Origin of the sequence: Actinobaculum sp. 352 (assembly GCF_003957265.1) — a bacterium.
Classification (GTDB): domain Bacteria; phylum Actinomycetota; class Actinomycetes; order Actinomycetales; family Actinomycetaceae; genus Asp313.
Genome location: NZ_RQSN01000008.1, coordinates 57,672 through 115,342, shown reverse-complemented (window position 1 = coordinate 115,342; position 57,671 = coordinate 57,672). Strand labels below are relative to the sequence as shown.

Below are 57,671 nucleotides of genomic sequence, written 5' to 3'. Positions count from 1 at the left end.
CTCCCCAGATTCACTACCTTCGCAATGGTTTCCTGCCCGCGGTAACAGCCCTTGTCGAGGTGGACCGCAGTGCGTAACCAGTCAAGTTCATGCGGCAATACCCGCGGCACGATCTCTGTGGCAGGCCGCGGTCGCCACGCCGTGACGCGCGCAGCTTCCCAGGCTGCAATTCCGGCAGGGCGGAAACCAACTTCACCAAGTTCTCGTGCGATACCAGGTAATTCGTCACCTGGTACAAGCGCCATAACACATTCGCGGCCCGCCGCCCGATGCTCTGCGTCAAACGGGCCGTATGTCGCGCCACCCACTGCGGTGCGTGGCCAGGGGTCGCGCCACACCAGGGGAAGGCTTGTCACGATTGCCCGCGCTGCCAGCGCACCAATTGCCTCGCCAAAGCCGCCCAATACGGCAACGTCGTCGCGCCGCTCCACCTCAACACGCAGCATGAAGCGCATGGAATCCAGGAAACATACTAGTTGCGCCCCATGGCCGCCATCGGCGATAAGCCAGGAGGTCGCGCCGTCGTCGAAGAACGCCGCCGCCGTTTCGATATGACCATCTGGGTCGAGCAGCAATAGCTCGGTCGATTCTCCCGGCTTGCGATCCACCAACGCCTGACTCGTCAAGGAATGCAGCCAACTAAGACGATCCGGGCCACTGACGGTAACGACATCCAGATGAGAGAGGTCGGTAAATGCACGTCCACTTTGCAGTGCGCGCTGCTCAGGAATTGGCGCGCCATAATGCAGCGCTACACCGGCATCTACTCCCGTCGCCGACACCGCATCCGGTAGGGAAAGCAGCGGACTCTGTAGGGCATTCTCCACCCTGCTTCTGCTCGCCATGGCGTCGATGTCACTCATCGGTCACACGCGAGAGTCTGCCCGCCATATAACTACTCATCTCGTGCCCGAAGGCCGCCATATCGTACGCGAGGAACAAATCCGATTCGACCAGACCGGCCATTATCCGACCGCCCGTCTGCTCAACCGCGGTGGGCGTGGTGGCAATGGCGTCGGCCTGCATCTGTAACTGCGGACCCTTGATCAGGCCCGCCCACGTCATAGCATACCCGGCCGGTGAGGCCGTCAGTCCCTCCAACATCGTGGCACCGTCGCGCTTATCCATCCCCGGCGTCGCGCGCAGATAGCCCGCCAACGAACTCCAGAGACGTTCCTTTGTCAGAGACGCATACCCGTCCAGTCCGGGCATCTCCTTGTCGACGGCGCCCGCGGGTTCAGCGATCAGCCAGACACGGGAGTTAACCCGCAGGTACGGGCCGCCGTCGTCGTTATCTATCGAGACCTCATGAAGGTAACCGGCAGCATCAATGCCCTGGTACTCGAGGACACCCGCGCCGCACCAACGGCCGATTAGCCACGCCATCGGGTAACACTCGGGCGCCACATTCTCCGGAATCTGGAAGACCATACCTCAAGGCTAAAGCACAAGCAGCGCACTCGCGTATCCGAGAACGCCCAGAGCGGAATGCGGTACAAGAACGAATGTCACCGCGGGCCCGCCCCGACCAGCGGTTTCGAGAAGCCTAATCACCTGGCTCAGACCCCAACACAGGACCGTGTACCCGACCGTAAGAATGGCGCACGGCCACCAGCTAACACCTGGCATAGCGTAGGTCACAGCAATCCCGCCTCCTGCCGCACACAGCAACACACACATATATCGCCACGGGCTAGGCACGAGAAAAAATGGAATCGATCCCGCGGCAATAGCCGCAGCCCCGATAAGAAGCAGTTCCCCTCCGCCCGGCGTGCGCGCCGTCACGACCCACAGGCAGCCACACAGTCCAATAAGAGCCCCCGTATACGTGCCCGAAACCTGCGCGGCGAGGTCAGATCGCCCGTCGCGGCGCAGCATCTGCGCCACGTAAACCGCCGGGATCGCCATTGCGGCAACGTATGCAACGTGGATCGGGTGACCACACATTGCACAAACCGCTCCACACACAGCCACGAACAGCATCGTCGCGCGTGCCGATGCGATATGCGGAAGCGAGAGCAAACGTGGCCAGCCCCATGTGATGACACCAAAAGCCAGAAGAACCACGGCGACGACGGGAAGAAACACAACACTCACACCGGCGAGACTCACAGCGGCAACATGCGGCTCATAGCTGGGAATAACTACCGGAAGTGGCTCGAACTCCTCCGATAAACGCATCGTCGCCCATGCTCCTAGCGCCAATGCCCCCGCGCCCGCCACGGCGGCGACCGCACGAACCGCGCGGGGGGCGACCGAAGGTTCGTTCTCCTCTGCCCTGATAGGTAGAAGCTTCTTCCTCACCCCGGCATTCTCTCACGAGTCACCCTCTGCCGTTGAACTCCAGAGGCTGGTTCTAGCTGAACTCCCACAAGCGGTGACAGTCCGGGGGTGCGGTGAGGGTTCAGAGCACGGTGAGGACTCCGGGACGCGGTGACAATCCGGGGCGCGGTGACAATCCGTGACGCGGTGACAATCCGGGGCGCGGTAAGTACTCAAGGGCGCGGTAGCGGGCATGCACAAGCTCCCGGGAACTGAGCCGCTGGAAACCGACGCCTTTCCTGCACCCGCTGCACCCCTCCATTCCCTTCCACATGGACCCATCGTCATGTAATCGAAATGTGATCATAAAAGCACGCGACACGCACCGCTCTTACTGCTATGCTGATGCTACGGCACCGGATCGCGAAAGCCCCGGGCTCCAACTATTGCCGCTTCGAGCGGCTTTCGCGCCGACTGGCGCTATCGGGTTCGGTGTTCCCTTCACAGTGAGGGAGTGACACTTCGGAGTCACTCCCTCACTTGGGTTTCTGGCCTCACCAGTGTCCGTGTTCTCCGAATTTGTGGCCTATTTCTGCCGTGTATTTGCCCGTACCCCTTCCAGGAGCGCTAGTCTTATCTCGGCATGGCTAGACAAGACTCGAGCGTGTTGAGAAAACACGCACGGTATGCCCTATCCTGCTATTGGAATGCCGTCCATCGGGTGGCACCTGTTTACAAGGAGATCGTGTGGCGCTCAGAAAGTTCTCGAAGTCGGACTCTTTGTTCGAGTTGCTGACCACTCAATCACAGCACCTCATTGAGGCTGCCGACCTGCTCGGGCAAATTATTGCTGCCGACCCGCAGGACAGGACTGACCTCAACACCAAACTGCACGAAGTAGAGCACCGCGCTGATGACGCCTGCCACACCGTGCTCAAAAAAGTGAACCAGTCCTTTGTACTTCCGTTCGACCGGGAAGATCTCTATGACCTGACATCCGTGACGGATACATGCGTTGACCTGATGGATGAGGCGGGCGACGATCTCATTCTCTTCAAGCCCAGTGCTCTGCCTGATGGTGTCAATCTGCAGGTGGCGATCCTGCGCGAATGTGCCCAGCTAACCCACGAGGCCATGGGAAAGCTCGCGAGCATTGACAAGACAACTCGTGACTACTGGGTGCAGGTTAACCAACTAGAGAACGAGGGCGACCAAGTGTACCGCGCCATGATGGCCGACCTGTTCGAAGGTGGCACGGACGCGCTCGAGGTAATGAAAGTTAAACTCGTGCTCGACGCCATGGAGAACGCCATCGATTCCTTTGAGGAACTCTCCGCCGTCGTCGAAACAATTGCCATCAAGGAGTCCTGACCTTTGAGCGGCACACTTATTCTGGTCTGCATCATTCTGCTCGTATGCATGGTTTTCGACTTCACCAACGGTTTCCACGACGCCGCCAACGCTATTGCCACCTCCGTGGCGACGCGCGCACTCTCCCCACGCGCCGCGCTAACCATGGCCGCCATCATGAACTTCATTGGCGCCTTACTCGGCACCGGCGTCGCCGAAACAATTGGCAGTGGAATCATAGATCCAGCGGTTGGAACTGACGGCCTGTTAGTCGTCTTTGGCGCGCTAATAGGTGCAGTGACGTGGAACCTCATCACCTGGTGGTTCGGGCTGCCGTCCTCGTCATCGCACGCACTCATCGGAGCTCTCGCCGGTGCCGGCGTCGCCTCGGCTACAACTGTGCACTGGAGTGTCATCTTCGACAAGGTCATCATTCCGATGATTCTCTCCCCTGCGGTCGGCTTCATTGTCGCGTTTGTGCTAATGAAAATGGTACTGCGTCTGCTGGCTAATGCCCCCTACCGCAGCACGATGCATCACTTCCGGCACGCCCAAACAGCATCGGCTGCCGCCATGGCACTGGGACATGGCTTGCAGGATGCCCAGAAAACCATGGGCGTGGTCGTTATGGCGCTGGTGGCCGGCGGATACCACCACGACATGAGTATCCCACTATGGGTCAAGCTTGTTGCTGCGGCGGCCATCTCAGCTGGCACTTACAGCGGTGGCTGGCGCATTATGAAGACCCTCGGACAGAAGATCATCGATCTGGATCCCGCCCGGGGCTTTGTCGCCGAAGGTATCGCGGCAACCGTGCTGTACGGCACCGCATTCCTGTGGCACGCTCCTATCTCGACCACACACACCATTACCTGCGCAATCATGGGAGTGGGTGCGACGAAGCGGCGCTCCGCCGTGCGCTGGGGTGTTGCGGGAAATATCGTGGCTGCCTGGATCTTCACTCTGCCATGCGCCGGACTTGTGGGAGGCGCGGCGACGGCGCTCATGCGGCTCATCGCTTTGTAGTCGGGACAGTCAGGACACGGTTTCTCATCGGGGTTTGGTTTCCAGCCGGGGCTTGCATCCGTCTGGTGTCCGCTCCCGAACCGGACCTGGTTTGTTCCCGCGGTTACTTTCGAGTCGTGTCCTCGTTTCTGGACCGGGCCTAGTTTCTCGCCAGGCCTCGGCCGTCCTCCTGCGCTTCGCGCCCTCCAGGTTCGAGCCTGCTAGAGCTCGTCGCCCTCCGGCGGGCGGAATCGCTCAACTGCCAGCGCTAGAACCTCACACTGCGACACCGGGAGGCTTGTGTGCACGACGAGTATCTCACCCGGTTTGAGATAGGGATCCTCCGTCGGCAGTTGCGAGCGAATAGACGGTGGACTCATAACACCAACCATTTCCATCACGCCGGGCAGAGTTGGCCTGTGCAGGCATATGGCCACGGTTGGCGTCTCTGCCTGCGGCCAGGTTCTTGCCGCACCGTCATCGACGTCGAGACCACGTTCGTTGATACAGGCCGCAGCTGTGATGTCACGGTGGTCGGGCGCAGTCAAAGCCGTGGCGTCACGGTGGTCGGGCCCAGCTGGAGCATCCAGAGCGGCTAGGTCCAGCAACGCTGCGCTCCCCACGCGAGCGTGCAACAACCCGGTCACAGTGGCCAGGAACGACGCCTCGTCCTCCATATACCCCTTCTCCGTAAGCTCCGGGTGCTCTTGGAGGGGGAGCCGAGCCGATTTAGCGTACGGACGCAGGGTTGCCATGCATCGCTCCCATGAGGATGACACCAGCGCATCGGCTCCGTACCAAGAGAGTTGACTGGCAAGAGCCCGGCTTTGTTTCTTCCCGCGTATGGTCAGTGGCCGCGTCTCTTCGCCATCCGGCCAGGCGGAACGTTTGCGCGCCTGTGCATGCCGGACCAGCAGAACCGGTCGGCTTGCAATCGCGGTCGTGGTCTCGCCGTCGGCTACTGCGCGTCGTAACACTTCTCGGTCATTGGGCATACTGAGGAGGGCGAGAGCCTGTTTCAGTTGAAACCAGCGCGAGGCGCCGATCTCGCGTGCGCGAGCCGGCTTGACCGGTGGGCGGCACCGCAATGCCGGATGGTTGGCCGGAAGCGGAACTGCAACCCAGTACCGGACTTCCTTTCGCCGCCCATCCCGCAACACATAAGAAACACTGCCCGCGGGTTGCCGCAGCCCCACCGGCACGCCCGTTTCCTCGGCGATCTCGCGAATGGCGGCGGCGCGGCAGTCCTCTCCAACTTTGACTTTCCCCTTGGGGAATGCCCAGTCACGATAGGAGGGACGGTAAACGAGCAGCACTTCCAGACCGTATGGGCCCAGCCGCCACACGATACCCCCGGCAGCCAGCACATCGGCTTGCCTTCGAGAGGTCATGCCGTCCTCCACTCCTCCGCATGCCAAGTACTAACAGAGCACGGCCGAGAGGCACCCATCCTGATATTCTTCATCCCAATCAGGTCAGCCTCGGGCCGAAGTAGAACATCAACTCGAGTTCGCTTACCGGGTAGGGGCGCCCGCGCGGCGGGCGAGACCGCCCCGTCGTCGCACCTTCATAAGGTCCTGGCAACGGTCCCATCACTTCCCTGCGGCGACATGCGAGCGCGCCTGCCGCATCAACAAATCCTGAATATCCTGCAGGCGCCTACCCTTCGGACTCTTGGTATGCCGCACCCACCCGTCGGGCTCAAGATGCCACGAGCGCGTGGTATCCGCACAGGCTACGTCAACCAGCTCCACTAGAGTGTCAATCATCGCGGGATCGGTAATCTTGACCAGCGCTTCAATACGTCGGTCGAGATTGCGATGCATCAGATCCGCCGAGCCGATGAATACGTCCGAGTCGCCGTCGTTACAGAACGCGTAAATGCGCGAGTGCTCGAGGAATCGGCCGAGAATTGAACGCACCCGAATGTTATCGGAGAGCCCCGGAATGCCCGCGCGCAGCGCACAGATGCCGCGCACCTGGATATCAACCGGTACGCCCGCCTGACTGGCCCGATACAGCGCATCGATCGTTTTCTCATCCACGAGGGAGTTCGTCTTGAGCTTGATCCAGGCATCTTTCCCCTTCTTCTTGTTCGCGATCTCCCGCTCGATTCGCTTAATTAGGCCGGAGCGAATACCGGTGGGAGCCACCAACAGCCGGTGGTACTTGTTGCGTGGCGCGTAGCCGGACAACTGATTGAACAGTCGGGTGAGGTCCTGGCCGACGTCGCGATCACATGTCAGCAGGCCAAGATCCTCATAACCGCGCGCAGTCTTCGGATTGTAGTTGCCGGTGCCGATGTGACAGTAGCGCCGCAGACCGTCTTCTTCCAGACGCACTACCAGGCAGAGCTTGCAGTGCGTCTTCAATCCGACAATCCCATATACGACGTGGACACCGGCATGCTCCAGTTTCCGTGCCCATTCGATATTGGCCTGCTCATCGAAGCGGGCCTTGATCTCCACCAGGGCCAGCACCTGTTTACCCGCCTGCGCCGCCTGGATCAGCGAATCGATAATCGGTGAATCCCCCGATGTGCGGTAGAGCGTCTGCTTAATTGCCAGTACCTTCGGATCACTGGCTGCCTGCGCAATGAACTGCTGCACGGAGGTTGAGAACGCATCGTACGGGTGGTGTAGCAGAATGTCATGGCTACGGATTGCCTCAAAGAAGTCCGTCGGCTTTGCCGATTCGACCTCTGCCAGTCCGAATGGCGTGACGGGCACGTACTTCGGGTACTTGAGGTTGGGTCGGTCCAGGTCATGGATGACATTCAGACCCGTCAGATCCAGCGGTGCAGGCAAGCGATACACATCCTCCTGCCGAATGCCAAGTTCCCGCACCAACAGCTGCAGCACGTAATCCGAGATACCTTCTTCAACCTCCAAACGCACCGCCGGGCCAAAGCGTCGTCGCATCAACTCGCGTTCCAGTGCGGTAAGCAGGTTTTCGGCGTCGTCCTCTTCGACTTCCATATCCTCATTGCGAGTAACACGGAAGGTGTAGTACTCGACGACTTCCATACCGGGGAAGAGCTGCTCGAGGTGGGCGCCGATCACTTCTTCCAGCGGCACATACTTAGTCCGCCCCTCGGCATCGATGGGAACATCTTCGGGACGGTAGGCCCGGCCCTCGGAATCCACCGCAATGAATCGTGGTAGAAGTGGCGGCACCTTCACGCGCGCAAACAGGTTCTTCCCCGTTCTCGGATTCCGCACGACGACGGCGAGGTTCAGCGACAGCCCCGAAATGTAGGGGAAGGGGTGCGCCGGGTCCACCGCGAGCGGTGTGAGTACCGGGAAGATCTGCTTCTTGAAGAACTTGCGCAGCCGGTCGCGCTCCCCTTCCCGCAGGTCGTGCCAGTGCAAGATATCGATGCCCTCACGGGCGAGCTTCGGCTGCACATCCTCGGCGAACACCTTCGCGTGCCGCGCCATTAGTTCGTGGGTACGCTCGGTGATGCCGTCCAACACCTGCCGCGGAGTCATACCCGACGCCGCCGTAACCGCCATACCGGTGGCGATGCGGCGCTTCAAACCCGCAACACGGACCATGTAGAACTCGTCCAGGTTCGACGCGAAAATCGCCAGGAACCAGGCGCGCTCAAGGATCTGAAGACTCTGTTCCTCGGCCTGCTCCAGTACACGCTCGTTGAATGCAAGCCAGGAAAGCTCTCGATCCGCGAAGCGTCCGTCCGGCAGGGTGGACTGGTCCAGTGAACGCGAAGCCTTTTTGGCTTCGTCGCGTGCCTGCTTTGCCATTTCCACAAGCGATGTGGTGGATACCGGTGAGCCGAGACGCATGCGTGCCTTGGCGCGGGCCCGTTCCGCTAGGCGTTCTTCTTCGTCGACGACGATGATGTCTTCATCGTCATCCTCTTCCTCGTCTTCGCCGCCGAGATCGCCAGTCTCTTGCTCGTCGACGTCGCCGGGGCTCTCAGGGGCGTCGTCAGCCGGAGTGTCATTGCCAACCACATCGTTCTTGCCGACCTCGCCGGCCGCGCCGACCTCGTTGGCATCGTGAGGCTCACGGGCCGTGTGAATCTCGCGTGGCTCACCTGCGGCGCCGTCGACGCGCTCACCGTCGGCGCTGGAGGAACCACCGTCCCCGCCAGTGGTGCCGGGAACGTCACCTTCACCGTTCGTCTCGACGGCATTGGTATCGGCTTGCCCTTCCGTGGTATCGCCTGCGGCGCTCGCATCGGCGTCATACCCTCCGGCAAGATCGCCAACAGCATTCACATCGCCCTCAACAGGTTGCGGCAACTCGTGGCGCTCCTGCCCCGATGCCGGATCCACGTCTGACGCCGAGTCGGTACCTGGCGACTGATCGGCAGGATCACTCGATGCATGATCGACGACGTCCGTAGCGGTCCATTCGGAGGGCGCGTTCCCCGCGGTTGAATCCGTTGACGTCTCCGGCAGCGTTGGCTCTTCGTTCATAAAGACCATCATCCCATTTACCGCCGGTCCTTTACACCCCCATTTCGCGAGTTGCGCTTACCGTCGGGGGTCGGAGGCGGCATCCGAGGAAGGTCTGCGCCCACCCCTTTCGAAGAAGTGGAGGGTTTGGCGAGAAATGGAGGAAAAATCACGCACTTTCTTGAAAAACCCTCCACTTCTTGAGCCCTGGGACGACAGGCAGGGCAACCCTCCTCCCGGATCTGCGCCTCGCACGGTTCTGTGTCACGCGGCCGAGGTCAGAGCTGCGGTTTTTCCCACCAAACCGCACACCTCAGGGCATTTCCGCAGCTGCGGTGTAGCATGCCGCTGCGCCCATACCCGCCAAACTGCACACCTCAAGGCATTTCCGCAGCTCAAAGCGACAAGATGAACGGAAATTCCATAGCAGCTATACTGCATCCATGTGGTCTGACTCACCCGGATATGGAGGTTACGATGTCCACGATCACCGTTGATTTCGATGCACTCGATCATTTGTCCGCGATCTATCACAACTTGGCGGATACGACGACGCAATCATCACCCAATGCACGTTCGTATATCAGAGACAACATCGTAGTCCCGAATAGCGGATCACTCGGCTACGTCATGTCTGACATTATCGGCTACGCGCAGCAGGTAACGGACGCGGTTTCGCAGTGTGAAACGGACGCAGAGAAGGCACTGCGTGGCGGAGCGGATGCAGTAGACGAGTGCCGCCGTCACTACGAGAACAGTGACCAGAACGTAATCACACTGTTTGATGGCAAGTACACTTCAGCCGATGTAAACACAGCGAAGTCAACACCGAGTACACCAGTTACAGGCTGCTTGCCACCAGCTGTGGCAGAGACCACTTTCGCCGATGTGTTCAGTTCCATGGGAATGGTCGGAAATGTCATTTCTCCGTCCTTCTGGCTTGGAGAAGGAGCAGATATCATCTTGGACTTCATCCTCGGTGAAGGCGAGCACAACCCGTTCGACGCGATCCCAGGTGCAATAGCAGGAGACTGGGAGGCTGTGTCGCGAGCCGGAAATGGACTTGGTCACTTGGCGGACTACTTTTCCGCGCTTGCCTCGGAATCGACGAATACATGGAGCGACACCGCCTCCGAGTGGGAGGGGGGAGCAGCTGATACTGCTGCGACGTCCTTTGGCAAGATGTCGCAGTCATTCTCCGATATTGCCGAGGAGTTACGCAAACTCTCGGCAACTTACCAGAGCATAGCGATTGGAATCTACAACCTGGCAGCTTCTCTTGCCAGTGGACTTCAAGCTCTTGCGGACTGGGGAATACTCTTCCTGGCTGCTGCCGCAGCTGTGACGCTACCTGTACCCATCGTCGGGCAACTCCTTGGTCTCGGCGGTGCAGGATACGCGGGCTACGAACTGATACAGGCAGCCAGAGCTCTCATAAGTACTCTGAACGCGACGTGGTCCCTCGTCATTGGATTCACCGGCCTATGCGCCACGTCCCTCGGCCGGTTGCAGGTGTCTCCTGATACCAGTACCGTTTACATTCCCACTTTCTCGGAAGGATGCCTCGTGGACAACCGTTCGAACAGGCCTGTCCGACTGCTCTCAACATTTCCCATTGGCAGTCCTGGGGATCAATTGCTCCGCGAATCCCTGCGGGCGTTACGCGCTGAGGCACCGCCGGAGACTCGGCGCATGATTGACAGTATCTTTCGCGACGAACGGTCAGTCCGTGATCTGATGAATTCATCGTGGATGAGCAAGAGGCTCCAATTCTCCGCCGAACAGACCACTGAGTTGAAACAACAGATTGCCGATGTTCGCGCTAGGGCTGAAGGCTCCGACGGCGGAGCCTTGCCGAGTCGCACCGAACCACGGAGCGGCAGATGACAACGGACAAGCAAAGCAACCAGCAACGCCAAACCCGTCGAGGTCGCATGGTACTCGCGCTACTGGTTGTGGCCTTCGCATCATTCACCGCTTTAGGTCTCGTCAGAGGGAATGTCCCCGGAAGCTACAAGGACACGGTCTGGACCGTGTCTTTTGCCATTACCGGAGGATGGCTCTGTGCACCGCTCCTATTTCGAGATCCGATGAAGTGGAAAGCACGAGCAATCATTGAAGGTGTTGCCCTCGTCCTCTACATCTCCACCGTAGTGTTCATCCTTCTTCACTACTCTGATGTCTATTCCGAACTTCTCGCAACCGAAAACTCAACTCTAAAACGGGGAATCAGCAAAGTTTTAGTAGCCCCCACTGTACCCGGTCTTGTATGTGCCTTCTTCTTTTATCTCAACGTAGCCTTCGGCCGTAAACCCGACAAATACTTCGGCCCAACTCCCGAACCAAAAGCCCGACAGCAAGCAGAAAACAGGGCAGGAGCACAGGACTTTCACCATTGGGGCAAGCGGTTCGGCAGCCATGCACTGATCTTCATCGCCTTCCTCTCCGCAGCACTCGCCGTAGCCGTCTTCGCCAGCGGACACCTCGCAGACTCGCCCACCTACCGTATCTGGGCCGCTATCTTCACCATCACCCCTATCTGGATCGCCGTCCTGCTACGGTTCGGCCCACAGCGGGATTGGAAGTCACGCGCGGCGGTCCTCGCGGTTGCCGCCCTCCTGTACGCCGTCGTGTCCGTATATGCAGTCATGAACTACACAGTCATCGCAGACGCAACACCAGGAACCGGTATCCTCTCACACCTCGAAGGACTGAAGCCAACCCTAGCCACACCATACCTACTCAGCTTCTTGTGCGGAGTCTCCTGCCTACTGCTCTTCTCGTCCAAACGCCGCACAAGGCACTTCTTCGGAGTCGATGTGCCGGAACAGTGCGAGGACAGTGAGTGATCCCCGCGCCGCGTCGGCCCGACGGCGTATCGCCCCACGCTTCGACCTACCGCGCAGACATCTAGCAGCAGGTCACCGGCTGGCCGGAGGGACCGCCCGGAGCTATCCCGCGCCACGTAAGGCGAATACGGCGGTTCAACACCTAACCGGAGGGACGCTGAGCACATCGTATGCGCCACCACCACTCCGGCTGTGGGTCACCATCTCATCCGTACAGCACATGGCGCTGCGCCGTGGCGAAACCCATCCGCTGATAGAGCGATACGGCAGCGGTGTTATCGGCGTCCGCATAAAGACGCACCAGGCGTGCACCACGCCCGGCAATAAGCCGCAGTCCCGCTGTGGTCAACGCCGCGCCCACACCATGCCCCTGCGCCGACGGCGCCACTCCGAGCACGTACAACTCATACTCGGAAGGAACTTCCTCCGGCTTGAACCAAATAAAACCTTGCAGTTCGCCACCATCGGCCACGGCCAGCAGGCAAAGGTCTGGATCAAACCATGACTGTTCAAACCGCTGACGCATGTCCGCCTCAGTCAGTTGCCCCTGTTCGGGATGCGATGCAAAGGCGGCGGCATTCAACGCCGTGAACGCCTCTAGATCCGCACGCGGATCAAGCGTTCGCAGACGGAATCCACCCGTCGCGAGATCTTCATCAACAGTTTCACGAGTCGGAGCGGCACCCGCGCCGTCGCCAAAGGCACCCGCGCCAGAACTACCGCCCCCGTCGCCTTCCTCCTCGCCAGCCGCTATCTCGCGCTGCAAAACAAGCAAAGCACGACGCACGGTCAGATCGAACTCACTCGCCAACCTGGCGGCGGCAGGAAGATCGCCGTGCGCCCAGGCGCCCGCCACGGCGTTCTCGGCACGGGGATCCACACCACGAGTCTTCGAGTCGCGCTCGAAGAGATCCGCATGTACCTTCCTCGCCAACACCCGGCCGTACCCCCGACGTCGGGCATCAGGGCGCACCGCCAGCTCGACCGTGCCGGCACGCCCGAGATGCGCCAGCCCCGCCACCTCGAGTGGAGCCCCGGCCAGGGCCGACACACTCTCCGTCGCCCGCTTCTCGTGCCCTTCCGTATCCGGGGCATTCTCGCGCCGCTGCTCCGCCTTCTGCGTACCATCGCCCTTATAAGCCCCGCGAAGGTCAGAGACCGCGTCCGCCGCGTCGCCGTCGTCGATCACCCATATGTGCGAATCCAGAGCCCCGGCAGCCACATCAAGCACGGTCTGCTCATCGAAGGGAGCGAAGCCATCCACCTGCTCACACTGCCGGTTGATCGCTGCCAGGGCATCCTTCCATCCCGCCGCAGGAAACGGCCCGCGCACTCTCATTCGAGCATTCCATCCGCGGCTAGCTTGCCCGCCGCCCGAAACTCGGCCGATGTAAGCAACATCGCGCGGTCGCGCCGCGTCACATCGGTGGCCAGCGGGTGGTCACCGGTACCGATCCACACCGGATCAACCTCGCCGAGGAAGTCTGTCAGACGCGCAGAGTCTTTCAGTACCTCTGCGAAATCACCTTCATACGTACCCGCAAGAACCGAATCCCACTCCTGGCGCACAGTTCCTGGCTTCGGGGTCATGGCGATCTTCTGCTCGCCGTCCGCCCCCTGGCGGCGCAGCACCTCCGCCGAAGCCTCGTAGCGACGGTTGACCTCAGCACCCTCACGCCGAATCCACTCGCGCAGCAGGTAACCGCGCCATAGAATCCCCGGCAGGGTGTTTTCCGGAGAACGAATCCATGACTCGGCGATAACGTCGACGCCTTCCTCGTCAACCAGGGCCAGAATCCGCTTGAAGGTCTCGGGGTCCTCACCGCTGTGATGCCGTCCCATGGGTACTAATGCCTGCGCCGAGGTGTGGGCAAGCTCCGAGTTGTAGGCGACGTCGGCCTCGCCTTCAATCGCCTCAATCTGATCCGCATCGAGCTGTGCGGGGCGTCTCGGCTTCTTGGTCATAGCATCCTCCTCATTATCGCCGCCGGTTGAGTGGACCATTGGCGTCGTGACAGCTCTGGCGGCTGTGCCCGTCTGGACGAGACTATTCTCCCGCAGATCAGGGGCCATGGCGAGCAAATCAGAACACTGCATCGAAGTCCGCGCGACGGCCTCTCGTATCCCGCATACTCGCATCTCCCGCAGGTCACACCCATCTGACGAATCACCCCCGATTTCTCCCGGCCCGCATACTCGCGCATCCCGCATACTCTCATATCCCGCATATTCACCTACCCCGCAGGTCACACCCGCCGTCCAGCCGCGCACAGTCGGGACCTCCCAGCGACGTCCGTACGCCGCACGGCACGCATAGCCGTCCTAACCCGCGCACAGTCGGCGCCTCCCACCGTGCTCCTCACGTCACTCGATGTGCCTAATCGGCGCCGGACGGGTAAACTACTTGCGGGCCTATAGCTCAATTGGCAGAGCACCGGACTTTTAATCCGTGGGTTCAGGGTTCGAGTCCCTGTGGGCCTACCACCAGAAAACAGCATGATCACACCACGGCAACCCGCCACGCCCGCCGTCTGCCAGCACACAAGGTTAGTTTTGCAGCCACTTCGGAACTCGAAACCAATTTCACGCGATTTCCTGCGTATAAGTATCTTCCCGGACGCCTATGCATCCTGCGCGCGTTCCCTCTACGTAGGCTGGTTCTACACGCAAAACACATAGGACGAAGGAGTTCCCTCATGTCAACGCCAGTTTTGTCACGCTTTGACCACATACTCTCCCCGATCACAATCGCGGGAATCACCTTCCCCAATCGCATCATCCTCCCGCCTATGGGCACAGAAATGGGCACCGAGGATGGCAAATCCACGGAAATAGAAGCCGAGTACTACGGCGCCCGTGCCCGTGGCGGCACCGCACTGACCATGACCGGCATCAATTTCGTACAGTCCGACCTCGAACCAGTTCAGCCCGGGTTGGCTCGTGCCGATACCGACGAGCACACTGCGGGCCTGAAGGGAATCGCCGACGCCGTTCATGCCGCAGGTGGGCTAGCCGCCCTCCAACTCACACCCGGATTAGGCCGCAACAATCAGAACTATGACGCCTTCGGCATGGAACCGGTGTCCTCTTCCGACAACACCTACTTCTTCGACCCGACCCGCCGCTGCCGTCCGCTGACAACCGAAGAGATCAAGTTGATTATTCGTAGAGTTGGCGAGGCTGCACATCGCGGCTACGAGGCCAGATTTGACGTTATCGATATACACGGCCACACCGGGTACCTGATTGACCAGTTCATGAGTTCGGTATGGAATCGGCGGACAGATGAGTACGGCGGCAGCGCCGAGAATCGCGCACGTTTCGCCGTCGAGTGTATCCAGGCCGCCAAGGAAAACGCACCCGGGCGCATCATTTCCTTCCGTATCTCCGTCAACCACCGTTTCGAGGGCGGCCGAACCTGGGAGGAGACCCAGGATTTGGTACGCGCGCTGGAAGCCGGTGGACTCGACATGATTCTGTGCGACGACGGCTCCTACGAGGCCATGGACTACGTGTTCCCGCCCTACTATTTGGGGGACGCGCCGATGGTGGAAGCCGCCGCGAGGGTAAAGGACGTCGTGTCCATTCCCGTGGCCGCATGCGGCAATATCACTCCGGAGATCGGCGAAAGACTCATTGCCGAAGGTAAGGCGGACCTCATCGCCATCGGTCGCGGCCTTATTGCCGACCCCGACATCGTCCTCAAGCTACGCGAGAACCGACCGGAGGACATTCGCCCCTGCATTCGCTGTAACCAGCTCTGCACGGGCAACGCGTTCTTTGGACAAGCGATCGGCTGTGCGGTCAACCCCGAGGTCGGGCACGAGGCCACCCGGGTTATTTCCGAACACATGGCGCGGACCCCCAAGAGAATTGCGGTGGTTGGCGCTGGCCCGGCCGGGCTCGAATTTGCCCGTGTGGCCGGCCTGCGCGGACACACAGTTGACGTCTACGAGAAGGGCGACGCCGTCGGAGGCGTGCTGCGCCCCGCCGCCACCCCCGACTTCAAACGTGAGCTTTTCAAGATGATCACCTGGTGGGAGCACCAACTCGAGCAAATCGACGGCGTAACCCTCCACCTCAGGCACGAGGTCACGGCCGACGATCCCGTGCTCAGCGACGTCGACGAAATCGTCGTCGCCGCCGGGTCCCATCCATTCATTCCCGCAGCAGTCGCCATTGCCACTGATGCAACTCCAATTGATGTACTCGATTTCCATCTGGGCGCACCGGTGGGTGATCGGGTGCTGATTTGTGGCGGCGGACTCTCCGGCGCCGATGCCGCGCTCGAACTCGCCCAGCAGGGGCATGCAGTCACAATCGTCGAGATGACCGATGCCATCGCCAGTGACATGCTCATGCTCAACCGCACGAGTCTGCTGCGCGATCTGGCGGTGCACAACGTCGAGGTTCTCACCGGCACCTCGGTGCAGGAGATCCTGCCAGAGGGTGTTCGAGTAACAGACGCAGCCGGAAGCAGGATCATCCAAGCCGACAGCATCATCACTGCCTTCGGCCTGAAACCCGCCACCGAACTCGGAGCGGCGCTGACTGCTAGCGGCGCCACCGTGCACACGGTAGGCGACTGTGTGAACCCCCGCAAGGTCGGAGACGCCATTAATGACGCCTACGAACTCGCCTTAGCACTGTAATCCAGCGGTGAAACCGGCCGAATCGCCGCGATCCTAGGCGCCGGGCCGCGGGTAGTGCGGGCGAACACCCAAAGGCGGTGGGCACACGTCCAGGCACTACTCGCGGCCGCGGAGCCGCAAAGGGGGCTTTTGCCTGCCCACTCAACCAGCGCCCTCGCGGGCACCTGTGGACACCTGGCCAGCCAACATCGAAGTCACGGCGGCATAGCGGACATGCTAATCTAGCTGCCATGTCGCAAACCCCCGCAGCGCACGACAGCAAATTCATGCAGATGCCTTTACCCGACGGCACGTTATACCGAATCGTACCCATACCGGTAGGCATTCGAGTCATCCGCTTATGGCTCGAACACGATTGGCCGCTCAGCACCGACCACGCCCTGCAACTGCGAGATGAACTTGGTTGGGTATCCTCACCGTCGAAAGCGACACTCTTCACCACCAATCACGGCACGGGAGAAAAGGACGCGTCCGCCATCGCAATCCGCGGCATGGTCGACTCCTTCGCCTTCAACCTATCCTCCCGGATCGCGCTGGAGTTTGAACCGTTGGTCGAAGCGGTGGCGCGATCAGCTTTCGACCAGTACGTGGGGGCGCTGAGTGCGTTTTACGGCAAGGGAATCACCGAATGGAACGACGAAGGCGAAGCACGATCCGTCACCTGGCAGCTACCCAGCACCGCCACCGTGCAAATCGGTAAGTCTGGCTGGCTTCTTCGCGTCAATATCGACTCCCCCAACGCCGTCGCTGCGGCGGCAGCCGAGGCAGATTACTTCGAGATATTCGACGAGAACGACGACGAGCTTCCCGAGGATGAGTGGTGATCCTCGGCTCGTCGGGCACGCCGCATCATCCCAGGTTTGGGGACTGTTGGCCAGGGATGTTCACGACGAGGTCAGCAGCCTTCAACACCATATTTCACCCCGCCAATCCAGTAAGGTGTCCAGCGCGCGGACACTGCTTAGTGCACGGGCGCTGCTTAGCGCGCATGGCAAGCTGCCATCCATGCTTATCGGTTTTGGCACCCTTACTAAGCAGCTCCCGAAACCACTCAACCAGTTACGACACCCACGTCCGGGCAGTTCCCACAGATCATTGATCCTTTGCGGTAGCTAGTTGTTGTGCCGAAATACCCGGGCCCACCGCCCGCCAGAAGGCAGTGGTGGACCCGCGGTTTGAATCTCAGTTTGTCGGCAATTCTGCCGCCCACACGGCGGCGTGGTTTCCTACGCCAGAACACCGACGCGAGGCACCTACTTCGTCGCGGATCGAAGCATCCAGGCCTGCTTCTCCAGACCTGCTGCCACACCGATCAACAGATCGTTAGAGAGATGGTCCACCTCGTCGACATCGTCGAGGGTGGCCTTGATCCGGTCGGATACGCCAAGCAGCATTTCCTCGAACTGCTCGTACACATCATCAACGCTGAGCACGCCGGCATCAAACTGCTTCACACCGGACTGTGCGGAGACAATCGCGGCGCGAGCATCGGGGGTTCCGCCAATGGCGGCAAGACGCTCTGCCACCTCATCGGAATCATCGCGCACCTGCTCCACGATCTCATCCAATGCAAGGTGCAACGCGCGGAAACGCGAACCTTGGATGTTCCAATGAGCCTGCTTGCCCAACAGGGCCAGATCAGTAAGGTCAACCAGGGCCTGCTGAAGGGCCTTCTCTACCGTGTTGGACTTGGAAGTGTTCTGCGCCATCTCTTCTGCTCCTTTCCGGACGGTCTCCCGGGTGTTCCGGTACATGCTAACCGCCAGCCCTTTATGGACTAATTCCAATATAGTCCATCTCGCGGAGAATTCGAGAGGCCTTCACTATGAGCTAAGACCTATCGGCGCGGATGAACCACGCGGGCTGGTACGGTGCGATATCGATGGTCGCCGGGCGCAGATCGTAGCTGTTATTGCCGATAAGCTCCTGTGCGTCGTATCCCAACCGGTACGTCAGTACCCCGTGATGCAGGCGAACGGTCTGGTTCGAGAAGTTGTAGACTTCCACCAGCGTGCCCAACGGATGCAAACGCTCAAAGATCAGCAGGCGCGAATCGGGACTCTCCACAACCTCACTGGGAATGGAGGCATGCAGCTGCGGCGTCTTTACGCGCACATCAATCAGATGGCGGATGCCTTCATTGATCCTCCGCGCGGGATGTAAGGGCTCATTCGGCAGTTTATCGACCATATCCCAGTCCATGAAGGGGCGATGCGCCCAGCGGTTATCCTCGGCATGGGCAGGATCACGAGCGTAGTCCATATCGTTGAGAAGCCCGATTTCGTCACCCATATACAGCAGCGGCACACCGCCGTACCCGAACATGACTGCATGCATGAGGATAATGCGGGCTATCGCCGCATCAATACCCTTGCCATCATTTCGCTCCAAAGCGATTTCGAGACCTGCCAGGCTAGCGCAACTGCCACTGATACGTCGATCCCCTGTTGCCTGATTCGCTTGGAACACCAAGCCGCGCGCGAAGGAATCGGGAAACTCTCCCGAATAGAAATCCGAAAGAAACGCCCGGTGATCGAAACCAGACACGCCGACCGCCGCGGCGTCGGCGTCGGAGATTGCCCAGCCGATATCGTCATGGCACCGCACGTAGGTGGCCCATGTAGCCGACGGCGGCTTCGACGGCATCGCCGCGAGCGCCGCCTGCGCCATATCGGCCTCCCCGGTTGCCACACAGTTCCACAACTGCACCATCAGCTCGTTGTGGTAGGCCATGTCGGAAACCAAACCGTAGTGTTCCCCACGTCCCAGGTAGGCCATCAGATCCTCCGGAGCCACAATCGCCTCGGCCTTGAAGGCCACCGCAGGCGCGGCAATCCGCAGGCAGGCACGCATCGCCTGGGTCAGATCATGCACCTCCGGCTGGTTCTGCGAGGTTGTCCCCAGCCGCTTCCAGGTGAAGGCGATGGCATCGAGCCGGAAGACTTCCACGCCCTTATTCGCCAGCCAGCAGATGAGGTCAACAAACTCGCAAAGGACGTCCGGGTTGGCCCAGTTCAGGTCCCACTGGTAATCATTGAACGTGGTCCACACCCACGCCGCGGCGTCGTCGTTCCACGTAAAGTTGCCGGGGGCGAAGTCGGGGAAGATTTCCGGCAAAGTCTTCTCGTACTCATCGGGAACCTTCCTGTCCGGGAACATGAGGAAGTAGTCGCGGTACTTCTGCTCCCCGGCTCGAGCGCATTGCGCCCACTCATGTTCCTTCGCCACATGGTTGAGCACGAGATCCATTTCCAGACTGATCCGATGCTCCCGCAACACCGTGGCAAGTTCTTCCAGATCGTCCATCGTGCCTAGGTCAGGGCGAACACTGCGGTAGTCCTGCACCGCATAGCCGCCGTCGTTCGCGCCTTCTCGCGGACGGAGGAAGGGCATAACATGCAGATAACGCACGCCGAGATCGGTCAAGTAGTCGACTCGATCGGCGATGCCTGCCAGATTCCCAGCGAAGCGATCAGCGTAGCACACGTAGCCGATCATCTCCGGAAGTTGTAGCCAATCTGGACGCAGCAGGCGTTCTTCATCGAGGCGCCGCAACTCTGGGCTACGCGCCTTGAACGCAGCGAGAAGCAGCGCACATAGCCGCTCCTCGACTTCACGTTCGCGTCCCGGATACAGGTGTGTAAGCGCCGCGCGGATCTGCGGCGAATAGCGCTCCCACCGCAGTTCGAAACTCTGGCGGCCTGCTGCGTCCAGTGGCATTGTTATTCCTCCGTGGAGTCGTTTTCGATCATGACGTCCTCCGCCACGTTCGGTTCCGGAGCACCGGGAGCCGGGCGGACAACAAGCACATCGCAATGTGCGCGCCGGACAACCTCTGAGGCAACGGTACCGAGAAGCCGCCCCACAATCGAAGTGTCCCTAATAGCTCCGATCACGATGGCATCGACCAGGAACTGCTTACCGGTCTCAAGCAGCGCAGCTGCGGGCTCCGCATCCATCAAAATGGCCGCCGAAACGTGCGCGCCCTGCCGCTCCGCAATGGACATCGCCTCATCCAAGGCCTGACTGGCGGACGCCTTTCCAGGCACCTGGCCCAGCTTCACCGACTGCGCCGGAACGGAACTCAAAGTGGCTTCCTCGCGTGCCGTCATCGTGGTGTAGGCACATACGATGATCAACTCGGCATTCTCGGTGTCCGCCAGCGTTGCGGCACGCGCTACCGTGGGGCCGGCCAGGGAACTGCCATCGGTTCCCACGAGAATCTTGTTATACCGTTTAATCGTCATGATCTCACTCGCCTTCCTGCACGGAGGCGCCAGCAACCTTCGGAGGAGCTGTCACATCGTCCTGATCGCGGACAATCGGCGGCTCCTTGATCCACGTCATGGCAATGGCCGCCAGAGCGAGTAAGATTGCGGCAAAGGTAATGGCGTTGCTTGGATTACTCCCCAGAATATGCTTGTACACCCAACCGAAGGTCAGGGTTTGGATGAGCTGCGGGATTACGATCATCATGTTAATGATGCCCATGTACACGCCATAACGAGACGATGGCACCATGCGCACGGCCATAATGTATGGCACACCCATAATGGACGCCCAGGCGATGCCCAGTCCAATGATCGGTATGAAAAGCAGGAACTTGTTCGTGATGTGTGGGAAGACAAGCAGACCGGCAGTGGCGCACAGCAGGCAGAAGATGTGCACCCACTTCGCTCCCCGCTTCTTGGCCAGTGCGACAAGCGAGAATGCCACCGTGAAGGTCACCACGTTGTAGAAGCCATTGATCAGACCTGTCCAACCAACCGCAGATTCGTAGGCATCCGACGACGCATCAGTGGTGCCAAACGCCGACTTCGCCACCGACAGGGAAACATACTGCCAGTAGACGTTCATGGCGTACCACTGGAACAGATAGACCAAAGCCAACTTGCGTAGCTGCTTCGGCATCTCAACGATTGCGGTCCAAATGCCATGAACGGCGCCAAAATGCTCCTTCGACTTCTTTGCCCGCATGCGCTGCAGTTCTTCCGGCGTCGGTGGAATCTCCGGAGTCGACAGCACCGACACGAGTACCGTGCCAATCGAACACACCGATCCGAGCATAAAGGAGCCAAACACCCAGTAAGGCAATCCGGCGGCAGTTGCCCCGTCAAGGAGGCGCCGGAAGAAGAACAGCGAAACATTCGCGAGGGTAATGCCAAGGCCCGTGAAGAAGCTCTGCGCGAGGAAACCCTTCGCTGTCTGGCTGGGCGGAAGCTTATCGGCAATGAAGGCACGGTAGGGCTCCATAGCCGTGTTGTTCGATGCGTCGAGCAACCAAAGCAACAACACTGCCATCCACAACGCGGATACAAAGGGGAAGAGGAAGAGGCAGATTGCGCAGCCAGTAGCACCGATCAGGAAGAACGGCTTACGCCGCCCCCATTTCTCCGACCATGTCCGATCTGACAAGGCTCCGATCAACGGTTGGATGAACAGACCGGTAATAGGACCGGCCATATTCAAGAGGGGTAGGCTCTCCGGATCGGCGCCCAAGAAGGTATAGATCGGATTAATGGCAGTCTGCTGCATACCGAACGAGTACTGGATTCCGAAGAATCCAAAGTTCATCAGCAGAATCTGCTTCATCGTCATCATCGGCTTTCGCCTAACGACAGTGGTAGATTGTGCGCTCACTTCTTAGTCTCCTCTTGTGCTTGTGCGTCCAGGTACTCCTGGAGATGGTCGAGGATGGATTCCCATCCATCGGAATAGTCCACTGCCGCCTCTTCGGTATACGGGCCTTGCACGATCCGCAGTAAGTTCTTCTCCCGGCCGAGGCGTGTGAATTCCACGCGCAATTCGACCGGCTTGGACGGATCAATACCTTCAATGCCGCTGATACGCTGCCGCGTGACAAGCACATCGGGGTAGAAGACTTCCGTGTAAACGCCGTCTACCACCCAGATTCGGGTGGGATCGTCGTCGCGCACCTTCGTATGACGCAGCCGACCACCCAGCTGCGGGTCAAGTTCGACCGACTCGGGCACAACATGCCAACCGTCCGGGGCGAACCATTGAGCGAGAGCGGCGGGTTCAGTGAAAGCGCGGAAGAGGACGCCGCGCGGCACACTGAACTCTCTCTCGACCTCGAGGATTGTATCGGGTTCCATCTCGATTCTCCGTTGCATCGACCTTTGCAGAATCGCAATTGCTTCGCCGAGAAGAACCGGAGGTCCTTCGCCGACGCCGTGGAATCCACAAGCCCCTCCGCTCGCACTATTGCGAGCGAGAAGGCTCCGTGGGGAATCCAACACCGATAGCATAGACCCGGATGACTCCAGAACAAACACGTTTAAAGAATGAAACTGGCCGTCACGCGCGGCACATCCGCCGAAAGCGGCGGCGCGATGCCGTTCGCAACCTCTATGAGAATTTCCGGCAGGCGTCTTACCATTCGGACTCGGTCACAAATCGGGAACGCCACCACGCACCTGCGGAGGTGACGAGCAGAAGTAAGAACCGCCAGTTAGGACGATTCCGGTACTTGAGGCGACGTCGCCAACGCCACCGCTGCCGAAATCGCTATCAACCCAAGGACCTCCGCAGCGTTTGGCACCTGCCGAAGCACGCCAAGCCCCACAAGCAGGCTGGTGGCAGGCAGAAGAGAACTCAACAGCGCGAAGGTGGAGGCACGCAATGAACGCATGACAATCTGGTCAACGCCATAGGGCAGAACCGAGGAGAGAGCGGCAACGGCCAGCATCAGCACCAGTGAACGCAGGTTTGTTGCAATTGGCGCGAAGTCGCCCACACCAAGGGGGGCATAGACGAGCGCGGCCACGGTCATGGCCCATGCCAAGGAGTCAAGACCCCGCCCTCCAACCGCCACTCGGCGGCCAAGCCAAATGTAGAGAGCCCAGAAGGCACCCGCGGCGAGCGCCGCCGTCACACCCGCTGCGACGTCGGCATCGCCAAGGTCAACTCCTGCCCAGGAGATCAGGAAAACACCGCCTATGGCGAGCGCGGCGCCGAGTCGGGTCTTCCATCCTCGCCCGGTGGCAACTGCCAGTACCACCGGACCGAGGTATTCGAGCGACACCGCAGTGCCGAGGGGAATCCGGTCGATCGCCAGGTAGAAAGTAAGGTTCATCGCCCCAAGCGCCAGACCGAAAATGGCAGCCGCACCCAACACCCGCCAACTGAAGTCTTCGTTGGAGTCACGCGGAAGAGTTCGCCTCCACAGCAATAGCAAAATCGCCGCACCGGCAATTCTGCCCCACCCCACCGCCAAGGCAGGAGCCGCCGCGAAAAGACCGACCGCCAGCGATGCCCCGACATACTGCGAAATACCCGCTCCCAGCAGCAGCGCTGGAGCCCAACGATTGCGCCGCAACGCAGCGGGTTGTTCCTGTTGTTCCCAGCCGCTTACGTGGCGCTTCTGGCGTTTCCCTCCCCCTGCACCGCGCTCAGCCACGTGCAACCTCCGTCAGAAGTGCCCGGTGATCGGAAATCGGAAGATGCACAACAGAAGATTCGGCACAGGAGACGAGATTCTGGCCGAGAATATGGTCGATTTGGGTGCGCGGTGAGGCTGCCGGGAAGGTCGCTCCCTGTGCCAGCACGGTGAACGACGATTCGCGCCGCACCTTCTCCAGGCTCATGTTGAGATCACCGAGAAGTAAGCGCGGCGCGCTCGCTACGCCGGCGTGGCGAGCAATGCCCGCAAGCCGGTTCTCGAGCCATACGAGTTCCCGCGAGTTTAAACGCGCATCGGCAGCCAGATGGGTGGCACACACAAGGAGCGGCCCACCGTCCATATTGAGGATCACGACGACGGCGCGGCGCTGTTCCTCCACGCGCAGATAACGACCCGCAATCCCCCGCCTACCGGTTCTATCTCGGCGTACCGGAGACTTCCATGAAGGCAATCGCAGCGACTTACAGAACATCGGCGGTTCACGGGTGGCAAGCACGACGCCGTAACCGTATTCCTGGCGCCGTGCCACCCGATAGATCATGTCGGTTGGGGCGCGTCGGGCCGCTGCGAACTGCATCCAGGCCATCCCTGCCACATCAGTAATCACCCGCAGAGGTGGCCGCGATTGGCCGCGCGGCATCGAGACCTCCTGAAGAGCTAGGATGTCCAAACGCTCGGCGGCCAGTCGATCTGCTGTCTGGCGTATCGCCTCATCCACCTTGAGCGGAGTACTCGGCGTGCCACTTTGCAGGTTAAAGGTTCCAACCCGTAGACCCATTCGACTCGACCCCGTTCATCCCGTATCTCTAGAAAACGGTCGACTTGCCCGCCGAGGTCGGCTCGACACTCGACTCAGATGTCTCCTGCCGGTCAGTGCTCTCCTGCCGATCATCAGCCACCTGCTGATCAGCCTCCTGCTGATCTGCCGGTTCGAATGTCAGGCTCACGGAGTTCATGCAGTACCGCTGCCCGGTCGGGGTTTGCGGAGCGTCCGGGAACACATGCCCCAGATGCGAGTCACAACGCGCACAGCGTACCTCCGTGCGCGGATATCCCAGCTTGTAATCGGTAGCCGTTGTCACCGCATCCGAATCTGCCGGGTCGTAGAAGCTCGGCCATCCGCATCCGGATTCAAACTTGGTTTGTGAGCGGAAGAGCTCCTGCCCACATGCGCGGCAGCGATACACGCCTTCCCGGAATTCGTCGAGCAGTTCGCCCGTTCCCGGTCTTTCAGTGCCAGCTTCTCGCAATACATGGAACTCCTGCGGCGAGAGGACCTGCCGCCATTCTTCATCAGTTTGTGGTAGACGCACTTGATCAGCCATGTTTCCGCTTCCCTTTCTACTTCGAGTATGTGACCCAACCATTTCTGGCTTTGCACCTAATGCCGACCTTGTACAAAGCCGCTAGGTGGCGTGTGCGGCGTCCCGAGCAGAGCTTGCGTTCTGCCTGAGCACCCCGCGCACACAGTTCCAACGCGCCTCTGCGCGAATCCAGACCTTCCGCCGAATCTCTCAGCTATGAGCGTAGCCTGCCGACGCCTGGAACAGAAGAATCCAAAGGGACTTCACAGGGCTCCGCGCCGTCCGGACCGACGCGCCCCGTCCGGACCGATTGGAACACGAAGCCGGTTGAAAGATTGTACCTTCCACAGAGCCCTACCCGGGTAGAACCTCGCCCCCATAATCGTGTCAGTCACCCGTGTCTTGTGCCGGATTCCCGAGTGGTTGCTTCATTGTTGACCGGTTTTCATTCTCCGTCTCGGAGAGGTCTTCCCGCCCGGAGTCCGCCTCGATCGCAGCGCGCTCTGCGGTGGTACCAGCAGGTGAAGAAGTCCGCTGCCGATCATCGCGGTGCCGCTCCTCAGTTTCGTCGTCACGACGGTGCCGACGCTCAGCTGCAGCCTCACGTTCCCGCATCGCCTCGTCGCCGGGCCCTGCGAACTCCTGACCGCGTTTCTCCGCCGCAACAGACCCTGTGAAGATCGACGATTCATGCCCAGGCGCGACCATGGTCTCCGTCGGGCCGATTTCGCGTTGCCCCGCAGGCACGCGCGCCGGTCCTACAAGACCAATCTCCTCAACGCTCAGCACACGCGTTTCCGTCAAATCGGCCGCAGTCGGAGCGGGGCCCGAGGTACCATCCCCGGCAAAGGCCGCCTCCGGCGTCGTATCGTCCCCGCGCTGCGGAAGCCTCGCCTGCACGCGTCCGCTGCGCACCTCTTGCTGGCTTGAGTCCTCTGCTTGCCCTTCGGCGCGAGCCTTCACTTCCGGGAAGGGAACTTCATCCGGCGCAACCATGTCCGGCACATCCGTACCGGCATAGTAGCGCATATGCGGCATGGCAGAAGGCGCGTTCTCCTGGATCCAGCGCACCATTTGTTCGCGCACGTAATAGCGCAGATCCGTCAAGGTGGAGGAGTTCTTCGCCGAAAGCAAAGCGGAAACCTGCAGCAGCTCCGAATCAGCGTCGCGAACCTGGAGAATACCGGTATTCCCGTCCCACAGGTCTGTGGACTGCAGAATACGTTCCAATTCCACGCGCATCTGCGGGATCGGCGCCTGCCAATCAAGTTGGAAGTGCACGTAGCCAAGCATCGCAGGCGTGCGGCGCGTCCAGTTTTCGAAGGTCTCCGTGGTCATGAGGGAGGAGGGCACAATCAGGCGACGCCCGTCCCACACCTTAAGAACCACGTACGTCAAAGTAATCTCCTCAACAGTCGAGTACTCCGACTGCCAGATCACGATGTCGCCCACCCTGATGGAATCGGAGAACGCGAGCTGCAGGCCGGCAAATACGTTACCGAGCGTGGCCTGCGCCGCAATACCGGCGACGACGGAGACCAATCCGGCTGACGCGAATACCGATGCTCCGGCCGTGCGGGCACTGGGGAATGTCATAAGAATGCCCGCGAGGCCGAACACCCAAATAACAACCACAATCACGCGATGCAGGATCTGCGCCTGCGTTTGGACCTTGCGGTAGCGCGACTCCCCGGCGGCTTTCACCTGCTTGACGATGGTCTGCTCGGCCCCGTCAACAATAGAGACGATTAGCCAAGTCCCCGCAAAAATGAGCAGGATGAGGAAGGAGTGCTGCGCATACTCCCGCCATTGCGGCTGCTCCTCATTGGCGGCCACGGGAACCGCTATAACCATGCCCACCCAGGCACCTAGCGTGCCCAGCACCAGTTGCAAAGGCTGGACTGCCTTGCGTGCTGAGCCGCGCAGGAATTCGTGCCGCCGAACAATGAACTTGATAACGCCCTGCAGCAAAAAACTGATCAGCAAACCAACAACGATTCCAATGCCGATACGCAGCACCACTCCAAGCACATCTACCGTCGCCTCCACCGCGGTCTCGGCAACGGTGGTGGAATCATCGGCTGGAGTAGCGTCGGGCGAAGGGGACGGTGTGGATGTCACCTGCCGCGCTAATGACGACAAGGCCGACTGAGAAGAGAGCACTCCAGCCAAAAATGTGCTGGGCGCAGACAACACGCTGAGCAACGCCATGCCTTCCAGGTTATTGCACCGGCCTGAGAAGTTACCGCAATGCCCACTGACACTTTCCACACAGTGCACCGACATACACTCAAAAGCCCGGTGTACGTTCCGCCGGTTTGCGCAGTTCAGCCCCGCGCTGGGTGCACTACGGCGAGTGTTGCCGGGTGCTAGCGGATAGTTTCCCGCCAGGTCACGGCTTTGGCACGCAGCTTCCCGCCAGGTCAGGTGGTGTGCCGATAGTGCGGAACGATAGGACGCAAGGACGATAGGACGATAGGACGATAGGACGATAGGACGATAGCGGTGTATTCGAGGCCCGCTGTAGTAGTCAAATCGTCGATTTTTCAAGGCCAATTCGCGCGGCTCTTCCCGGAATCTCCGGGAAGAATCCGACGACAGTCACCGCGGTGAGGAAACACACAGGCCTCTCGATTTTGCACCAAGGCCCCTTCTTCCTCTAAGCTTAACGAGTTCCACCAACACGGTAGCGAACGGATTCGGGCGAAAGCCTTTCGCCCCCATCGTCTAGTGGTCTAGGACATCGCCCTTTCACGGCGACGACACCGGTTCGAACCCGGTTGGGGGTACTGAGGTCAATACCTCGTATTGGCCCCGTAGCGCAGTTGGTTAGCGCGCCGCCCTGTCACGGCGGAGGTCGCGGGTTCAAGTCCCGTCGGGGTCGCGGATAACTGCCCGGGAAACCGGGCATTTGTCTACCAGGCTCTGTAGCTCAGTTGGTAGAGCGTTCGACTGAAAATCGAAAGGTCACCGGATCGACGCCGGTCGGAGCCACCAAGGAAAAACCCGCGTCCAACCATGAGTCATTTGACAACCGGTAACAAGTCATTCGACACCAGACGACGAGTCATTCGACACCACGCAGCGGGTCATTCGGCAGTACGCCTTACATGCAACTCAACAGTGGACCCCACGCATAACTCATTCGACAACCCACCTACCCACCAAACCACCCACACCTGTGCCAGAGACCAGGGTTGGTGCTTGGCACGCGGCATCGGCCTACGAGCGGCGTCGGGAGCCGCCCCTGGCACGTGGTCACGTCCGCCCCTGGCACAAGAAGTGGAGGACTTTTCAAGAAGTGTCGCGAAAAACCCGCATCTTCTTGAAAAACCCGGCACTTCTCGCACACATCCACCCCGCCGCCAGCAACGCGGCCGAGTCCTACTCCGCCAAGTCTGCGATCAAGCGCTGGAAGAACTCCTCCCCCGCCGCGATTTGGTCGAGTTCGATGTACTCATCCGGACCATGAGCCTGCGCAATATCACCCGGTCCGACGACGACAGCGCTCATTCCCGCCGCCTCATAGGTACCCGCCTCGGTGCCGTAGGTGACCTTATCCGCGGTGGCAATAGCCCCCAGGCTCACGGCGTAACGCGCGGCCGCCGATTCGGGTCCGCTCGCCAGGCCAGTAACTTGACCGACCGTCTCCACGGTTACGCCAACCTGCGATACATCTCCGGCAGCTTCGGGCGGCGCATCGGCCTTCATCCTCTCGTCGATGTCCCTCGCTTTTTCGTGCACACGCCGGTGAATCTCGAGTGCATCGACCTGCGGCAGTGTACGGAAGTCGAGCTCCAGGTAGGCTCGGTCCGCCACGGTATTCACCGCCGTGCCACCCTGAACCACGTTGACTCCGCCGGTCGACCACGGCACTCGGAAGCCGTCGTCGAAGGGCCCCTCACTCTGGAAGCGTTCAATGATCTCGGTGTGATACCAGGTGATGAACTCGGCCGCGTACCGGATTGCATTGAGCCCCCGCACCGGTAGCGATGAATGCGAAGCCAGGCCACGGAAGGTCAGTGTAATGACGTTCATGGACTTGTGGGCGCCTATCGCGTGCATGGTGGTCGGTTCGCCCACCAACGCGATATCCGGATGAATATGGAGCTCATCCAGCTTCTCCACCAGTGCGAATGCTCCACGCATGCTCGTGACCTCTTCGTCCCACGTCGCCGCGATATGCAGTGGCCGTGCCAGCCGCGTCTGAGAAATCTGCGGGGCGAGCGCCGCGATGATGCCCAGATAGGACTTCATGTCTGCGGTACCACGGCCGTACAACCTTCCATCGCGCTCCTCAGGCGTGAAGGGATCAGATGTCCACACCTGGCCGTCGACCGGAACGCAGTCCGTATGCCCGGCTACCATGACCCCGCCATCGACCGTGCCATCCACGGCCGGAAAGGTCGCCAATAGGCTGGCATGCAGCCCGTCGGCATCGTCGATGCGATGAATGCGAGCGCCCGCCGCCGCAAATGAACACTCCAATAAGTCGATCGCAGCAAGATTGCTCTTAGCGGACGTGGTGTCCATCGCAACGAGTGCTTCAATGAACGCGCGCGGCGTTGTCGGAATATCCACAAAATTATCAGACTTCGACGCCGTCTTCCGCCCGGTCTCCACCCGATCCGCAGGCGCCTGCTTTCTTTCGCTCATATTTGTATAATAGCGAGGCGCGAAGCGGCGTCTCTTCCAGTCCACCCTCAGATTGCGCCCAGCTTACGGCGGGATTGTAGATGCACACTGCCTGTCATGGAGCATTGTGAAGCAAGCCGTCAAGCGGATGGGAGGAACGGCCCGGCTATTGCACCCAACACCTCTCCGACACGCTCGGAAGCCGAATTCCGGGCGGCTCAACACACCCCCGCGCCACACCCGCGCAGCCTGAAGCGACGCCGAGTCGTTGTAGGTGCCGGCATCCTTACTCTGGCCCTCGTCGGAGGCAGCACCGCCTGGGCGCTCGACCGATACGTCATCGACCACGTCGAAATAGCCGATGTCAGCGCCCTAGAGGCGGGGGCTTCCGCCAGTTGGTCATCGACATCCTCATCCGGCAGCACCGACTCTGAGCAAAGCACTGACACTGCCGACCACACAGCCACGGTAACCTATTCCTCTTACACAGCCTCCAACGCTTCCATCAGCGTTGAAACAGTCACCACGGGCGGTGGCGACAATACCGTGACGTACTACGTGGCCACCGTCAGCGCCTCGGACGGCACGGCTATACGATCAGCCTTCGCCAAGAACTCATACGGCACCAATATCACCGACAAGACCTCAACCATAGCGGAAGAGAATAACGCCATCCTCGCCATCAACGGTGACTACTACGGCTTCCGGGACAGCGGGATCCTCATCCGCAACGGCGTGATATATCGCGACGACGGCGCCCGCACCGGACTTGCCATCTATCGCAATGGAACAATGGCGATTTACGACGAGACCACCACCAGTGCGCAGCAGCTAGTCGACGCCGGCGTGTGGAACACACTCTCTTTCGGTCCTGCCCTGATCGAAAACGGGGAGGCTGTCAGCGGCATTGACTCCGTAGAGATCGACACAAACTTCGGCAATCACTCGATCCAAGGCGAGCAGCCCCGTACGCTGATCGGGCAGAAGCAGGACGGCACATTCGTCTTCGTCGTGATTGACGGACGAGACGAAGGCTACTCGCGCGGTGCCACAATGACGGAGGCTGCACAGATTATGCAGTCGCTTGGATGCGTGATCGCCTACAACCTCGACGGCGGAGGTTCATCAACCATGTACTTCAACGGCGAGGTGATCAACCAACCTTCTAACGGTGGAGAACGGGGAACATCCAACATTCTGTACATCGAGGATCTGTCATGATCGTTCTAATTCCCTCGCTTGAACCCGACCACCGTCTGCCCGCACTCGTCGATGCACTGGCACATCACATACCCGAAGCACACGTCGTGATTGTCGACGACGGCTCGGGAGCGCGCTACGCAGATACCTTCCAGAAGGCCCGCAACGCCGGGGCCACCGTCATCGGGTACGAGGTCAACCGTGGGAAGGGCTTCGCGCTGCGCACAGGTTTCGCCTGGTGCCTCGAACACGCGCCCGATGAGCCGGTGATATGCGCCGACTCCGATGGCCAGCACACTCCGGACGATATCCGCAAGGTGGCATTCGACTTACGGGATCATCCGAACGCCGTCGTTCTCGGCGTGCGCGCCTTCTCCGGTAGGGTCCCCATCCGGTCGCGCATCGGTAACTGGATGAGCGCCCGCTTCTTCCGCCTCGCCAGCGGGCAACGCATCAGCGATACACAGACCGGCCTGCGCGGCTACGGGCCACAGCATCTGGCGCGCCTTCTTGGCATTCCGGGTGATCGCTTCGAGTGGGAACTCCAGGCGCTTCTCGCGGTCGCGCGGGTCGGCCAGGAGATTCGGCAGGTTCCTATCGCCACCGTCTATCACGACGGCAATTCCGGCTCCCACTTCCGCCCCCTGGTTGACTCGTGGCTGGTCTTACGGCCTCTATTGGCGTTCTTCGCCGTTGGCGCCGGGTGCTGGGCGGGTGAAATGCTGCTGTTTCTAGTTCTGCAGTCCCGCTGGGGGATTTTCCCCGCCGTCGTCGCCTCCCGTGTCGTTTCCGGAACTGTCAACTTCGCACTGAACAAGTCGCAAGTATTCCGCGAGCATTCGAGGGAACGTACCGCATTGGAGGCTTTCGAGTACGCCCTCCTGGCAGCAACGCTTGTGACGATAACCGCCCTGGGGGTCCGCGCCCTGGCGTCCATTGGAATCGCGCTGTGGCTGGCCAAACTTCTCATGGACTTCCTCTGCTTGCTGTTGAGTTTCGCGGTGCAGCAGCGGTGGATTTTCGCTCCCCCAACGCTGTCGGCTGCGGACACAGCCGGTGATACCGCCTCCGATGCGCGCGGCACGGCAGCGCCGATCCAGCGTCCGGGCAAATTATCGGCGGGCTAATCGCCTGCCCGCCACACCCCAAGGACCTTAGTGCACGTGTGAGTGCCATCACCGTTTTCACCGCGCCAGAGGAAGCGGTCGTCGCGCCACTGGAGGAGGTGGCCGTGCACTAGAGGCAGCGGGCGGCAGTGGAAGGAGGCCGCCCGGAAACCGAACGGCGCGCGGAGGCCTACCTTCCGGCCAAGACCACAGCCAACAGGAAAGTGAAAGGCGTGTGAGTACCCGGCAGCATGTCTATTTCATGGCCTACGGGCCCGCCAGTTAGGCACAATGGATATATGACCCGTCACATTCTGTGGGACCTTGGCGGTACCCTTATCGACAGCTACCCGCAAATTGATCGCATGCTGCAGGCGTACGTCACGCAATGCGGTGGCACGATTTCGGTTGACGACGTCGCCCACCTGACACGGCATTCCATCGCTTTTGCGATCACAGCTCTGGCAGAACGATTCTCCATCCCACCCGACGACCTGCAGGAGGCCTATACGCTGCTTAAGCGTGCCTGGGAAGTCTCCCCTCCTCCCGTCATGGACGGCGCTCACGACATTCTGGAGCAGGTACGTAGCAAAGGCGGGTTGAATCTCGTTATCACCAACCGCGACCGAGAAAGTGCCCGCGTGTTGCTCAATGCGAGCGGTCTAAAGGTCGACGATCTGATCTGTGCTCCGGATGGCTATGCGCGCAAGCCCGACCCCGACATGTACATCACGATGATGCAGCGGCACGATCTCAACCCGTCAGATTGCCTCGCAGTAGGTGATCGCCCGATCGACGCCGTCGCCGCGCAAGAAGCGGGTATCGAATGCGTCCTCCTCGAAACACCGGGCATACCCCTGGTGGCGGACGCACTTTCCGCCACGCGCATCACGAGCTTGGCGCAATTGAAGTCACAGCTATGAACTCTACTCGTACCGCGCTGAGGTACGCGTCGGCTTACTGAAGCACGAGGTGCCTTGCCGCTATACCGCGTGTGCCCCAGCGCTCATGAACTCGGCCCTCGCCGGAACAATAGGCGCCACATCTTCGCACAGAATAGCTATCGGCGTACTCCGATATTCGCCGTTATGGTCGCCTTCACGGACCAGATCGGGGAGAATAGTCTTGTCTTCAGCCACGGCCCACCGCCCAACGCGGTGGACGCACCGAAAAGGAGCTTACGATCGTGGACACGCAGAAACCCGGCGGGACGGAGCACGAACACCCTGAAGCCGCCCCGGATAAGCCGACGCGCGCGGCTTCCCAGTCATCTAACACGCAACGGTCCATCGGCGAGTTGATCGCGAGTATCTCGGAACAGGCCTCCGCACTGGTTCGCGGAGAAATCGACTACGCCTCCGCGAATCTCAAGGCGAAAATACAGAAACTCGGCATGGGCGGCGTGCTTCTCGCTGTCGCCGCCTTCCTTGCGGTGTTCATCTTCCTGCTTCTGCTGCTAGCAGCTGTGAGTGGATTTGCGAACATCATGCCTGTGTGGGCCGCCTTCCTCACGGTCGCGGGCATTCTCATTGTCCTCGCCGCGATACTCGCCGCCATAGGAGCAGCGCGTCTGAAGGCATCCAAGCGCCACGTGGTCAATCCTAAAGACGGCTTGAGCCAAGACATCGAAGCATTCAAGAGGGGGATCAAAAGGTGAGCGACGCGAAGAACTCGCCGGACAGTAACCAGCGCTCTATCGCGCAGATCGAGGCTGAACTGAGGCGAACCCGTGAAGAGATGACGCAAACCGTCAACGAACTGGCCGGGCGGCTTGATCCGAAAGTCGTCGCAAAAGCCGCTACTGACCAGGCTAAGAAGAAGGCCGCTACGGCCACAACTCGGGTCAAGGCACTTGTCCACGACGCGAAGTCCGGAGATCTGCGCGCCATCGGAATCCTGGCGGGAAGTGTGGTGGTTGTTGTCGGGCTGGGCGTACTGGTCATTTGCCGCCACTGACCAACTGTGCCTGTCCTAACATCTCCCGGGCAAAGCACGTGGTACCGCGCAATACGCGCAGGCAGCAGCCGACCTGCCGTTCTCACCATGGGGTTATGCGTGGCGGGAATTGCCACGTTCGCGGTAAAGTAGATGGGCGAACGGATACGTACATGGGGCCACAGCAGTGTGTGCCCCGCGATGAGGTAAAGGGGGTCGAGCCATATGGGGCGCGGCCGTCAGAAGGCTAAGCAGCGCAAGGTCGCTCGCAATCTCAAGTACTTCACTCCGGATACCGACTATCAGGCCCTTGAGCGCGAGCTGAGGGGGTCTCAGCATCCCGAACCTGAGATGGACGCTTACGCTGAATATGCTGCCAAGTACAACGAAGACTGGGACGACGACGAGTGGGACGCCGACGACGAGTACGGCCGCGACGCCGAGTCCGAGAAGGATGAGCGCTAAACGACGGTTCTTCCACTTCGCATCCAGTGTGTTCTAGACACGGTGGCGCCGTGCCCTGTGAGGGCGCGGCGCCGTCTTGTTGCGCCGAACGACTCCGAGAAGTGCCATGAGCGCGCACTAGTCCGTGAAGCCCACTGCGGGTGATACGCTCATCGGGCCTGTGTAGCTCGACACCATCCCCCATGGCTCACTAGACGCCATCTACCACGGCTCAGCGGTATTCTCCGTGCAGCAGCACACTTCCTCCGGCCACCCCTTTGGTGCCAGAGATCAGCCGCGCCCCGGTGCCCGTCGAGCCATCCACCGCGCCCTCCGCCGAGGCCGAGGTGATACTGCCAACGGGCCACGCCTCGCAGTCGTACTCCCGGCACACTGTTGTCACCGTTTCCACATCATGCGCAGGAAGGACTGCGACCATACCGATTCCCAGGTTCCAGGTGTCCTCAGCGTCACGCCAGTCCACGGAACCGAGCTCGCAGAGCACGCGATACACCGCGGGAACCTCTACCTCTCCACGATCAATATGCGCCTGTAGGCTTACCGGGATGACGCGGGCCAGGTTGGCAGCCAAGCCGCCGCCGGTGACGTGTGAGAATGCGTGAACGTCGCCGCGCGCGGCAAGGTCCAAACACAGCGGAGAATAAAGCCTCGTTGGTTCCAAGAGCTCTTCGCCCAGTGTGCGCCCGAATTCCGGGACCTCCTTGTCCAGCTTCCACCCGGCGTCGGCCACGATGCGGCGAACCAGGGAGTACCCGTTGGAATGCAAACCGGATGCCGCCATTGCGACGATGACATCTCCTTCCTGCACCCGCTGCGCTCCGAGTACCGCATCGGCTTCCACGACGCCGGTTGCCGCCCCCGCAATGTCATAGTCGTCGGGTTCCATAACGCCGGGATGCTCGGCCGTCTCCCCTCCCAACAGCGGTACCTTCACGTATTCACATGCCAGTGCCACTCCTCGCACAATGTCGGCGATACGCTCCGGGATAACGCGACCGCAGGCGATATAGTCGGTCATCAAAAGCGGGCGTGCACCGACAACAGCGATATCATCAACAACCATGCCGACAAGATCTTGACCAATGGTGTGATGCACGCCCATGGCCTGTGCAATGGCTATTTTGGTACCCACACCGTCAGTGGAGGTGGCCAGCAACGGCCGTCGATAATTCCGCAGTGCGGAGGCGTCTATCATGCCGGCAAAACCACCGACCGCGTCGACGACGTCGGCTGTCATCGTACTGGCGATAGCGGAACGCATCAGCTCGACGGCGTTGTCTCCTGCTTCCGTATCAACGCCAGCGGCCGCATAGGCATTCTGCCCGTTCACAATTCCTCCGTCTCCTCGCCGCCGCGATTCTCCTGTTCTAGGGGCGGCCTCTTAACACTGCCCCGTGCGTGGTTGATCTGCCCGCGCAGCGACGTTTCTCTTGCGATATCGGCAGTCGCGGCGGTCAAAACTGGATCAGCACCGGTGGCCTGGGCAACACGGGTGACATCGATGGGATACTTGCCAGTGAAACAGGCACTGCACAGCTCGGCAAAGGGTTGGCGGGTAGCCTCCACCATCCCCCCGAGGCTGATATAACCCAGAGAGTCCGCCCCCAAAGACTCGCATACCTCGTTGACATCCCTGCCGTTGGCGATCAGTTCGGCGCGCGTGGCGAAGTCGATTCCGAAAAAGCATGGCCACTTCACGGAAGGTGAGGAAATTCGCACGTGGACTTCGCTTGCACCGGCCTCACGGAGCATGCGGACCAGTGCCCGTTGCGTATTACCCCGCACGATAGAGTCATCGACGACGACGAGCCGTTTCCCTTCGATCACTTCCCGCATCGGGTTCAGCTTGAGAAGAATTCCGCGTTGCCTACTCAATTGTGTCGGCTGTATGAATGTCCGCCCAACGTAAGCGTTCTTTACGAGTCCCTGGCCGTATGGGATCCCCGATTCCTGTGCGTAGCCGATGGCGGCAGGTGTACCCGAATCCGGAGTTGCCATTACCAGGTCCGCCGCCACGGGGTGCTCCCGGGCCAGTATTCGCCCCATTTCCAGCCGCGCGGAATTGACGGATCTGCCTGCAATAGCGGTGTCGGGCCGGGCCAAATACACATATTCGAAGATGCAGCCCGCCCGTTCAGGCGACGCCCACGTACGAGAATGCAGTCCGGCGTCGTCGACAACAATCAACTCACCGGGTTCAACTTCACGTACAAAGACGGCGCCCACGATATCCAGCGCGGCTGTCTCCGACGCCACCACCCAGCCACTGCCAAGACGCCCCAGGACCAGCGGGCGGAAGCCATGCCTGTCCCGAGCCGCGTACAGACGCGTCTCGTCCATGAAGGTCACTGAAAAGGCACCCTCCAGGCGGGGTAGGAGACGGAGCAAGCCGTCCTCCAGGCTCTGCATCTCAGCGCTTCCATCGAAGACGGAATCGTGAAGATTGTCTTGTCCCATCAGCGTCAACAGCATCGTCATGACGGCCGTATCCGTGGAACTCCCGCGCCCCAACTCGGCGCTGAGATCGTCGCCGGATAGTTCGTGAATTCGTGCAACCAGATCGCTGGTGTTGGTCAAGTTACCGTTGTGGGCAACGGCGACTGTGCCGAATGCCGTCGGTCCGAGCATGGGTTGCGCGTTCTCCCACTCGGAGCGTCCCGTGGTGGAGTAGCGTACATGCCCCAGGCAGATATGGCCGCGCAGCGTTTTGAGATTCTGATCGTCAAATACCTGTGACACCAAGCCCATGTCTTTGTACACGAGGATTGTGTTCCCGTCGGAGGCGGCAATGCCAGCCGATTCCTGCCCACGATGTTGCAACGCGTAGAGGCCGTAGTAGGCCAGCTGAGCTACCTCCAACCCCGGTGCGAATACACCGAAGACGCCGCATTCATCCTGCGGCTTCACACTCGAAAGCCCGGCGCTCAGGCGCCCATCGCCTTTCACCGTCCCATCGTCTCACACCATCGCAAGCTCGGCACATGCCGTTCACGGAACGGCATTGTGTTTCTCGCACACCTCACGGGGAGGGGCATTTCTCCCCCACCGAGCAGACTGTAGTGTTACTGCATAGCACGCCACCTGAGCCCTCTACCGACTTCGTGCATCCCTCAGCCCTTCACAGTCCAACGACGTAAGACGGCACTGCTAAACAATGGCATGAACTCGGTGAGGTCCGCCCGCGTTCCCGACGCGCTGACCCGGCCGGTGGCAACGGCTTGCTCCCACGCCGCATTTCCGACGCACAGGTCTAGCCATGTTTGGCCGTCAAGTTCGACCACATTTGGCGGCGTGCCACGCCGGTGCCGGACACCCTCCAGTACTTGCACCGCACCGATGTAGGGTACCCGGATCTCCACGCTTCGGCCGGGATAACGCTCAGCGATTTCTTCCAGGCAGAATCGCGCTGCGGTTCGTAGCTGCCCCGAAGAAAGCGCCTCGCCCGCTGCGAAACGGCCCACTGTTCGCATTCCCTCGTCGACATCAATTTTGCGCATATCACAAGGCTAGTCGATGCAGTGGCACACAATGGGGCCAGGCGGCATAACCACCTGGCCCCATTTCTGTATCTAGGCGTCGTGGCGGAGACGTTGCCAGCGGCTAGCCAGCAAAGTCACCCGCGAAGCGGCTAGCGCACCGCGAAAGTATCCACCTTATTTCCGTTGAAATCACCGGAGAGGACAACCGAAGAACTAGATACATCCGCCAGTTTGACCGGTGTCGCTCCTCCGCCACGCTCCGCGTTACTCACATAGACGGTATTGCCGCGCAACACGGAAACAGTGTCCTTACCGTCACCGTCCCAGTCACCAACCAGAGGCTTATCACTAGTGTGCCCGAAGGCGAAGGAGTAGTCGGCGTTTCCACCGGCGAGTTCATTCTTGATGTAGTAGCCGTTGGCGCGTTTAACCGCCACTGTATCCTTGCCGTCGCCATCGAAGTCACCTGCGAGCGCTTCATCGGTGGCACGTCCAAAATGGAAGACCTCCGAGGCGTTGCCGCCGCTCAGGGTGTTGTTGATGTACACCGTGTTACCACGGCGAACCGCGATGGTGTCCTTACCGTCACCGTCCCAGTCACCAACCAGCGGCGTATCGGACTCCCGTCCGTAGGCGAATACCGTTGTTGCCGCTCCGCCGTCGAACGAATCAGAAATAAAGTAGAGTTCCCCACGCTTAACAGCCGGAGTATCAATACCGTCGCCATTCCAGTCACCAACCAGCGGCGTATCGGAGGCGCGACCATAGTTGACATACTGGTCGGCCACGCCATCACCATCGGTATCGATCTGGAAGGTGTTTGGATGGATGACGGGCTTCTCCGGTGCTGCCGCAGCGGCAACCTCGACCTGCATAGTGAAGTCTGTGGGCTCGGCGACGATACGCAGTTCATGCGTACCGGCAGTCACCGACTCCGGGATGGTCACGGAGACGGTCGCTTGACCTGTCTCATCGCGGTTCGGGGTCACGGTATTGTCCACCGTGGCGGTCCCCAACTCCTGACCATCCAAATACAGCGTCACCTTCTCGGGCTTCGGTTCAACAGAGGTCATGGACAGCGAGGAAAGAGCGATATCAGCACTCTTCCCGGCCGTCAGGTTCGAAACACCGGACACGCCGATGGAGTGCTGTTCGTAGGTCACCTTATAATTCGGATTTGCCTCAAGGAAGAGGTTGAACACATCATTGTCGATCAGGCCTGTGTCGTTGTAGTTCAGACCTTCCTTCAAAACGTTGAATCCATCACCGCCTGCGATGAGGAATTGGTTGGACACCACGGTGTAGAGCTTGGAGGTGTCGGATCGATCCAAGAGTTCACCGTTCAGGTAAACGCCAGTCACCTTGGATCCCACTGGTGCAGTGGGATCGTAGGTGTAAGTGATCGACTTGGACATTCCCAGGCGCAGAATGGGCCGCGCCGCCTCCGGATTGGCATTCCACTGCTCCTCGAAGAGGGTGTATACCTGCGCAGAATTCAGTTGGATCGTCGTGTATGTGTTACCGAAAGGCTGCATGGTGTACGACTCTTCCAAAGTGATCTCGCCGTCACCATTCGGATCTAGATCGGCGCGCACACCGCCCGGATTCATGATGCCAAAGTCCGCCTTTTGCGCCATTCCTTGCGAGTACTGGTAGAAAGCCTCAGCAATCAGATTATTTGCAGAGAACTCGGCGCCGCGGTTAGCACCCAGGTCGGTACCATTGTTCGTCCCGCGGTTGGCGACACCATCAATAGAACCGACAACCCTAGCACCTAGGATCTTCGCCTTTTCAGCTGCCTTTTCGTACAGGGCCTGAATGGTGGCATCCACACCATCGTTATCGCTAACACCAAGGTTCTCCGCCTTTGTAGAGACGAGTTTACCGGCGTTCTTGTCGTACACGAACGAGATCTTCGCTAACAGAGAGCCAAAGCACTCCGGTTCAATAACCGGAGCGCCGGAAGCAGTTTCCCTGTACTTATCCTGATGGGTGTGGCCTGCAACTACCGCATCAACATTCGGTCCCACTTTGGCACCAAAGTCGACATCTGCGTGCATTAGTGCCACAACGATATCCGCTTCTCCATTGGTTTCGTCACCATCCTTGAGAATTGCGGCATACTTGTCCGTGGCGGCTACAGGATCTGTAACGGTCAAACCTTCAATACCCGACGGCGAAACGAGAGTGGGAAGGTCGTCTGTAACCGTGCCAACGAAGCCGACCCGCACCCCAGATGGCGTTCGTAACACTGCGAATGGGGGAACAACGGAGGGATCCACGCCATCCACATTCGCGGACAGCCAAGGATAGTTACTTGACGGGGCAATGCGATCAATGAGATCGCTGTATCCCTTATCAAACTCGTGATTGCCCACCGATGTAACATCGAGCTTCATCGCGTTCATGATCTCTAAGGTTGGGGTGTCGTTATCAATCGACGACACGTAGGCCGACCCACCAACCAAGTCGCCATTGGCGGCAAAGATCGTGTCGGGATTAGCAGCACGCATTTCGTTGACTTTGGCTGAGAGCGCACCTGCCGTTTCAATATGCCCATGCAGATCGGAAATCGCTGCAATATCAACAGTGACGGTGCCATCCCCATTGTCAGTGGCACCCGCCGGCAAGGCCGTGAGGCCCAAGCCGCCCAGCGTGAAAGCGACTAAGGCACCCACTGCGCGACCGCCGCGCGTGAATACGTCGGACATGTGTGTGTTCCTTTCTTGGAAAGCCTGACCACACAAGCCTAACCGGTAAAGGTGTCCCTAGTCACCTCATTAATGAAGAAGGCTGCAAAAACGCCGCCCGCCGATTTACCGGCGGGCGGCACTACCCAGAAGGTCATCATTCGGTGCGACAAGCCCGAGCCTGCCGCCTGCTGATCACACCAGTCCCTGCTGAATCATTGCGTCGGCGGTCTTCTGGAACCCTGCCGCGTTCGCGCCGAGCACGTAGTCGCCGGGATGGCCGAACTCGTCGGCGGCCGCTAGGCAGGTATCGTGAATACTCGCCATAATCTCGGACAACTTGCCGACGGTAGTGTCAAAGCTCCACTGTTGGCGAGCCGAGTTCTGCTGCATCTCCAGCGCGGAGGTTGCGACACCGCCGGCATTAGCGGCCTTACCCGGGGCGTACAGGATTCCCGCCTCTCGATACACGTTGATTGCCTCCGGCGTCGAGGGCATATTCGCACCCTCCGCCACAAGCTTCACGCCGTTATTGGCGAGCGCCTTGGCGGCGTCTTCATCGATCTCGTTCTGGGTGGCGCAAGGCAAAGCGATATCAGCGCCTTCAATGGTCCACACCTTTTCACCGGTTCGTAGCTGTGCACCGGGGCGCGCCGCCGCATAGTCGGCCACCCTACCACGCTGGACCTCCTTGACCTGCTTGAGCAGGTCAAAATCAATGCCGTCGGGATCATAAACAGACCCGGAGGAATCGGAGATTGACACAACCCTCGCACCTTCGGCCTGGGCGCGCTGCACAGCGTAGATCGCCACATTACCGGAGCCGGAGACTAGTACCGTCTTACCTTCGAGAGACTCTCCCTGCGTGGCGAGCATGGCCTTTGCGAACATGACTGTGCCGTAGCCGGTGGCCTCGGTTCGGCCGAGCGAGCCGCCCCAGCCCAGGGCCTTGCCCGTCAGCACTCCGGCGTCGAAGCGATTTCGCAGGCGCTTGTACTGGCCGAACAGATAGCCGATCTCGCGGCCGCCCACGCCAATATCGCCGGCCGGCACGTCGGTGTCCGGGCCGATGTGGCGCGAAAGTTCAGTCATAAAGGACTGGCAGAAGCGCATCACTTCACGATCTGACTTGCCATGCGGGTCGAAATCCGAGCCGCCCTTGCCACCGCCAATGCCCTGACCGGTCAGAGCATTCTTGAAGATCTGTTCAAAACCGAGGAACTTAATAATACCGAGGTTGACGGATGGATGGAATCGCAGTCCGCCCTTGTAGGGTCCAAGTGCAGAATTGAATTCGACACGGAACCCACGATTGACGTGGATGTTCCCTTCGTCGTCTTCCCATGGCACGCGGAAAATGAGCTGACGCTCCGGCTCAACGATTCGCTCCAGGATAGCTTCATCCAGGTATTCGGGACGAGCTGCGAGCACCGGCTCAAGCGACTCCAGAACCTCCCCAACGGCCTGGTGGAACTCCGGTTCAGCGGGGTTGCGCGCGATAACTGCGCTGTGAATGCGTTCGATACGATCGTCCATGAAATCACTCCTTCACGGTAGGTACCAACAAAGCTCGACCGTCATAAGACCACGGACCGCGTGCATCGCTCCGGTGGCAGCCGCCCCAGCGGCAATACCTGCTAGCAGCGGCTCATTTCCCTACAAACACGCAGCGCGTATTCCGCGTCTCGGCCGACCGGCTTCGCTTCCACCTTTGTTTTACTCCGGTGAAACAGCCCGCCGGTTCCGTGTCCAGATTACGACGACGTAGATGAAGCCGCTAGCGCTACCACCTTAAGTTCACGTCCGGTCAAAGGGCGTTGTACACCTCATCCGAGACGGGCTCGCACCATTCGGTACTCGTGCCCTCGCCCGGCAGCTCGATGGCTATGTGGGAGAACCAGGCGCCTTTTTGGCGCCGTGCCAGTGCTTTACGTTAGCCGGAAAAACGGCTACGGAGCCGGGCTCGAGGCTGACCGGTTCCTCCCCTTCGATCTGGCACCAGCCGGACCCAGCGGTGCAAACAATGATCTGCCCGCCTCCCCGCGTGGCGTGGTGGATATGCCAACTATTGCGACAACCCGGCTCGAAGGTGACATTTACCATAAAGAGCGGGTCCTCATCCGGTGGCGTCAACGGATTTAGGTACGACTGCCCGATGAAGTATTGTGCATAGGCATCATTGGGGGCACCGAGTCCAAATACGTTTTGCGCGGCGAACTCATCACGATTCGATGTCACAGGATCTCTCCTCACTCCATTGCTAAGGAACTGCTCCATCCTACGCCCCGGGAAAAGTATCAAACAGGCACCACGAGTACCTGCCACCGCGGTGGAAGCAGCGCCGCGCACAGTGGGGACAGTACCCGGCCTCTTCGTCTTCTCAAATATCCGGTCCCGCAAGCTCCTTCGTGCAAAACGGGTGAACACAGTACACGAACCGATGATCGCGGCAGACGTCAGTCTGAGCGCGACGTCGAGCCGGACGTTCCGGGCAGCACACCGAGCCGAACGACCAGCGCGACCCGAACCACCCCGAGTCCGGCTATGTGAACAACGCGGGAAGAACCGCTTCGCTACTCGCACGAAGTGCAGCGACATCGAAAACGAGGGCTTCTGTTGCCGTACCTTGCCCCTCCGCCGGGGTAATCGCGAGGATTTCGCCACCGGTTGTGCCAATACGCACCATGGGGACTCCCTCCGCTTGCGCTGCAGCCCGCACGGCGGGAAGAAATCCTTCCGGTACGGCCACCAGTGCACGCCCCTGCGACTCCGAGAACAGTGCTGTGAATGAGTCAATACCCACTTGCGAACACACCGATGCCAAATCAATCGACGCGCCGATACCGCATCGCGTGGTCATGTCGGCAAGCGCCTGAATGAGCCCGCCCGTGGAGAGATCATGCGCCGCGTGGGTAATTCTGCCCATTCCCTGCGTATCGGCGTCATGCAGTGCGAGCAGCACCCGCCCGAGCGCCTGCTCGGCCGCCAAGTCCACGCGGGGTGGGCGGCCACCTACATGACCGTGGACAATACGCGCCCAGGCGGATCCGTCAAGCTCCGCCGCCGTGGCACCAAGCAGTATGATCGCAAGCCCTTCCTCCTGGAACCCGGAGGGCACCGCAGTGGTGGTATCGGCCATAACGCCAAGCACACCCACAACCGGCGTCGGATTGATTGATGTGGTCGGGCGGGCGGCTGCGCCGACTTCGCCTTCCGGCCCGGTGCTGGAAGGCGCGTGGGTCTCCCCCGCCGGGTCGGAAGGCCCGGATGTATCGGCATCCTCTGCCGTGCCGACTCCTCCCGATGAGTTGTAAAGCGAGACGTTCCCCCCAGTCACCGGTATACCGAGAGCCTGGCACGCGTCTGCCATCCCCTCCATCGCTGTAACCAACTGCCACATTGCCGCCGGGTCCTCCGGGTTGCCGAAATTCAGGCAGTCCGTCACGGCGAGCGGCTTCGCACCTACCGTGCACACATTGCGATATGCCTCGGCCACCGCCTGCTGCGCACCGGCGTACGGGTCCAGTAGGGTGTACCAGCCATTGGCGTCGGTGGAGATTGCTATGCCGAGTCCGGTCTGTTCGTCAACGCGGACCACGCCAGCGTCGTCAGGCTGTGCCAGGGCCGTATTGCCACGCACGAATCTGTCATATTGGTCCGTCACCCATGCCTTCGAGGCCTGATTAGGATCTGTGAGGACCTGCAGAATCTGTTCGCGCAACTCCGCAGTGTTAGTCGGCGTCGGTAAATTCCTAGCCGAATTGGCCTGCAATGTATCCTGCCACGTCGGCCGCGCATATGCCCGATCATATACCGGCCCGTCAACCGCCACGGTGGAAGGGTCGACGTCGACAATGCGGTGGCCATTGTGGTCGATACGCAGGCGGGCGTCGCTCGTCACCTCTCCGATAATGGCAGTCTCCACCTCCCACTTGCGTGTGACGGCCAAGAAGTCGGCGATCTTCTCCGGGCTGACGATCGCCATCATCCGTTCCTGCGACTCACTCATCAAGATCTCACCGGCGCTCAAGGACGGATCGCGCAGCAACACCTTCTCCAGATCGATATGCATACCGGAATGACCATTGGCCGCCAGCTCACTTGTGGCACAGGAAATCCCGGCCGCTCCCAGATCTTGGATAGCCTCCACTACTCCGGCCGAGAAGAGTTCAAGGCAGCACTCGATGAGCACCTTCTCCATGAAGGGATCACCGACCTGCACCGAGGGCCGCTTGCTTGGCATGCCGCCGTCGAAGGTCTCCGAGGCAAGAATCGAGGCTCCACCAATGCCATCACCCCCGGTCCGAGCTCCAAATAGCACGACCTTGTTTCCCACCCCTTCCGCGTTGGCGAGGTGAATATCGCCGTGCCGCATCACGCCAACGCACAGGGCATTAACCAAAGGATTCCCCTGATACGACGGGTCAAACTCGGTTTCACCACCGATGTTGGGCAGGCCCAGGCAGTTGCCGTAGCCGCCGACTCCGGCGACGACGCCGTGCACCATGCGGGCGGTATCGGGGTGATCGACGGCGCCGAAGCGCAGCTGGTCCATAACCGCCACGGGGCGCGCACCCATGGCAATAATGTCGCGCACGATACCGCCAACTCCGGTCGCCGCACCCTGATACGGCTCTACAAAACTCGGATGATTATGCGATTCCACCTTGAAGGTCACCGCCCACCCGCCGCCAATGTCGACGACGCCCGCGTTTTGCCCCATGCCTACCAGAAGGTGCTCACGCATGGCGGCTGTCGTTTTCCGCCCGAATTGTTCACCCAAATGTTTCTTCGAAGACTTGTAGGAGCAGTGCTCTGACCACATGACAGAGTACATGGACAACTCGGCGATAGTTGGGCGCCTGCCAAGGATGCTGCGAATCCGCTGGTACTCATCCTCTTTCAGTCCCAGCTCCCTCCACGGCATCTGCTGATCGGGAGTTGCTGCGGCATTGTCCACGGTGTCGTAGTTCTGGGTGACTGTGGGTTGCCCGGATGATTCCGGCGACCGGGCGGATTCAATCTGTGAGAAAGCCATTAACCTCTCCAATCGAAAGTGCGATTGCCCTAGTGCGCAACATGCAACAAGCGGATGACATGCTCCACCGCGCGCTGGCTCCGAACGTGGCGCGTGCTCGCCACGCATATCGCAGCGTGATCGGCCGTGCCGCGCACTCGTACCGTCATGAGACCAGTTCCGTGAGAACAGAGGTGAAGAAGCGCAAGCCGTCGGTGCCGGTTCGCAGCCCTTCACGGCCCGCCGGTCCGAAGCCTCGTTCAACGGCGTGTTCCGGGTGCGGCATAAGACCGACAACGTTACCCGCTGCGGAGCAGATTCCGGCAATATCGTGCACCGAACCATTGGGATTCGTTCCCGCATATCGGAAAACTACCCGCCCCTCGTCTTCCAGTTGCCTGATTACCGCTGCCGGTGCCTGAAAGGAGCCCTCGCCGTTCTTCAGCGGGATGACGATGTGCTCGTTGGTTTCGAACTGGCGCGTCCAAGGAGTGGCAGTGTTCTCCACAACGAGCTCCTGCTCACGGCAAATGAAACGCTGGTGGTCATTGCGAATAAGCGCTCCCGGCAACAGGTGCGATTCGCAGAGAATCTGGAAGCCGTTGCAGATCCCTAGAACAGGGAGCCCGCGTCCGGCGGCTTCAACCACTGCGGTCATCACCGGCGCAAGTGCTGCGATTGCGCCGCAGCGCAGATAGTCACCATAGGAGAATCCGCCCGGAAGGACAACGGCGTCCACACCATGCAAGTTATCCGAGGCGTGCCAGAGGGAAATCGCCTCGCCGTCGGCAATGCGGACAGCACGCGCTGCGTCGTCGTCGTCCAAGGTTCCCGGGAAGGTGACAATCCCGATCCTCACTGCCCCGGCTCCTCATCCGCCTCGTATACGGCCACGACATCTTCAATAATCGGATTGGACAGTACCGTCTGCGCGGCCTGCCTCGCCGCATCGAGCGTTGCTTCAGTCACCACGCCCTGAACCGTCAATTCAAAACGCTTGCCCTGCCGTACATCGGTAAACGGGCTACTGCCTTGGCGGTTCAATGCTCCGCCCACGGCCTTCCCCTGCGGGTCAAGAATCTCCGGTTTTGGCATGACTTCCACGATAATGCGTCCCATGCGGCCTCTTTCCCTTACTGCGCCGGTAGCCGTTAACTTCCGCACGCTTGTACCTTCAGCAGCCTTCCTGCCACGAACCTATTGCCAGGCGCGACCGGTCAGCGTTTCGTATGCCCTCACGTAGCGTTCGCGCGTTTTCGCGATGACCTCTTCCGGTAGCTCCGGCGGCTGTTCACCAGACGTGCGATCCCAGCCCGACTCCGGCGATGTCAGCCAATCACGGACGAATTGCTTATCGAGCGACGGTTGGTGCTTCCCCGCCTCGTATCCTTGCATGGACCAGAAACGCGACGAGTCCGGGGTGAGGACTTCATCGGCCAGAATAATCGTGTTCTCACCGGCATCTGGTGAGACTCCAAACTCAAACTTGGTGTCGGCGATGATAATGCCACGCTGTGCCGCCAGTTCCCGAGCACGCTCGTAAATTGCGAGTGAAGCGGACCGAAGAGCATGCGCAGGGCCCACGCCGACGCGGCGGATCATCGCCCCGAAGGTGATGTTCTCGTCATGACCACCTCCCCCTGCGGGAGCCTTTGCGGCGGGGGTGAAAATGGGTTCTTCCAAGCGATCCGCTTCAAGCAGACCGGCGGGCAGTTTAACACCGCAGACCTCGCCGCTCTCCTGGTATTCCGCCATCCCGGAGCCGGTCAGGTATCCACGCACAACGCATTCGATTGGAAACATATTCAAGCGCCGTGTGATCATGGCCCGCCCCGCAACCGCCTGCGGAACATCTGTGGAGATGAAGTGGTTGGGAATGATATCTCCCAGCTGTTCGAACCACCACAGGGAAAGCTGATTGAGTATCTTTCCCTTCTCCGGAATCGCTGAGGGAAGCACATGGTCGAATGCGCTGATACGGTCCGATGCCACGATCAAATACGTATCGACCCCGGAATGAGCCCTGGCGTCGGCCGGAACGTAGACATCCCGTACCTTCCCCGAATAAATGTGGGTCCAACCGGGAAGGCTCGGCCGATTCTCGCTCCCGCTCATGCGAACTCCCTCCGTGTGACTGTCATCCTTGCGCAGTGTGCCGGCATCCTCAACAAGCTATATCGCATTCACATCCCAGCCGCAATATCGCTGCGGAAGTGCGATCCGCTCAGACCGATTCTAGCCATAACCTGGTATGCATTGTCGCGCGCGTCCACGAGATTTGGCCCGAGCCCCACCGCCGCAAGGACGCGACCGCCGGCACTAACGAGTTGGCCTTCGCGGAGCGCGGTGCCTGCCTGGATCACGTGCGCGTGTGGCAGCGATGTGGCCTCGTCTATGCCGCTGATCCGATCACCCGTACGGACCCTACCCGGATACCCCTGCGCGGCCAGCACCACGGTCACCGCAGCTTCATCGCTCCAATCGAGGACGGTGTCCGCTGGGAGATGTCCGGTCGCCGCTGCATACAAAAGAACACCAAGCGGCGTCTTGAGGCGCGGCAGCACCGATTGCGTCTCAGGATCGCCGAATCGGACGTTGAATTCGACGACGCGCAGTCCTCGCGAGGTCAACGCGAGTCCGCAGTACAGCAGGCCGATGAACGGGGTGCCACGTCGCGCCATTTCATCGACGACGGGTTGCGCGACGCGGTCGACGACATCGCCGACCAGGGTGTCCGGCGCCCACGGCAGGGGCGAGTATGCACCCATTCCCCCGGTATTCGGCCCTTCGTTTCCGTCATATGCCCGCTTGAAGTCCTGCGCCGGTTCGAGTGGGATCACATGGGCGCCGTCGCATATGCAGAAGAGCGATACTTCCGGGCCGTCGAGGAATTCCTCCACGACGGCGGCGGGCTGCCCGGCCGTAGTGGCGTCGCCACTGTCCTTCGCCAGGCAGATGTCGGCATGTGCCAGCGCTTCGTCACGCGAGGTGGTAACAACGACGCCTTTCCCTGCCGCGAGACCGTCATCCTTCACCACGTAGGGCGGACCGAAGGCATCTAGCGCTTCCTCCACCTGCTCCCGGGTGGTACACACACGTGCAAGCGCTGTCGGAACTTCGGCGACCGCCATGACATCTTTGGCGAAGGCCTTGGAGCCCTCCAGTCGGGCCGCCTCGCGGGATGGTCCGAATACAGCTATCCCTGCTTCTCGCACGTCATCAGCAACACCCGCGACAAGAGGAGCCTCCGGCCCAATAACAACCAGATCAACGCCCAGGCGCACGGCCTGCACCGCAACAGCCTCACCATCGAGAACATCGAGCGGAATATTCCGGCCCAACTCGGCGGTGGCGGGATTACCGGGGGCGACAAAAAGTTCGGTGACGGAGGGATCCCTGTGCAATGCGAGGGCGAGCGCATGCTCCCGTCCGCCCGATCCCAGAAGGAGAATTTTCACAATACCAGCCTACGTGAGTGGTGCCACTTTAGCGCGGGGGAACCAAAACGTGGAGACGAACCGAGTTTGGTTGCGGAAAGCGTTGGCGCCGGGCTGAGGCACCGGCGTGATCGCCGAATTTCCCCTAACCGACCCACGCCCAATACCAAAAGGGGAGGCACCGGCACTATTGCGGAGTGTCCGTTGCCTGCCTTCGCTGCGAGCTGGGGCGAACAAGGCGCCCGCACAATCACGGCCGTTCCGCCCAGGCTAGGCGCAGGCATGTTAGGCATTCCTCCGCGCTCTTACGACCACAGCCTCTCCAAAAGCCGGTGGCCCCGGCGTTGTACAACGCCGGGGCCACGCGTTCATAACGAAGCGAGTCAGTTCTGCTTCGCAGCTGCGATCCGCTCGCGGAACTTTGCAAGCTGCGCGACAACTGCAGCCGGAACCTTATCTCCGAACTGCTCGAAGTACTCCTCTGTTCCATCCATCTCGGCCGCCCAGGCGTCCGGATCGATGGCGAACAGTTGATCCCACCCATCCTTGTCAATGCCGAGACCATCGAGGTTGAAGTCTTCGAAGTTCGGGTAACGGCCGGTCACGCCGTCGATAGCATCGACGTCGCCGGCAGCGCGGCGAACGATCCAATCGAGCACGCGCGAGTTCTCGCCGAAGCCCGGCCACAGGAACTTGCCGTCGGCGTCCTTACGGAACCAGTTGACCTGGTACACCTTCGGGAACTTGTCGCCCAGCTTCTCCTGCATCTCCAGCCAGTGGCCCCAGTAATCGGCCATGTGGTAGCCGCAGAAGGGCAGCATGGCGAAGGGGTCATGGCGAAGCGAGCCAGCCTTCACGTCAGTTGCCGCAGCAGTGACTTCAGAGGCCACTGAGGCGCCGATGAACACGCCGTGAGCTGCCTCGTACTGCTCGGCTACCAACGGCACGTTGGTAGCGCGGCGACCACCGAAGAGGATGGCATCAATCGGAACACCCTCCGGAGCCTCCCAATCCGGGCAGATGATCGGGCACTGCGACGCCGGCGTGGTGAAACGGCTATTCGGGTGAGCCGCCTTCTTGCCAGCGGCGGTATCCGCCGGAGTGAAGTCGTTGCCCTGCCAGTCAATGAGGTGCTCCGGCTGTTCGCCGTCGATACCCTCCCACCACACGTCACCGTCGTCCGTTAGCGCGACATTCGTGAAAATGGTGTTGGACTTCATGGTGTCCATGGCCATCGGGTTGGTGGTGTAGGCGGTGCCGGGGGCAACTCCGAAGAAGCCTGCCTCCGGGTTGATGGCGCGCAGGGTGCCATCCGGGCCGGGACGCATCCAGGCGATGTCATCTCCGATGGTCTCCACCTTGTAGCCCGGAATGGTCGGCTGCAGCATGGCGAGGTTCGTCTTGCCGCAAGCAGACGGGAAGGCGGCGGTCACATGGAACTGGCGACCGGTGCTTTCCTCCGTAAGGCGAAGGATGAGCATGTGCTCCGCCATCCAGCCGTCGCGGCGCGCCATGGTCGAAGCGATACGCAGTGCGAAACACTTCTTGCCCAGCAGTGCGTTGCCACCGTAACCGGACCCGTAGGACCAGATCTCGTTGGTCTCCGGGAAGTGCGTGATGTACTTCTCGTCGTTGCACGGCCACGCCACGTCCTCGCGGGTGGTCCCGTCGGCGTCGCGCAGCGGGTAGCCGACGGAGTGAACGGAGGGAACCCAGGTCTGACCCTCGCCGATGAGCTTGAGGGCGGCGGAGCCCATACGGGTCATGATGCGCATATTGCATACCACGTACGGGGAGTCGGTCAGCTCGATGCCCAGCTGGGAGATCGGGCCTCCCACCGGACCCATGGAGAAGGGGATCACGTACATCGTGCGGCCGCGCATAGCGCCGTCGAACTTCTCATGCAGCGTGGCCTTCATCTCGCTCGGCTCGGCCCAGTGATTCGTCGGGCCGGCATCTTCTTCCTTCTCCGAGCAGATGAACGTGCGTGACTCGACGCGCGCCACGTCCGATGGCAGTGAACGAGCCAAGAACGAGTTGGGGCGCTTCTCCGGGTTCAAACGGATAAACATGCCCGAATCAACCATTTCACTGGTCAGTCGGTCCCATTCTTCTTGGGAACCATCGACCCAGTAGATCGAATCAGGCTTCGAAAGATTAGCCTGCTCCACCACCCAGGCAACGAGGTCATCGGGAGCCTCCGAAGGAGCTCCGGCCCGGACCTCCTCGACGGAATAAGTCTTGTCAGACGTCATCGCGTTTCCTTCCTTAAAAGAGCGATGTGTACGCCGCAAGCTCGGCGCCGCGGCGCGAACATCTCCTATTGTCTCCGAAATAACTGGCTGTTATCCATGAATTACGTCCCGGACGTGGCCCAAACAATGTGTCCAGCCCGTCACAAAAGGCGAGAAGTTGCCACTCTCCTCACCTTCTGCCCAATGGAATGCGATAGGGGCCACATTTGCTCCAGTTTGCTCCAGCGGCGCATGATCGCCTGCACACACCTATTCGACCGATTGCCGGTAGATACCCCTCCAACGCCCGACCTACTGCGATGCGCTGCGAGTTCCCTCTCTGACCAGGTACTTTCGCCGATAAGGATCCGCGACTGATTCGCGGCTATCTCCGGTGTGGCCGGGGAAGTCCACACCTGGTTTCACGCGAGCCGAAACGGGTCCACAGGTGCCATTACGGTCCCCAGAGGTGAAGCACGACGCACAATTGAGGATTCCCAGCGCTTTCCCATGCGTGTATTCTCCTCTTTATGACGCATAACCATCGGCGCATGCGCCGGATCACTATGTTTACAGCACTTACTGCTGGGCTTGCCTTGGCTGGTTGTCAAGGCGATCTCGGCTTCACTATCTCCGAAGACGGTGACCTTACCACGGCCTTCGAGTTCGTTGACGACGAAGGCTTGATACAAGACGGTTTAACCTGCGATGACCTGAAAGGATACGTGGAATCCGAGCCCCAAATGCAACTGTTCGGCACCATGTCCGTCGAGGATGCGGGCTCCGCCGGAGCCTTTGGCTGCCGCATGACGTTCGAGGACTCTGCACTTTTGTCAAGCACCTATGTGACCGACAATGGCGATACCTTCACTTTTGAGGTGTCTAAAGCTGAGGGATCGATGTTTGAAAGCGCATTTGACCTTGATGAAGTAGGCATTGGATCTCTAGATTTCACCGCGACGGTCACCTTCCCTGGCGATGTGATAGAAGCCTCAGATGGTGCAACAATTGAGGGAAACACTGTCACATGGCACTCCTATGACGACTTCCTCGAAGGGATCTCTGCTACCGGATACAAAACCGCCGGGCAGAAGGCGTCTTCCGGCTTCCCGGTGTGGGGATGGATTGTCATCGCGGTCGGCGTCTTGCTGATCGTTGGAATCGTACTCTTCGCGATTCGCCGCGGAAAGAACAAGACGGGAAACGGCCCGCAGCCAGGCACTCCCGCCTATCCGGGTAACGCGGGAGTGGCAGGACAGCCATACGGGCAGCCTTACCCGGGGCAACCAACGAATACTGCTGAACAGGCCGCCCCGTATCCGAGCTATCCAGTCCAGCCCGGTTCCTCGGCGCAACAGCCACAGTATCCGACACCCGATCAGGGGATGCCCGGCCAAGGATACGGTGGACCGGCGGCGGGCACTACTCCGTACAACCCACCCCGAAACTAGTGGTCCAATTCAGCGGGGCCAGTGCCCTAATTCAGATACGAGCAGAGAGGAACCATGAAACAAGACACGTATCCGAAGGCGCGCTTCGCTGCTCTCGCCATGCTTCTACCTGCCGTTTTGCTTGGCGCCTGCCGATCAGAGAATACCCTCGAGATTACCGACGACGGCATGCTCAAGATGACGATGGATGTTGTCGACGACGAGGGCTTGATCCTCGGTACAGCGGTGGAGGATTGTGCCAGCTTCATCGCCATAGCCGGAGACGCAGCTAAAGGTTTACAGGATGCAACAGTTGAGGACATCACGGTTGACGGGCACCCAGGCTGCCGCCTGACAACGGAAGAACCGGTCGAGTTCGACGGCATCTTCCTCGTTGACAACGGTGACAGCATGACCTTCAACGTCACCCCGGGCCTGATGCCCGATGTCGGAGACGACGCCGACCTACTGGGGAATACCACATTCTCATTGCGGGTTGTGTTACCGGGAGACATCACCGAGGCTGACAATGGTGGGCAAATTGAAGGCAACACTGCCGTCTATACGGATATCTCCGTGTTGGAAACGGGTTTCTCCGTGACTGGCGGAAAAGGCTCCTTGAGTTCGTCGGCAAGCGCAGACCCCAGCAACACACCCTCAAATTCCACCACACCATCTATCACCACGGCGGACCCGACTGTACCGAGTCCGATTGAGCCGCCCGCAACGGAAGACGAAAGTGATTCGGGCTTCCCGGTGTGGGCCTGGGTGCTGATCGCCGTGGGTGCTATGGCTCTTGCTGGCGGCGGTATCTTCCTCGCTACACGAAAGAAGGGCGGCCCCGGCAACCAGGGCGATTATCCAAGCGGCCCGGGAACTCCGGGTGGCTCGCCCTATGGCTACGGCCAGCCGGGTCCAGGAGCAGTCCAAGCGGCGCACGGTGCCAATCCCCCTTACGGGCAGGCCAGTGGTGCCACCGGCTACGGGCAACCAACCCAGGCTTACGGCCAGCCCACGCAGGGCTACGGCCAACAGGCGCAGGCTTCTGGCCAGGCAACCCAGGCACAGGGCTACAACCAACCGCCGACTTACGGGCAGAACATCTACCCGCCACAAAATGGCGGCCGGGCGGGCGGACAAATGCCCAGGCAATGACGTCAGCCCCCGGGGCCCTGCTCGGACACTACGCGCCTCGGCCCACGGGCACGGGAAGCAACCTGCATCGGATGCATGGGAGTTGTTTCTACGTCCCGTCGGCCCGCAGGCACGGCGTTGGAACCTGTCCGTCGATAAGACGCGGGTGTGCTTGTCTGCGGTGGCCCACAGGGGCGGTGAGCAATGGTACCTGGGCCATTGTCAAGCGCCTTCCATCCCACGGCATAGAGCGTTCGTCTTGTACAGGTGTGCCCCGAGTTCGTTCTCGGGGCACACCTGTATCTTGTAGGACACTTCGCGCCATTTCAGTTATAGATCATTTGGTGTTGTTTCGGGTGGCGTCTAGGAGCCGCATAACCAGTCTTCAGTTAGTTGGGCGCCTCTACGCGGCGTGTCCAAATCCCGTCCAAACAAGATCTATCCAATCTAGTCGCGAGACAAAATCAGCGAGATTCCGCCGGTTCTTAAATGGAGCCAATCAAGTTTTCAGTCGTTTGGACGGGATTTGGACATGTTCCTGTCATTGCCCATCATCGAGACTCCCGCAGAGCGAACTGGCGGCCATCGCGGGCAGGAGAACGTCACCACGCAGCGCTGCGAAGACCCCGGGAAGGTGCGGAGAAGGGTAGAGACCGCCGGAAAACAAGTTCCGAACGGCTGCGGGCAGCACTGACGCGGCGAATGAGTTCCTCGATTATCGTAACGACCCTCGGCCGCGGGCAGCGCGCTCCACGTCAGCGTGTGAAACGGGCAATGTCCATCTGGACCCGCTCCGGTTCCTCAGCCAAGGGCACATTGTGTGTATCGAGGGTACCGTCCAACGCGCCGTCGGGGTCCGCCGTCGTCGTCGCGAACAGCGCCTCGAAGTCCGTCACCGGAGCACCGGACTTGCTGAATATTTCGACCGTGCGCCGTGCACCGGACGGATTCACCGCCCCTTCCAATAGAACCTGCGCGATGTGATGGCGATCAACTCCCGGCTGTCCGGTAACGAGATCCCCCTGGCGCAGATCAATCTGGTGATCGGCTGGACCCTGATAGTCAAACCATCCGGGGCGAACAATCGTGTATGGATGGCCAGAGGCGCGAACCAGCCGCTCGGCACGGCGCTTCCACTCGATGAAGTCATAACTCGACGCTGCGGCCCCGGCTGAACGGCTGGCATTCATAAGCGTCATGAGGCTGATATGAGTGTCGCTGCCGTCTAACGCTTCCAGTAACGCTGGAATCACTGCGCAAAAGTTGTTCTCACCATCACTGTCCCCGCCATGTGTAAGAACAACCGCATCCACCCCGGCGACGAGCGGTCGGAGCTCATCTGCCGACGTCGGCAACGCCTCCACCACTTCCGCGTTGGCGGGCAATGATCGTTGGGCGCGCTTGGCATTGCGAGTTTGAGCGCGCACGGTGAAGCCACGCTGTAAGGCTTCGTTGACGACCGCTCGCCCGACCTTCCCCGTGGCACCAATAACGAGAACCGTGGTCATTGCAGCTCCTCAATTGGTTGTAACGAACGTGGGAGTAGGGCACCGACTCGGCCCCGCCGTGTCGGCGAGGCGCTGGCACCAGGTGCCGAGCTCCCAAGCACGTACCACCCGCCTGCCAAGGCTAACGCCGCGAGACTCACTTGAGCCATGCACTGCTGTTGCATGGCTTGGCCAAAATCGTGGCACAGCGCGGATCGCCTGCCGGTCTCCAACTGAATGCCCACCGGTATGGTGCCGAGCGCCCATCAGCCTCACACATTGCTTATCGGTCCCGTGCGTGCCGCCGATGCTCAACGGCGTTCTGCTCGAACCATTTCCTGTGGCCCTCTTGCAGCAGGTCCTGGACTATTGTAGTAGGTCGCGACGCACGATGGTCTGCTCACGGTCTGCGCCCACGCCGATCACACTGATGCGACAACCGGAGATCTCCTCCAGATACAACACATAGTTCCTTGCCGCCTCCGGCAGCTCGTCGAACGTTCTGCAACCGGAAATATCGTCGTGCCAGCCGGGCAAATGCTCGTAGACGGGCTGGGCGTGGTGGAAATCCGACTGCGATACCGGAACCTCGTCAACGCGCTTCCCCTCGATCATGTATGCCACGCAAACCGGGATCGTCTCCAGGCCCCCAAGCACATCAAGCTTCGTCAACACAAGGTCCGTGAGTCCATTGATGCGGCTGGAGTAGCGTGCCACCGGCGCGTCATACCATCCACAACGCCGCGGCCTCCCGGTTGTTACACCGTACTCGCCACCGTGCTCGCGCAACCACCGCCCCGCATCGTCCAGAAGCTCGGTGGGGAACGGCCCTTCTCCCACCCGCGTCACGTACGCCTTCACAATGCCCACGACGCGGCTGATACGCGTCGGGCCGACGCCGCTTCCGGTGCAGGCACCACCCGCAGTCGCATTGGACGATGTGACATAGGGGTATGTGCCATGATCGATGTCAAGCATGGTGGACTGTCCACCCTCGAACACCACCGTCTTTCCCGCATCAAGCGCCTGGTTGATCTCCAACGAGGTATCCGCGACCATCGGCCTGATCCGCTCGGTGTATTCGAGCAACTGGTCTGCCACGGCCTGCGCGTCAACGGCCTCCTCCCCATAGACTTTTGTCAGCATGCCGTTCTTCGATGTCAGGGCGCTGCTGATCTTCTGCCGCAAAATGGACTCGTCGAAGAGGTCCTGGATCCGAATTCCCACACGAGAAGCCTTATCCGCATAGCTGGGGCCGATGCCACGCCCGGTCGTCCCTATCTTGCGGGAGCCAAGCGAACGCTCGGAAAGGCGATCAAGTGCACGCCCGTAGGGCGTGATGATATGCGCGTTGGCAGAAATACGCAGGCGTGAGGTGTCAATTCCGCGCGCCTCCAGTTCGTCGACCTCTTGGAACAGCACGTCCAGATCGACGACGACCCCGTTGCCGATCACCGGCACACACCCCGGCGAGAGAATGCCAGAGGGAAGCAAATGCAGCGCAAAGGTGTTCTCGCCAATCACTACAGTATGCCCGGCATTGTTACCGCCGTTGTACTTCACAACGTAGTCTGCACGTGCTCCCAGCTGATCGGTCGCCTTTCCCTTGCCCTCGTCGCCCCATTGCGCACCGAGGATGATTATCGCGGGCATTCGCCTCTCCTTCACGGAACTTGTTCAGCGCCACGGACGGGGCCGCCTACGCGGTCGGCATCGGCCCTCCCCGTAGAGCTGGTACTACCGTCTCAGCATAGCCATGAGTCTTACAAAACACAGGTGACGTTATATGCTGGACGGGTTCTTTCCGTTCGGTCCGAGCTGGGAACCGGCGGTTTCGCATTCAAAATCGCATGATTTCAGGCATTCGACCTTTGGTCGGCGCCTGCCTGGCAGCGAGGTGCATGCCCGCTATCGAGCGAGGTGCCGGTGTCTATGCGCTACGAGTTGGGAGCGGTACCACAGCGTGTCCGCGTGAGATTTGTGCCTGAAACAAGCAATTTCCGCCGTCGTCCGCTACGCTAGCGCTGAAACTTTTTTCGCAAGGAGAATCAGCAATGTCAACAGACCTGACGCGATCTTTGGGCGCCTTCGTCCGCTCCGTCTCCGGCACCACCACGCGCAACTCGATCCCGCGCGAGTTCTGGACCGGCCTA

At 60.3% G+C, this 57,671-nt stretch carries 46 protein-coding genes and 4 tRNA genes (2 of these 50 cut by a window edge); 19 read left to right on the top strand and 31 right to left on the bottom strand.

Features of this window, described 5'->3' with window-relative positions; translation table 11 throughout:
* The 3 genes in view from EKN07_RS09485 to EKN07_RS09475 are tightly spaced (at most 9 nt apart) and all read right to left on the bottom strand, a layout consistent with a single transcriptional unit that may run on beyond the window.
* Positions 1-863: the 5' portion of a glycine cleavage T C-terminal barrel domain-containing protein gene (locus EKN07_RS09485; RefSeq protein ID WP_108716263.1), read on the bottom strand. It extends 298 nt beyond the left edge of the window; only the first 863 of its 1,161 coding nucleotides appear in the window; its start codon is at positions 861-863; the stop codon falls past the left edge of the window.
* Positions 856-1,431, bottom strand: coding sequence for an FABP family protein (locus EKN07_RS09480; RefSeq protein ID WP_108716264.1), 576 nt, complete (start codon positions 1,429-1,431; stop codon positions 856-858). The genes EKN07_RS09485 and EKN07_RS09480 overlap by 8 nt, the downstream gene beginning before the upstream one ends.
* 9 nt (positions 1,432-1,440) lie before the next feature.
* Entirely contained in the window at positions 1,441-2,304 is an 864-nt protein-coding gene (locus EKN07_RS09475) for a hypothetical protein (protein ID WP_126146261.1), read from the bottom strand.
* A gap of 705 nt (positions 2,305-3,009) precedes the next feature.
* On the opposite strand from EKN07_RS09475, the gene EKN07_RS09470 reads away from it, so the two are divergent.
* Together EKN07_RS09470 and EKN07_RS09465 are read left to right on the top strand one after the other, a co-directional pair.
* Entirely contained in the window at positions 3,010-3,633 is a 624-nt protein-coding gene (locus tag EKN07_RS09470; protein ID WP_108716266.1) for a DUF47 family protein, read from the top strand.
* Between the two features lie 3 nt (positions 3,634-3,636).
* Entirely contained in the window at positions 3,637-4,638 is a 1,002-nt protein-coding gene (locus EKN07_RS09465; RefSeq protein ID WP_108716267.1) for an inorganic phosphate transporter, read from the top strand.
* A gap of 200 nt (positions 4,639-4,838) precedes the next feature.
* Here EKN07_RS09465 and EKN07_RS09460 read toward each other — a convergent pair whose 3' ends face one another.
* Together EKN07_RS09460 and EKN07_RS09455 are read right to left on the bottom strand one after the other, a co-directional pair.
* Positions 4,839-6,008, bottom strand: coding sequence for a bifunctional NUDIX hydrolase/histidine phosphatase family protein (locus tag EKN07_RS09460; protein ID WP_126146260.1), 1,170 nt, complete (start codon positions 6,006-6,008; stop codon positions 4,839-4,841).
* Positions 6,009-6,209: 201 nt separating this feature from the next.
* Entirely contained in the window at positions 6,210-9,062 is a 2,853-nt protein-coding gene (locus tag EKN07_RS09455) for an RNA degradosome polyphosphate kinase (protein ID WP_126146259.1), read from the bottom strand.
* 456 nt (positions 9,063-9,518) lie between these two features.
* Here EKN07_RS09455 and EKN07_RS09450 point away from each other — a divergent pair, with 456 nt between their 5' ends.
* Together EKN07_RS09450 and EKN07_RS09445 are read left to right on the top strand one after the other, a co-directional pair.
* On the top strand, positions 9,519-10,928 hold the full coding sequence (locus EKN07_RS09450) for a hypothetical protein (protein WP_126146258.1): 1,410 nt from the start codon (positions 9,519-9,521) through the stop codon (positions 10,926-10,928).
* Positions 10,925-11,890, top strand: coding sequence for a hypothetical protein (locus tag EKN07_RS09445; RefSeq protein WP_108716272.1), 966 nt, complete (start codon positions 10,925-10,927; stop codon positions 11,888-11,890). Before EKN07_RS09450 ends, EKN07_RS09445 begins: the two co-directional genes overlap by 4 nt.
* A gap of 205 nt (positions 11,891-12,095) precedes the next feature.
* On the opposite strand, the gene EKN07_RS09440 is transcribed toward EKN07_RS09445, so the two are convergent.
* Positions 12,096-13,229 (bottom strand): GNAT family N-acetyltransferase, encoded by a 1,134-nt coding sequence (locus EKN07_RS09440; protein ID WP_126146257.1) that lies wholly within the window; start codon positions 13,227-13,229, stop codon positions 12,096-12,098.
* Entirely contained in the window at positions 13,226-13,855 is a 630-nt protein-coding gene (locus tag EKN07_RS09435; RefSeq protein WP_108716274.1) for a hypothetical protein, read from the bottom strand. Before EKN07_RS09435 ends, EKN07_RS09440 begins: the two co-directional genes overlap by 4 nt.
* 443 nt (positions 13,856-14,298) lie before the next feature.
* Here EKN07_RS09435 and EKN07_RS09430 point away from each other — a divergent pair.
* The 3 genes from EKN07_RS09430 to EKN07_RS09420 all read left to right on the top strand — a co-directional run bounded on the left by EKN07_RS09430 (position 14,299) and on the right by EKN07_RS09420 (position 17,366).
* A tRNA-Lys gene (locus EKN07_RS09430) sits at positions 14,299-14,374 on the top strand.
* 212 nt (positions 14,375-14,586) lie between these two features.
* Positions 14,587-16,542: an NAD(P)/FAD-dependent oxidoreductase gene (locus EKN07_RS09425; protein ID WP_126146256.1), complete on the top strand. Its 1,956-nt coding sequence runs from the start codon at positions 14,587-14,589 to the stop codon at positions 16,540-16,542.
* 230 nt (positions 16,543-16,772) lie between these two features.
* The gene (locus EKN07_RS09420; RefSeq protein ID WP_241228168.1) at positions 16,773-17,366 is read left to right on the top strand and encodes a DUF6301 family protein; all 594 of its coding nucleotides are present in this window, start codon (positions 16,773-16,775) and stop codon (positions 17,364-17,366) included.
* A gap of 429 nt (positions 17,367-17,795) precedes the next feature.
* Here the strand turns inward: EKN07_RS09420 and EKN07_RS09415 are convergent, their stop codons facing one another.
* From EKN07_RS09415 to EKN07_RS09375, 9 genes are all read right to left on the bottom strand, one after another.
* Positions 17,796-18,251: a DNA starvation/stationary phase protection protein gene (locus EKN07_RS09415; RefSeq protein ID WP_108716276.1), complete on the bottom strand. Its 456-nt coding sequence runs from the start codon at positions 18,249-18,251 to the stop codon at positions 17,796-17,798.
* Between the two features lie 121 nt (positions 18,252-18,372).
* A complete protein-coding gene (locus tag EKN07_RS09410) occupies positions 18,373-20,262 on the bottom strand; it encodes an alpha-amylase family protein (RefSeq protein ID WP_108716277.1) in 1,890 nt (629 codons plus the stop codon).
* A 2-nt stretch (positions 20,263-20,264) separates the two neighbouring features.
* Positions 20,265-20,789 (bottom strand): universal stress protein, encoded by a 525-nt coding sequence (locus EKN07_RS09405; RefSeq protein WP_126146255.1) that lies wholly within the window; start codon positions 20,787-20,789, stop codon positions 20,265-20,267.
* A 4-nt stretch (positions 20,790-20,793) separates the two neighbouring features.
* Positions 20,794-22,182: an MFS transporter gene (locus tag EKN07_RS09400; RefSeq protein WP_241228167.1), complete on the bottom strand. Its 1,389-nt coding sequence runs from the start codon at positions 22,180-22,182 to the stop codon at positions 20,794-20,796.
* Entirely contained in the window at positions 22,179-22,658 is a 480-nt protein-coding gene (locus EKN07_RS09395; RefSeq protein ID WP_108716280.1) for an SRPBCC domain-containing protein, read from the bottom strand. The genes EKN07_RS09400 and EKN07_RS09395 overlap by 4 nt, the downstream gene beginning before the upstream one ends.
* A gap of 356 nt (positions 22,659-23,014) precedes the next feature.
* Positions 23,015-23,962 (bottom strand): EamA family transporter, encoded by a 948-nt coding sequence (locus EKN07_RS09390; RefSeq protein ID WP_206435709.1) that lies wholly within the window; start codon positions 23,960-23,962, stop codon positions 23,015-23,017.
* On the bottom strand, positions 23,955-24,743 hold the full coding sequence (locus tag EKN07_RS09385) for an endonuclease/exonuclease/phosphatase family protein (protein ID WP_126146254.1): 789 nt from the start codon (positions 24,741-24,743) through the stop codon (positions 23,955-23,957). The genes EKN07_RS09390 and EKN07_RS09385 overlap by 8 nt, the downstream gene beginning before the upstream one ends.
* Before the next feature lie 28 nt (positions 24,744-24,771).
* Positions 24,772-25,290, bottom strand: a complete 519-nt coding sequence (msrB, locus tag EKN07_RS09380) for a peptide-methionine (R)-S-oxide reductase MsrB (RefSeq protein ID WP_205647245.1) — start codon at positions 25,288-25,290, stop codon at positions 24,772-24,774.
* Between the two features lie 366 nt (positions 25,291-25,656).
* Entirely contained in the window at positions 25,657-27,480 is a 1,824-nt protein-coding gene (locus EKN07_RS09375; protein ID WP_164546646.1) for a mechanosensitive ion channel family protein, read from the bottom strand.
* A 505-nt stretch (positions 27,481-27,985) separates the two neighbouring features.
* On the opposite strand from EKN07_RS09375, the gene EKN07_RS09370 reads away from it, so the two are divergent.
* From EKN07_RS09370 to EKN07_RS09360, 3 genes are all read left to right on the top strand, one after another.
* A tRNA-Glu gene (locus EKN07_RS09370) sits at positions 27,986-28,058 on the top strand.
* 21 nt (positions 28,059-28,079) lie between these two features.
* Positions 28,080-28,153: transfer RNA gene (locus EKN07_RS09365), tRNA-Asp, on the top strand.
* Between the two features lie 37 nt (positions 28,154-28,190).
* Positions 28,191-28,266: transfer RNA gene (locus EKN07_RS09360), tRNA-Phe, on the top strand.
* A gap of 387 nt (positions 28,267-28,653) precedes the next feature.
* On the opposite strand, the gene argE is transcribed toward EKN07_RS09360, so the two are convergent.
* Entirely contained in the window at positions 28,654-29,925 is a 1,272-nt protein-coding gene (gene argE / locus EKN07_RS09355) for an acetylornithine deacetylase (RefSeq protein ID WP_126146252.1), read from the bottom strand.
* A gap of 96 nt (positions 29,926-30,021) precedes the next feature.
* Here argE and EKN07_RS09350 point away from each other — a divergent pair, with 96 nt between their 5' ends.
* The 6 genes from EKN07_RS09350 (at position 30,022) to EKN07_RS09325 (ending at position 34,610) form a co-directional block, all read left to right on the top strand.
* On the top strand, positions 30,022-31,125 hold the full coding sequence (locus EKN07_RS09350; protein WP_126146251.1) for a phosphodiester glycosidase family protein: 1,104 nt from the start codon (positions 30,022-30,024) through the stop codon (positions 31,123-31,125).
* On the top strand, positions 31,122-32,231 hold the full coding sequence (locus EKN07_RS09345; protein WP_126146250.1) for a glycosyltransferase: 1,110 nt from the start codon (positions 31,122-31,124) through the stop codon (positions 32,229-32,231). The genes EKN07_RS09350 and EKN07_RS09345 overlap by 4 nt, the downstream gene beginning before the upstream one ends.
* A 278-nt stretch (positions 32,232-32,509) precedes the next feature.
* Positions 32,510-33,133, top strand: coding sequence for an HAD-IA family hydrolase (locus EKN07_RS09340; RefSeq protein ID WP_108716287.1), 624 nt, complete (start codon positions 32,510-32,512; stop codon positions 33,131-33,133).
* 263 nt (positions 33,134-33,396) lie between these two features.
* Positions 33,397-33,867: a phage holin family protein gene (locus tag EKN07_RS09335; protein WP_164505524.1), complete on the top strand. Its 471-nt coding sequence runs from the start codon at positions 33,397-33,399 to the stop codon at positions 33,865-33,867.
* Positions 33,864-34,166 (top strand): DUF3618 domain-containing protein, encoded by a 303-nt coding sequence (locus EKN07_RS09330; RefSeq protein ID WP_164505525.1) that lies wholly within the window; start codon positions 33,864-33,866, stop codon positions 34,164-34,166. Before EKN07_RS09335 ends, EKN07_RS09330 begins: the two co-directional genes overlap by 4 nt.
* A 204-nt stretch (positions 34,167-34,370) precedes the next feature.
* Positions 34,371-34,610 carry a DUF3073 domain-containing protein gene (locus tag EKN07_RS09325; protein WP_126146248.1) on the top strand — a complete coding sequence of 80 codons (240 nt, stop codon included), beginning with the start codon at positions 34,371-34,373 and terminating at the stop codon, positions 34,608-34,610.
* 211 nt (positions 34,611-34,821) lie between these two features.
* On the opposite strand, the gene purM is transcribed toward EKN07_RS09325, so the two are convergent.
* The 12 genes from purM to EKN07_RS09265 form a co-directional block, all read right to left on the bottom strand.
* On the bottom strand, positions 34,822-35,940 hold the full coding sequence (purM, locus tag EKN07_RS09320; RefSeq protein ID WP_277600508.1) for a phosphoribosylformylglycinamidine cyclo-ligase: 1,119 nt from the start codon (positions 35,938-35,940) through the stop codon (positions 34,822-34,824).
* Positions 35,937-37,556, bottom strand: a complete 1,620-nt coding sequence (gene purF, locus EKN07_RS09315) for an amidophosphoribosyltransferase (RefSeq protein WP_126146246.1) — start codon at positions 37,554-37,556, stop codon at positions 35,937-35,939. Before purF ends, purM begins: the two co-directional genes overlap by 4 nt.
* Before the next feature lie 164 nt (positions 37,557-37,720).
* The gene (locus EKN07_RS09310; protein ID WP_240611262.1) at positions 37,721-38,107 is read right to left on the bottom strand and encodes a sterol carrier family protein; all 387 of its coding nucleotides are present in this window, start codon (positions 38,105-38,107) and stop codon (positions 37,721-37,723) included.
* 131 nt (positions 38,108-38,238) lie between these two features.
* A complete protein-coding gene (locus EKN07_RS09305) occupies positions 38,239-40,800 on the bottom strand; it encodes a 5'-nucleotidase C-terminal domain-containing protein (protein WP_108716292.1) in 2,562 nt (853 codons plus the stop codon).
* Between the two features lie 174 nt (positions 40,801-40,974).
* Positions 40,975-42,315, bottom strand: a complete 1,341-nt coding sequence (gene gdhA, locus EKN07_RS09300) for an NADP-specific glutamate dehydrogenase (protein WP_126146245.1) — start codon at positions 42,313-42,315, stop codon at positions 40,975-40,977.
* A 348-nt stretch (positions 42,316-42,663) separates the two neighbouring features.
* The gene (locus tag EKN07_RS09295; protein WP_241228166.1) at positions 42,664-43,017 is read right to left on the bottom strand and encodes a cupin domain-containing protein; all 354 of its coding nucleotides are present in this window, start codon (positions 43,015-43,017) and stop codon (positions 42,664-42,666) included.
* A gap of 304 nt (positions 43,018-43,321) precedes the next feature.
* Positions 43,322-45,817, bottom strand: coding sequence for a phosphoribosylformylglycinamidine synthase subunit PurL (gene purL / locus EKN07_RS09290; RefSeq protein WP_126146244.1), 2,496 nt, complete (start codon positions 45,815-45,817; stop codon positions 43,322-43,324).
* Positions 45,818-45,962: 145 nt separating this feature from the next.
* Entirely contained in the window at positions 45,963-46,655 is a 693-nt protein-coding gene (gene purQ / locus EKN07_RS09285) for a phosphoribosylformylglycinamidine synthase subunit PurQ (RefSeq protein WP_108716295.1), read from the bottom strand.
* Complete coding sequence (locus EKN07_RS09280) at positions 46,652-46,915, bottom strand: phosphoribosylformylglycinamidine synthase subunit PurS (protein WP_108716296.1); 264 nt, start codon at positions 46,913-46,915, stop codon at positions 46,652-46,654. Before EKN07_RS09280 ends, purQ begins: the two co-directional genes overlap by 4 nt.
* A gap of 78 nt (positions 46,916-46,993) precedes the next feature.
* A complete protein-coding gene (locus EKN07_RS09275; RefSeq protein WP_108716297.1) occupies positions 46,994-47,911 on the bottom strand; it encodes a phosphoribosylaminoimidazolesuccinocarboxamide synthase in 918 nt (305 codons plus the stop codon).
* Between the two features lie 68 nt (positions 47,912-47,979).
* A complete protein-coding gene (gene purD, locus EKN07_RS09270) occupies positions 47,980-49,254 on the bottom strand; it encodes a phosphoribosylamine--glycine ligase (protein WP_108716298.1) in 1,275 nt (424 codons plus the stop codon).
* A 362-nt stretch (positions 49,255-49,616) separates the two neighbouring features.
* On the bottom strand, positions 49,617-51,488 hold the full coding sequence (locus tag EKN07_RS09265) for a phosphoenolpyruvate carboxykinase (GTP) (RefSeq protein ID WP_108716299.1): 1,872 nt from the start codon (positions 51,486-51,488) through the stop codon (positions 49,617-49,619).
* A 509-nt stretch (positions 51,489-51,997) separates the two neighbouring features.
* Here EKN07_RS09265 and EKN07_RS09260 point away from each other — a divergent pair.
* Both EKN07_RS09260 and EKN07_RS09255 read left to right on the top strand, forming a co-directional pair.
* Entirely contained in the window at positions 51,998-52,918 is a 921-nt protein-coding gene (locus EKN07_RS09260; RefSeq protein WP_125482510.1) for a hypothetical protein, read from the top strand.
* Positions 52,919-52,972: 54 nt separating this feature from the next.
* Positions 52,973-54,052 (top strand): hypothetical protein, encoded by a 1,080-nt coding sequence (locus tag EKN07_RS09255; protein WP_108716301.1) that lies wholly within the window; start codon positions 52,973-52,975, stop codon positions 54,050-54,052.
* A gap of 734 nt (positions 54,053-54,786) precedes the next feature.
* Here EKN07_RS09255 and EKN07_RS09250 read toward each other — a convergent pair.
* Both EKN07_RS09250 and EKN07_RS09245 read right to left on the bottom strand, forming a co-directional pair.
* Positions 54,787-55,539, bottom strand: a complete 753-nt coding sequence (locus EKN07_RS09250; protein ID WP_126146243.1) for an NAD(P)H-binding protein — start codon at positions 55,537-55,539, stop codon at positions 54,787-54,789.
* Positions 55,540-55,884: 345 nt separating this feature from the next.
* Positions 55,885-57,171: an adenylosuccinate synthase gene (locus EKN07_RS09245; RefSeq protein ID WP_126146242.1), complete on the bottom strand. Its 1,287-nt coding sequence runs from the start codon at positions 57,169-57,171 to the stop codon at positions 55,885-55,887.
* A gap of 401 nt (positions 57,172-57,572) precedes the next feature.
* On the opposite strand from EKN07_RS09245, the gene EKN07_RS09240 reads away from it, so the two are divergent.
* Positions 57,573-57,671: the start of a glycogen/starch/alpha-glucan phosphorylase gene (locus EKN07_RS09240; RefSeq protein WP_126146241.1), read on the top strand. 2,268 nt of this gene lie beyond the right edge of the window; 99 of the gene's 2,367 nt are visible here — the first part of the coding sequence; the start codon lies at positions 57,573-57,575; the stop codon falls past the right edge of the window.

Coding starts and splice junctions, on each gene's coding strand:
- EKN07_RS09245 (WP_126146242.1), bottom strand. CDS start 57,171: ATGCCCGCGATAATCATCCTCGGTGCGCAATGGGGCGACGAGGGCAAG.
- EKN07_RS09440 (WP_126146257.1), bottom strand. CDS start 13,229: ATGAGAGTGCGCGGGCCGTTTCCTGCGGCGGGATGGAAGGATGCCCTG.
- argE (WP_126146252.1), bottom strand. CDS start 29,925: ATGAGCGAAAGAAAGCAGGCGCCTGCGGATCGGGTGGAGACCGGGCGG.
- EKN07_RS09410 (WP_108716277.1), bottom strand. CDS start 20,262: ATGCCACTGGACGCAGCAGGCCGCCAGAGTTTCGAACTGCGGTGGGAG.
- EKN07_RS09305 (WP_108716292.1), bottom strand. CDS start 40,800: ATGTCCGACGTATTCACGCGCGGCGGTCGCGCAGTGGGTGCCTTAGTC.
- EKN07_RS09445 (WP_108716272.1), top strand. CDS start 10,925: ATGACAACGGACAAGCAAAGCAACCAGCAACGCCAAACCCGTCGAGGT.
- EKN07_RS09375 (WP_164546646.1), bottom strand. CDS start 27,480: ATGGCGTTGCTCAGCGTGTTGTCTGCGCCCAGCACATTTTTGGCTGGA.
- EKN07_RS09455 (WP_126146259.1), bottom strand. CDS start 9,062: ATGAACGAAGAGCCAACGCTGCCGGAGACGTCAACGGATTCAACCGCG.
- EKN07_RS09405 (WP_126146255.1), bottom strand. CDS start 20,789: ATGACGATTAAACGGTATAACAAGATTCTCGTGGGAACCGATGGCAGT.
- EKN07_RS09280 (WP_108716296.1), bottom strand. CDS start 46,915: ATGGGACGCATTATCGTGGAAGTCATGCCAAAACCGGAGATTCTTGAC.
- EKN07_RS09435 (WP_108716274.1), bottom strand. CDS start 13,855: ATGACCAAGAAGCCGAGACGCCCCGCACAGCTCGATGCGGATCAGATT.
- purL (WP_126146244.1), bottom strand. CDS start 45,817: ATGGCTTTCTCACAGATTGAATCCGCCCGGTCGCCGGAATCATCCGGG.
- EKN07_RS09450 (WP_126146258.1), top strand. CDS start 9,519: ATGTCCACGATCACCGTTGATTTCGATGCACTCGATCATTTGTCCGCG.
- EKN07_RS09325 (WP_126146248.1), top strand. CDS start 34,371: ATGGGGCGCGGCCGTCAGAAGGCTAAGCAGCGCAAGGTCGCTCGCAAT.
- EKN07_RS09395 (WP_108716280.1), bottom strand. CDS start 22,658: ATGGAACCCGATACAATCCTCGAGGTCGAGAGAGAGTTCAGTGTGCCG.
- EKN07_RS09385 (WP_126146254.1), bottom strand. CDS start 24,743: ATGGGTCTACGGGTTGGAACCTTTAACCTGCAAAGTGGCACGCCGAGT.
- EKN07_RS09460 (WP_126146260.1), bottom strand. CDS start 6,008: ATGACCTCTCGAAGGCAAGCCGATGTGCTGGCTGCCGGGGGTATCGTG.
- msrB (WP_205647245.1), bottom strand. CDS start 25,290: ATGGCTGATCAAGTGCGTCTACCACAAACTGATGAAGAATGGCGGCAG.
- EKN07_RS09425 (WP_126146256.1), top strand. CDS start 14,587: ATGTCAACGCCAGTTTTGTCACGCTTTGACCACATACTCTCCCCGATC.
- EKN07_RS09350 (WP_126146251.1), top strand. CDS start 30,022: ATGGAGCATTGTGAAGCAAGCCGTCAAGCGGATGGGAGGAACGGCCCG.
- EKN07_RS09420 (WP_241228168.1), top strand. CDS start 16,773: ATGTCGCAAACCCCCGCAGCGCACGACAGCAAATTCATGCAGATGCCT.
- EKN07_RS09345 (WP_126146250.1), top strand. CDS start 31,122: ATGATCGTTCTAATTCCCTCGCTTGAACCCGACCACCGTCTGCCCGCA.
- EKN07_RS09250 (WP_126146243.1), bottom strand. CDS start 55,539: ATGACCACGGTTCTCGTTATTGGTGCCACGGGGAAGGTCGGGCGAGCG.
- EKN07_RS09255 (WP_108716301.1), top strand. CDS start 52,973: ATGAAACAAGACACGTATCCGAAGGCGCGCTTCGCTGCTCTCGCCATG.
- EKN07_RS09260 (WP_125482510.1), top strand. CDS start 51,998: ATGACGCATAACCATCGGCGCATGCGCCGGATCACTATGTTTACAGCA.
- EKN07_RS09415 (WP_108716276.1), bottom strand. CDS start 18,251: ATGGCGCAGAACACTTCCAAGTCCAACACGGTAGAGAAGGCCCTTCAG.
- gdhA (WP_126146245.1), bottom strand. CDS start 42,315: ATGGACGATCGTATCGAACGCATTCACAGCGCAGTTATCGCGCGCAAC.
- EKN07_RS09480 (WP_108716264.1), bottom strand. CDS start 1,431: ATGGTCTTCCAGATTCCGGAGAATGTGGCGCCCGAGTGTTACCCGATG.
- EKN07_RS09275 (WP_108716297.1), bottom strand. CDS start 47,911: ATGAGCGGGAGCGAGAATCGGCCGAGCCTTCCCGGTTGGACCCACATT.
- EKN07_RS09310 (WP_240611262.1), bottom strand. CDS start 38,107: ATGCGCAAAATTGATGTCGACGAGGGAATGCGAACAGTGGGCCGTTTC.
- EKN07_RS09265 (WP_108716299.1), bottom strand. CDS start 51,488: ATGACGTCTGACAAGACTTATTCCGTCGAGGAGGTCCGGGCCGGAGCT.
- EKN07_RS09340 (WP_108716287.1), top strand. CDS start 32,510: ATGACCCGTCACATTCTGTGGGACCTTGGCGGTACCCTTATCGACAGC.